At 41.5% G+C, this 57,671-nt stretch carries 47 protein-coding genes and 2 pseudogenes (1 of these 49 only partly in view); 17 read left to right on the top strand and 32 right to left on the bottom strand.

The genetic code is table 11. The annotated features are described in order from the left end of the window. Nucleotides 1-188 precede the first annotated feature (188 nt). Together BRLA_RS06900 and BRLA_RS06895 are read left to right on the top strand one after the other, a co-directional pair. Nucleotides 189-1,565, top strand: a complete 1,377-nt coding sequence (locus BRLA_RS06900) for a UDP-N-acetylmuramoyl-tripeptide--D-alanyl-D-alanine ligase (protein ID WP_003338203.1) — start codon at nucleotides 189-191, stop codon at nucleotides 1,563-1,565. Nucleotides 1,566-2,265: 700 nt separating this feature from the next. Next, complete coding sequence (locus tag BRLA_RS06895; protein WP_003338205.1) at nucleotides 2,266-2,922, top strand: hypothetical protein; 657 nt, start codon at nucleotides 2,266-2,268, stop codon at nucleotides 2,920-2,922. A gap of 93 nt (nucleotides 2,923-3,015) precedes the next feature. Here BRLA_RS06895 and BRLA_RS06890 read toward each other — a convergent pair whose 3' ends face one another. After that, on the bottom strand, nucleotides 3,016-4,164 hold the full coding sequence (locus tag BRLA_RS06890; protein ID WP_003338206.1) for a D-alanine--D-alanine ligase: 1,149 nt from the start codon (nucleotides 4,162-4,164) through the stop codon (nucleotides 3,016-3,018). Between the two features lie 647 nt (nucleotides 4,165-4,811). Here BRLA_RS06890 and BRLA_RS06885 point away from each other — a divergent pair. After that, nucleotides 4,812-5,414, top strand: a complete 603-nt coding sequence (locus BRLA_RS06885) for a dienelactone hydrolase family protein (RefSeq protein WP_236867748.1) — start codon at nucleotides 4,812-4,814, stop codon at nucleotides 5,412-5,414. A 209-nt stretch (nucleotides 5,415-5,623) separates the two neighbouring features. On the opposite strand, the gene BRLA_RS06880 is transcribed toward BRLA_RS06885, so the two are convergent. Then, complete coding sequence (locus tag BRLA_RS06880; RefSeq protein WP_003338208.1) at nucleotides 5,624-6,982, bottom strand: class I SAM-dependent rRNA methyltransferase; 1,359 nt, start codon at nucleotides 6,980-6,982, stop codon at nucleotides 5,624-5,626. Nucleotides 6,983-7,066: 84 nt separating this feature from the next. On the opposite strand from BRLA_RS06880, the gene BRLA_RS06875 reads away from it, so the two are divergent. Next, the gene (locus BRLA_RS06875) at nucleotides 7,067-7,999 is read left to right on the top strand and encodes a Na/Pi cotransporter family protein (protein ID WP_022585440.1); all 933 of its coding nucleotides are present in this window, start codon (nucleotides 7,067-7,069) and stop codon (nucleotides 7,997-7,999) included. Between the two features lie 89 nt (nucleotides 8,000-8,088). On the opposite strand, the pseudogene BRLA_RS25220 reads toward BRLA_RS06875, so the two are convergent. From BRLA_RS25220 to hemW, 12 genes and pseudogenes are all read right to left on the bottom strand, one after another. After that, nucleotides 8,089-8,611: pseudogene (locus tag BRLA_RS25220) on the bottom strand (GNAT family N-acetyltransferase). Between the two features lie 83 nt (nucleotides 8,612-8,694). After that, the gene (locus tag BRLA_RS06870; protein ID WP_003338211.1) at nucleotides 8,695-9,366 is read right to left on the bottom strand and encodes an LrgB family protein; all 672 of its coding nucleotides are present in this window, start codon (nucleotides 9,364-9,366) and stop codon (nucleotides 8,695-8,697) included. Nucleotides 9,367-9,371: 5 nt separating this feature from the next. After that, the gene (locus BRLA_RS06865) at nucleotides 9,372-9,752 is read right to left on the bottom strand and encodes a CidA/LrgA family protein (protein ID WP_003338212.1); all 381 of its coding nucleotides are present in this window, start codon (nucleotides 9,750-9,752) and stop codon (nucleotides 9,372-9,374) included. Nucleotides 9,753-10,025: 273 nt separating this feature from the next. Then, nucleotides 10,026-10,457: an NUDIX hydrolase gene (locus tag BRLA_RS06860; protein WP_003338213.1), complete on the bottom strand. Its 432-nt coding sequence runs from the start codon at nucleotides 10,455-10,457 to the stop codon at nucleotides 10,026-10,028. Beyond that, on the bottom strand, nucleotides 10,454-11,815 hold the full coding sequence (mtaB, locus tag BRLA_RS06855; RefSeq protein ID WP_003338214.1) for a tRNA (N(6)-L-threonylcarbamoyladenosine(37)-C(2))-methylthiotransferase MtaB: 1,362 nt from the start codon (nucleotides 11,813-11,815) through the stop codon (nucleotides 10,454-10,456). Before mtaB ends, BRLA_RS06860 begins: the two co-directional genes overlap by 4 nt. 30 nt (nucleotides 11,816-11,845) lie before the next feature. Next, nucleotides 11,846-12,577, bottom strand: a complete 732-nt coding sequence (locus tag BRLA_RS06850; protein ID WP_003338215.1) for a 16S rRNA (uracil(1498)-N(3))-methyltransferase — start codon at nucleotides 12,575-12,577, stop codon at nucleotides 11,846-11,848. Between the two features lie 21 nt (nucleotides 12,578-12,598). Next, nucleotides 12,599-13,537, bottom strand: coding sequence for a 50S ribosomal protein L11 methyltransferase (gene prmA, locus BRLA_RS06845; protein WP_003338216.1), 939 nt, complete (start codon nucleotides 13,535-13,537; stop codon nucleotides 12,599-12,601). A 44-nt stretch (nucleotides 13,538-13,581) separates the two neighbouring features. Next, nucleotides 13,582-14,703, bottom strand: a complete 1,122-nt coding sequence (gene dnaJ / locus BRLA_RS06840) for a molecular chaperone DnaJ (RefSeq protein ID WP_003338217.1) — start codon at nucleotides 14,701-14,703, stop codon at nucleotides 13,582-13,584. Between the two features lie 150 nt (nucleotides 14,704-14,853). After that, nucleotides 14,854-16,695: a molecular chaperone DnaK gene (dnaK, locus tag BRLA_RS06835; protein WP_003338218.1), complete on the bottom strand. Its 1,842-nt coding sequence runs from the start codon at nucleotides 16,693-16,695 to the stop codon at nucleotides 14,854-14,856. 62 nt (nucleotides 16,696-16,757) lie between these two features. After that, a complete protein-coding gene (grpE, locus tag BRLA_RS06830) occupies nucleotides 16,758-17,324 on the bottom strand; it encodes a nucleotide exchange factor GrpE (protein ID WP_003338219.1) in 567 nt (188 codons plus the stop codon). A gap of 70 nt (nucleotides 17,325-17,394) precedes the next feature. Continuing rightward, nucleotides 17,395-18,453, bottom strand: a complete 1,059-nt coding sequence (hrcA, locus tag BRLA_RS06825) for a heat-inducible transcriptional repressor HrcA (RefSeq protein ID WP_003338220.1) — start codon at nucleotides 18,451-18,453, stop codon at nucleotides 17,395-17,397. Between the two features lie 275 nt (nucleotides 18,454-18,728). Further along, nucleotides 18,729-19,874, bottom strand: a complete 1,146-nt coding sequence (hemW, locus tag BRLA_RS06820) for a radical SAM family heme chaperone HemW (protein ID WP_003338222.1) — start codon at nucleotides 19,872-19,874, stop codon at nucleotides 18,729-18,731. An 816-nt stretch (nucleotides 19,875-20,690) separates the two neighbouring features. On the opposite strand from hemW, the gene BRLA_RS06810 reads away from it, so the two are divergent. After that, nucleotides 20,691-21,119 (top strand): hypothetical protein, encoded by a 429-nt coding sequence (locus BRLA_RS06810; protein WP_041751994.1) that lies wholly within the window; start codon nucleotides 20,691-20,693, stop codon nucleotides 21,117-21,119. Nucleotides 21,120-21,645: 526 nt separating this feature from the next. Here BRLA_RS06810 and BRLA_RS23045 read toward each other — a convergent pair. Together BRLA_RS23045 and lepA are read right to left on the bottom strand one after the other, a co-directional pair. Further along, nucleotides 21,646-21,999: pseudogene (locus tag BRLA_RS23045) on the bottom strand (class I SAM-dependent methyltransferase); the annotation flags it as partial. A 147-nt stretch (nucleotides 22,000-22,146) separates the two neighbouring features. Beyond that, the gene (gene lepA / locus BRLA_RS06800) at nucleotides 22,147-23,961 is read right to left on the bottom strand and encodes a translation elongation factor 4 (RefSeq protein ID WP_003338227.1); all 1,815 of its coding nucleotides are present in this window, start codon (nucleotides 23,959-23,961) and stop codon (nucleotides 22,147-22,149) included. A 243-nt stretch (nucleotides 23,962-24,204) separates the two neighbouring features. Here lepA and BRLA_RS06795 point away from each other — a divergent pair, with 243 nt between their 5' ends. From BRLA_RS06795 to BRLA_RS06775, 5 genes are all read left to right on the top strand, one after another. Continuing rightward, nucleotides 24,205-24,873: a VOC family protein gene (locus BRLA_RS06795; RefSeq protein ID WP_003338228.1), complete on the top strand. Its 669-nt coding sequence runs from the start codon at nucleotides 24,205-24,207 to the stop codon at nucleotides 24,871-24,873. 444 nt (nucleotides 24,874-25,317) lie between these two features. After that, nucleotides 25,318-26,280: a metal ABC transporter solute-binding protein, Zn/Mn family gene (locus tag BRLA_RS06790; RefSeq protein WP_003338230.1), complete on the top strand. Its 963-nt coding sequence runs from the start codon at nucleotides 25,318-25,320 to the stop codon at nucleotides 26,278-26,280. A 16-nt stretch (nucleotides 26,281-26,296) separates the two neighbouring features. Next, the gene (locus tag BRLA_RS06785) at nucleotides 26,297-27,085 is read left to right on the top strand and encodes a metal ABC transporter ATP-binding protein (RefSeq protein ID WP_003338231.1); all 789 of its coding nucleotides are present in this window, start codon (nucleotides 26,297-26,299) and stop codon (nucleotides 27,083-27,085) included. Continuing rightward, on the top strand, nucleotides 27,082-28,428 hold the full coding sequence (locus BRLA_RS06780; RefSeq protein WP_003338233.1) for a metal ABC transporter permease: 1,347 nt from the start codon (nucleotides 27,082-27,084) through the stop codon (nucleotides 28,426-28,428). Before BRLA_RS06785 ends, BRLA_RS06780 begins: the two co-directional genes overlap by 4 nt. Then, on the top strand, nucleotides 28,425-29,309 hold the full coding sequence (locus BRLA_RS06775) for a metal ABC transporter permease (RefSeq protein ID WP_003338234.1): 885 nt from the start codon (nucleotides 28,425-28,427) through the stop codon (nucleotides 29,307-29,309). Before BRLA_RS06780 ends, BRLA_RS06775 begins: the two co-directional genes overlap by 4 nt. Before the next feature lie 88 nt (nucleotides 29,310-29,397). Here BRLA_RS06775 and BRLA_RS06770 read toward each other — a convergent pair whose 3' ends face one another. Further along, nucleotides 29,398-30,156, bottom strand: a complete 759-nt coding sequence (locus tag BRLA_RS06770; protein WP_003338235.1) for a TrmB family transcriptional regulator — start codon at nucleotides 30,154-30,156, stop codon at nucleotides 29,398-29,400. 155 nt (nucleotides 30,157-30,311) lie between these two features. Between BRLA_RS06770 and BRLA_RS06765 the strand changes: the two genes are divergently transcribed. After that, the gene (locus tag BRLA_RS06765; RefSeq protein WP_003338236.1) at nucleotides 30,312-31,478 is read left to right on the top strand and encodes an MFS transporter; all 1,167 of its coding nucleotides are present in this window, start codon (nucleotides 30,312-30,314) and stop codon (nucleotides 31,476-31,478) included. A 14-nt stretch (nucleotides 31,479-31,492) separates the two neighbouring features. Then, nucleotides 31,493-32,128 carry an NUDIX hydrolase gene (locus BRLA_RS06760; protein ID WP_003338237.1) on the top strand — a complete coding sequence of 212 codons (636 nt, stop codon included), beginning with the start codon at nucleotides 31,493-31,495 and terminating at the stop codon, nucleotides 32,126-32,128. A gap of 92 nt (nucleotides 32,129-32,220) precedes the next feature. On the opposite strand, the gene BRLA_RS06755 is transcribed toward BRLA_RS06760, so the two are convergent. The 10 genes from BRLA_RS06755 to gpr all read right to left on the bottom strand — a co-directional run bounded on the left by BRLA_RS06755 (nucleotide 32,221) and on the right by gpr (nucleotide 43,385). Beyond that, on the bottom strand, nucleotides 32,221-33,315 hold the full coding sequence (locus BRLA_RS06755; RefSeq protein WP_003338239.1) for a M24 family metallopeptidase: 1,095 nt from the start codon (nucleotides 33,313-33,315) through the stop codon (nucleotides 32,221-32,223). A 439-nt stretch (nucleotides 33,316-33,754) separates the two neighbouring features. Further along, nucleotides 33,755-34,288 carry a hypothetical protein gene (locus BRLA_RS06750; RefSeq protein ID WP_031309539.1) on the bottom strand — a complete coding sequence of 178 codons (534 nt, stop codon included), beginning with the start codon at nucleotides 34,286-34,288 and terminating at the stop codon, nucleotides 33,755-33,757. Nucleotides 34,289-34,571: 283 nt separating this feature from the next. Beyond that, nucleotides 34,572-35,450 carry an ABC transporter permease gene (locus BRLA_RS06745; protein ID WP_041752507.1) on the bottom strand — a complete coding sequence of 293 codons (879 nt, stop codon included), beginning with the start codon at nucleotides 35,448-35,450 and terminating at the stop codon, nucleotides 34,572-34,574. 34 nt (nucleotides 35,451-35,484) lie between these two features. Continuing rightward, complete coding sequence (locus tag BRLA_RS06740) at nucleotides 35,485-36,489, bottom strand: ABC transporter permease (protein WP_003338243.1); 1,005 nt, start codon at nucleotides 36,487-36,489, stop codon at nucleotides 35,485-35,487. A 111-nt stretch (nucleotides 36,490-36,600) separates the two neighbouring features. Continuing rightward, nucleotides 36,601-38,235 carry an ABC transporter substrate-binding protein gene (locus BRLA_RS06735; protein WP_003338244.1) on the bottom strand — a complete coding sequence of 545 codons (1,635 nt, stop codon included), beginning with the start codon at nucleotides 38,233-38,235 and terminating at the stop codon, nucleotides 36,601-36,603. A gap of 183 nt (nucleotides 38,236-38,418) precedes the next feature. Continuing rightward, nucleotides 38,419-39,387: an ABC transporter ATP-binding protein gene (locus BRLA_RS06730; protein ID WP_041751992.1), complete on the bottom strand. Its 969-nt coding sequence runs from the start codon at nucleotides 39,385-39,387 to the stop codon at nucleotides 38,419-38,421. An 18-nt stretch (nucleotides 39,388-39,405) separates the two neighbouring features. Then, nucleotides 39,406-40,377 (bottom strand): ABC transporter ATP-binding protein, encoded by a 972-nt coding sequence (locus BRLA_RS06725; RefSeq protein WP_003338246.1) that lies wholly within the window; start codon nucleotides 40,375-40,377, stop codon nucleotides 39,406-39,408. Nucleotides 40,378-40,629: 252 nt separating this feature from the next. After that, a complete protein-coding gene (locus BRLA_RS06720) occupies nucleotides 40,630-40,935 on the bottom strand; it encodes a DUF3679 domain-containing protein (RefSeq protein ID WP_003338247.1) in 306 nt (101 codons plus the stop codon). 8 nt (nucleotides 40,936-40,943) lie between these two features. Then, nucleotides 40,944-42,140: a stage II sporulation protein P gene (spoIIP, locus tag BRLA_RS06715; protein WP_003338248.1), complete on the bottom strand. Its 1,197-nt coding sequence runs from the start codon at nucleotides 42,138-42,140 to the stop codon at nucleotides 40,944-40,946. Between the two features lie 141 nt (nucleotides 42,141-42,281). After that, entirely contained in the window at nucleotides 42,282-43,385 is a 1,104-nt protein-coding gene (gpr, locus tag BRLA_RS06710) for a GPR endopeptidase (RefSeq protein WP_003338250.1), read from the bottom strand. 244 nt (nucleotides 43,386-43,629) lie between these two features. Between gpr and rpsT the strand changes: the two genes are divergently transcribed. Next, a complete protein-coding gene (gene rpsT, locus BRLA_RS06705) occupies nucleotides 43,630-43,905 on the top strand; it encodes a 30S ribosomal protein S20 (RefSeq protein ID WP_003338252.1) in 276 nt (91 codons plus the stop codon). Nucleotides 43,906-44,453: 548 nt separating this feature from the next. Here rpsT and holA read toward each other — a convergent pair. The 4 genes from holA to BRLA_RS06680 all read right to left on the bottom strand — a co-directional run bounded on the left by holA (nucleotide 44,454) and on the right by BRLA_RS06680 (nucleotide 50,331). Beyond that, nucleotides 44,454-45,497: a DNA polymerase III subunit delta gene (holA, locus tag BRLA_RS06695; RefSeq protein ID WP_003338253.1), complete on the bottom strand. Its 1,044-nt coding sequence runs from the start codon at nucleotides 45,495-45,497 to the stop codon at nucleotides 44,454-44,456. A 503-nt stretch (nucleotides 45,498-46,000) separates the two neighbouring features. After that, nucleotides 46,001-47,296 (bottom strand): hypothetical protein, encoded by a 1,296-nt coding sequence (locus tag BRLA_RS06690; RefSeq protein ID WP_003338254.1) that lies wholly within the window; start codon nucleotides 47,294-47,296, stop codon nucleotides 46,001-46,003. After that, nucleotides 47,293-47,841 (bottom strand): RNA polymerase sigma factor, encoded by a 549-nt coding sequence (locus tag BRLA_RS06685; protein ID WP_003338255.1) that lies wholly within the window; start codon nucleotides 47,839-47,841, stop codon nucleotides 47,293-47,295. Before BRLA_RS06685 ends, BRLA_RS06690 begins: the two co-directional genes overlap by 4 nt. A gap of 69 nt (nucleotides 47,842-47,910) precedes the next feature. Then, on the bottom strand, nucleotides 47,911-50,331 hold the full coding sequence (locus BRLA_RS06680) for a DNA internalization-related competence protein ComEC/Rec2 (RefSeq protein WP_041751988.1): 2,421 nt from the start codon (nucleotides 50,329-50,331) through the stop codon (nucleotides 47,911-47,913). 154 nt (nucleotides 50,332-50,485) lie between these two features. On the opposite strand from BRLA_RS06680, the gene BRLA_RS06675 reads away from it, so the two are divergent. From BRLA_RS06675 to comER, 4 genes are all read left to right on the top strand, one after another. Next, nucleotides 50,486-50,917 (top strand): deoxycytidylate deaminase, encoded by a 432-nt coding sequence (locus BRLA_RS06675; RefSeq protein WP_003338257.1) that lies wholly within the window; start codon nucleotides 50,486-50,488, stop codon nucleotides 50,915-50,917. 269 nt (nucleotides 50,918-51,186) lie between these two features. Next, on the top strand, nucleotides 51,187-53,112 hold the full coding sequence (gene asnB / locus BRLA_RS06670) for an asparagine synthase (glutamine-hydrolyzing) (RefSeq protein WP_003338258.1): 1,926 nt from the start codon (nucleotides 51,187-51,189) through the stop codon (nucleotides 53,110-53,112). A 101-nt stretch (nucleotides 53,113-53,213) separates the two neighbouring features. Further along, nucleotides 53,214-54,026 (top strand): ComEA family DNA-binding protein, encoded by an 813-nt coding sequence (locus tag BRLA_RS06665; RefSeq protein ID WP_003338260.1) that lies wholly within the window; start codon nucleotides 53,214-53,216, stop codon nucleotides 54,024-54,026. 322 nt (nucleotides 54,027-54,348) lie between these two features. Next, nucleotides 54,349-55,173, top strand: coding sequence for a late competence protein ComER (comER, locus tag BRLA_RS06660; RefSeq protein ID WP_003338261.1), 825 nt, complete (start codon nucleotides 54,349-54,351; stop codon nucleotides 55,171-55,173). 299 nt (nucleotides 55,174-55,472) lie between these two features. Here comER and leuS read toward each other — a convergent pair whose 3' ends face one another. Beyond that, nucleotides 55,473-57,671: the 3' portion of a leucine--tRNA ligase gene (gene leuS / locus BRLA_RS06655; protein ID WP_187349317.1), read on the bottom strand. Its footprint extends 267 nt past the window's final position; 2,199 of the gene's 2,466 nt are visible here — the last part of the coding sequence; its start codon lies off the right edge, out of view; the stop codon is at nucleotides 55,473-55,475.

The following is a 57,671-nucleotide window of genomic DNA, read 5'->3' as shown; positions in this document are numbered from 1 at the left end:
TACCGCAATAGACGCATACTCCTATTTCCATTTTATCCACTTTTCATGTTCTTGCTATTGCGGCAATTCGTCCACCGTGTTAGCATGACGTGGGATGCCTTCTATATAGGCTATTTTTTATCCATATCGGTTATACCCATCGTTATCTGTGGACATAGCAGAAATGATGACAAGGAGAGAATAAAACTATGCTACCCACTACTTTAAATACCATTACTAAAATGGCGCGAGGGATACTCGTTCAAGGGAATCCCGAAGCCAATGTTACCAGCGCTCACTTTGACAGCCGTCAATTACAACCCGACAGTTTATTTGTACCACTGGTAGAAACACGCGATGGACATGATTTTATCAAGCAGGCTCAGGAAGCTGGAGCAATCGCCACACTGGTATCCGACTTGTCAAAAGTTCCAGCTACTCTTCCTAATGATTTCGGTTTGATTCTTGTAAATGACACTTTGACAGCATTCCAAAAAATAGCAAGTGCTTATCGAAATCAGTTTTCTATTCCATTCATTGCAGTTACAGGCAGTACAGGAAAAACAACTACGAAAGATATGATTTCTCACCTTCTAGCTAGTTCACGTCCTATTTGCAGTACGTATAAAAACTTTAACAATCATATCGGTCTTCCCTTTTCCATCCTACATGTAGATAATAGTCACGAAGCCGCAGTTCTAGAGCTCGGCATGAGTCATGCTGGAGAGATTGATTTATTAGCTTCTATTACAAGACCAACCTATAGCGTGATTACAAGTATTGGTGAGGCGCATATGGAATACTTTGGTTCACTAGAAAAAATTGCTCTAGCAAAAGCAGAACTATTGCCGCATACTGCACCAGAAGGACGTGTTTATTTGAATGGAGATAACGAATACCTCCAGAAAGTTAAACACTTATCTGATAGCCCGATTTGCTATTATTCCGTGAAAGGCCCTGCTGATCTATGGGCATCGGATTTACTTACAGATGATAAAGGTACGCACTTCACTGTCCACTTTGAAGATCAGCAAACCCTGCGTGTATTTATGCCGCTATTTGGGACCTATAATGTATCTAATGCCTTACCAGCTATCGGAATTGCCCGTGAGCAAGGGATGAGCCTTGAGGAGATTCAACAAGCAATGGCTACCCTAAGCATTTCAGGTATGCGGTTTGAAATTCATACATCTCAAAATGGGATGATTATCGTCAACGATGCCTACAATGCCAATCCCTTATCCATGAAGGCGTCTATTGAAAACTTTGCAGACCTTTTTCAAGACCGCACCAAAGTACTAATCGTAGGTGATCTATTGGAATTAGGCTCAGATAGCCAAGCATTACACGCTGAAGTAGGAGAATACGTATCAAAGTGGGATGACCGCTTTACTTGTATGGTAACTATTGGAGAGGATTCACGGTTTATCGGAGAACACTATCAGGGAGAAAGCCATCATTTTAGTTCTAAGGAAGAAGCGATCGTCTACCTCCGTTCTTTAGTAAAACCACATTCTGCCGTTTTACTAAAAGCTTCCCGAGGCATGAAGTTAGAAACACTGCTACCTTCCTTGCTGGAGATTTAAGCTTTTTAACCCTAATTATCCAACATGTTGTTCGAATTATTGAGTAAAGCATTTCTTTTAGCATCTAATTTATTGCTGGAAGAGATGCTTTTTATTTTTAAATCCTTGTTAGCTAATCATTTTCTGAAACTTCCCTTCAAAACAAACGTTATACTTAATGAGGAAGAAAAATATCTCAACCCTCAGTAAAGATGATCGGAGGTACATAATTTGTTTGATATTATAATACTTATCATGCTACTCTTAATCATTGTCCCCCTCTTGCTAAAACTCCGCCACTCCCATTCACAATCGCGTTCACAATCTACAGATCATCATTCGTTTTCAACTAGCTCTTCTACATTTTTGTCTCACAATGATACTCAACCAGGTTGTGGGGAGGTATCAACTAGTTGGGACAGCTGTAGTGACTCCGGAAGTAGTGACTCTGGAGGTTGCGGATCAGATTAAATTAAGGGAGGATTGTAATAAGTTCGTGAATCACACCTGCTGGGATAAAGTACCTCAAACATAAGAGTGATCCATACAGCCTTCTTGGGTTAAAGAGGGCTTTTTTTATATCCTTTAATAAAGATAGTAAATAGAAAGCTTTATCAACCGAAACATCTAAAAAATAGGAAAATCGCGCTTTTTGCTCGTTTTTTTTTGCAGTCACCCCTTAACATATCGTATGTTAGAATCAAACTTAGGGGGGATGGACATGGAATTTCACATATCAGTAATGGAGGCTTTACAGGGAATTAATGCCAAACTCGACAGCATGAACCATGATATTAAGGCTACTCAGCTAGAAACTAAAGAGATAAAAAAAGAGGTAAGTGGGATTAATTCAAAAGTAAGTAGTATCGAAGCAGAGTTAAACATTGTAAAACAAGATTCAAGTCTTATAAAAAAAGATATAGACTGGTTAAAATCTGAGTCATATAGTATCAAAAAAGACATAGATGCGATCAAATCCGAATCTAGTGGCATCAAAAAAGAATTAGATGTGATTAAGGCTGAATCATATGGTATCAAAAAAGAATTAAACGCGATTAAATCTGAATCTAGTGGTATCAAAAAAGAATTAGATGCACTCAAATCTGAATCTAATGGTATCAAACAAGAATTAAACGCAATCAAATCTGAATCTAGTGATATCAAAAAAGATTTAGATACGATCAAATCTGAATCTAGTGGCATTAAGAATGATTTGAGTATTATTAAAAAAGAGCTTCATGATGTAAAAGCTGTCCAAACTGATCATACACACCTACTGCAACGAATTGAAGAAAACCAAACACAAGATATCCTAGCTATCCTAAAAACGATGAACAAAAAGATAGATAGCAAAAGATTTGGACATTACGCTACTTAATGTAAAATGTAATCAGACCAAATTAGAAAAACATCGTTATTACTAAGAATTGGACGTAAAGAAAAAGCCTTCCCAAACGAGAAGGCTCCCACTCTATTCTAGCTCTTCAGCTGCTACAATATTCCTTTGTTTTTCTTCATAACGCTCTAGCCCTAGTTGAACAAGTTGATCGATTAGTTCAGCATACGGAATGCCTGCTTCTGCAAATAACATTGGATACATGCTAAATGGGGTAAAGCCTGGCATCGTATTAACCTCATTAATTACTACACGGTCATTCTCCTCATCATAGAAGAAATCAACACGTGATAAACCGGAGCCATCCAATGCCTGAAATGCCGTTTTTGCCATCTCAGCAATACGATCGGCTACTTGCTGTGGTAGATCAGCTGGGATTTTGAGATCAGTACCTCCACCTTTATATTTCGCTTCATAATCATAAAATTCTTTGGCTGCAATAACTTCCCCAATGACGGAGGTGCGTAATTCTTCATTCCCTAATACACCAATTTCTACTTCACGGGCTTTAATGAACTCTTCAACAATAATACGACGATCGAATTTACAAGCAAGTTCCAAAGCTCCACGCAAATCGTCTCGGTCTTTAGCTTTAGTAATTCCAACACTAGAACCCATATTGGCTGGCTTTACAAAACAAGGATAGCCTAGCTTTTGTTCAATCTGGTTCATAACGCTGTCTACTTCACGCTCGATTTGAGAACGTAAGAAGCCCATGTATTGAACTTGATCAAGACCTGCTTGAGCAAAAACATTTTTCATCATCAATTTGTCCATTCCCACTGCAGATGCCATAACTCCTGTACCCACATAAGGAATATCTGCTAATTCTAATAAACCCTGTACAGTACCATCCTCACCATTTGGTCCATGAATCACTGGAAAAATAACATCTACTTCCTGATGAATGGACATCACATTAGCTGGCTTACCCATCAGTGATTGGTTACCCGCAAGAGTTATTTGCCCTTGCTTTTCTTGATCATGATCATTACTACCAGAAGATACTCCCCCATCTAAGCGTAGCACATTCACACTTTCAAGGACTTGATCTGCGATAGGTCCACCTTTTAACCAAGTCCCATCCATTTGTACATAGATCGGTTGTACTTCATATTTATTTTTATCTACTGCCTTCATAATAGAAAGGGCCGTTAAGAGCGATACCTCATGCTCAGATGTCTTTCCTCCGTAAATAATGCCCAATCGGATTTTGTTTCCCATGTATATGCCCCTTTCCCTTCTGTTCGACACGGCTGATTCGCTTAATTCTTATTCATATGCCCACAGCCTAAAAAGTGCTTTTGCCACATATTTTCCTTTCTCAGCATACAAAATGTTACTGTGGCTGACAAGAGTGAATGGGGTTAATTCTAAGAAGACTCACAAATCTTTACTAACTAAGATAGCTACTAACCTTGCTACTACTCATCTCTAAATCAAGCCCTCACCAGTAAAAAGAGAGTTGAACTGAGTACATTATCATCATGTTATCTGCATGAATTAAGGTGAAGTATATTAACTTGGTTCGAGGGTGTTACTGCGCGTTAACAGAAAAGTGAAAATACAGCTCTGAGTACTTATAGCTAAGTCTACTACAATTCTTCAGAAGGAAAGAGGAATAGTAATGAGAATAGTCAACAAAATGTATGTAAATAAGATACCTGTACAGTTCATCATTGAATTTCGTGCCATTTTACATCGTTTTCAATAAAAATACAACGTTCCAGCCAAACAACTGTAGCAAAGATCCAGTAAATACCGTGACAAATGATACATAAAAAATCTATGAGTAAATCCTGTTGTCAGAATAATATTACGTTTGATATGATAAACAAAATTATTTGGATGAGAAAGTAGGCTATGTCCTTATGTATTTCTTGCGTAGCGGCGAAAAAAGATTATTGGTAATTCTACCTGAGATATATGGGCTTAATCAGCACATGCTAGAGGTTTGCCGACAGTATGCCAATCAATCGTGGGATGTGTTCGGCTTCTCCTGGTACAAAGAAATACCTTTTTTCCTCCAAAAAGAAGAAGAGCAGGCTTACCAACGTTTTATGTCTATTGGCTTTGAACAAGCCACTAGTCAAGTAGCTGAAGTGCTACAAAATCAACGTCCAATATACCAACACATTGTTGTGATGGGCTTTAGCGTTGGCGCAACAGTCGCTTGGTTACTAGCAGGGTACACAGGCCTATGCGATGGTAGCGTTGGTTACTACGGTTCCCGTATCCGTCACTATACGAACATCATTCCCAAAGTCCCTGCTCTTCTTCTTTACGGACAGTCTGAGCCTGCATTTGATCTCTCTGCTTTATTGCAAACACTAGCCAGAACCCCGGAGGTTATCTTAGAACAGTATCCAGCCCTTCATGGTTTTAGCAATCCATATTCCAGTCACTATCAGCCGGTTGCTGCATCGTTAGCAGATGAGGACGTGCAACAATTCTTAGATAATCTAACAAGGTAAACTAGCAAGAGTTTCAAGTACTTGCTACGAAGCTCAATGAAATATCCTGAAGAGATAAGTGAAAAGCAAAAATGACAATTGATCACTGTACACTCCCTATATTTCCAACTTCCAGAGGTGAGTATAAGTAAAAAAGCACCCTTTTCACTTTCATTTAATAGTGAGAGGATGCTTCTTGTTTTCTTTACAAAAGCCTTGAGTTACTTCTCTTATTTACGGTCTCTTACTTCAAAAATCGCAAATTTTAAATAGTGTCCTTCATCCGCTCCACTAATTTGCGGATGGTCTTTGCCAGCGCCACGCCATTCTATTAAACGTAAAATCTTTTTCGCATCATATGCTGCTTGCTGAATGGTTTCCAGAAATAAATCTGGTGACATATGATACGAACATGATGCTGTTACTAGGTACCCCCCTGGACGTACTAGTTTCATGCCGTGTAGATTAATATCCTTGTAACCACGGCAAGCACCTTTTACTGCACCACGAGATTTTGCGAAGGCCGGAGGATCTAGGATGACAACATCCCAGTTCTTACCCGCTTCCACATTTTCGCGCAGATAATCAAAGGCATTTGCTACCACAAAATCAACTCGATGTAAATATCCATTAAGTCCAACATTGCGCTTTGCTGTTTCGATAGCATGCTCCGAGATATCGAGTGCTGTTACCTTCTTTGCACCGTGCTTACAAGCATTTAGAGTAAAGGAACCCGTATGTGTAAAGCATTCCAATACTTCTGCTCCATCCCAGAATGGATTTTTCATTACTTTACCGCGTCTATCTACTGGGCGCTGGATTGGTTGACCCGCTTCATCCATCTTTGGTAACACATCGCGTTTTTTACCTTTTTTGTCGTAGATAGGCTCATCATCTTCGCCTATTGGTAAAAGCTTGATGCCATGTTTTTCTCCCCAACCGGTCATTAACGGAGCAATCGCTGCTCGGTTTTCACGCTGATCGTAGAAAAAACCTGTTTTCTGCCCTTCCACAATATCCACGACATATTTCAAACCGTTTTCCTCGATCTCAATCTCAGCCGGGCATTCTCCATACAAAACGCCCTTTCCTTGTTCCAATCCTTCTAGCTCTCGCACAGGCACATCATTGCGCAAATAAATGCCGGCGGGCTCAAATACTTCTATCAAAGCCATTTTAATCATATCGAGACGGATATCCATCCCCATAGATAGAACTTGCATAACCAGAACATCGTTATAACGGTCCACAATAAGACCCGGTAAAAAATCTGCCTCTCCATATATGACGCGACAAGCTCTAGGATTGTTTACAAAGCGTTCACGTGTTTCTTTTGCCTCGCGGAACCGACGAACAAAAAAGTCATAATCAATCTCTTCTTTTGGATTATAGCTCATTACACGCACGATCATCTGGGAATCAGGGTTAATATAGCCTTTTGCTAAAAAATGTCCTTGATGATTACAAATTTCTACGATATCCCCAGCTAGAAAATCTCCCTGAATCTCCAATACTTCGGATTGAAACACCCAAGGATGACCTGCTTCCAAACGCTTTTTACGATTTCGTTGCAATAATACTTTCGTCACTTCTCTATATCCTCCTAGTCATGCTTGTCTCTGTACAAGCATAGCGTATTATAAGGTACCTTCATGGGGGGAATTGAATTGTCCATGTTATATCACATCTTGTTGCCGTTTTTCATGGGACTCAGTTTCTTTTTGCTTGGACTGTACGCTATGAGAATTGGCTTTAATCAATTAGCAGGACGGCGAATGGAACTGATTATAACACGTTTTACCCGTTCAACAACACATAGTTTTTTTTCTGGTCTTTTTTCTACCTTTGTTTTGCAAAGCTCCACGGCTGTTACGGTCTTAACAATCGGGCTGACGCAAGCAGGGATTATTGGCTTCTCACAGACTATTGGAATCATTTTAGGTACCAATGTAGGTTCTACGATTACTACAGAATTAATTGCGCTACATCTCGAGGATTTTGCCGTTCCTCTGTTATTAATCGGAGTGGCTATGTGGTTACAGCCCAAGCGTAGATCAAAAGCAATAGGACTAATTATTGGGGGATTTGGCCTCATATTTCTAGGCATTGATACGATGCAAGTCATTGCCAAGCCTTTAGAAAACTCACAAACGTTCCGAACCTTATTTCTTGAAAGCAAGCACTCCCTTTGGATTGGTCTTTTGACTGGGACAGTCTTTTCAGCCTTAGTTCACAGTAGTGCTGCTACAACAGCCATTACCATGACATTAATATCCTACGGAGTCTTTTCCATGGACACAGCCATCTCCATCGTTTTAGGTGGTAACATCGGTACCTGTATCACCGCCATCATTGCTAGCATTGGAACAAATACCGCTTCCAAGCAAGTGGCTTGGTGCCACACGCTATTTAATGTAGTAGGGGGACTTGTATTCCTCCCATTTGTATCAATGCTAGCTTATTTAGCAGGATTATTGACAACCAATCCTTCTATGCAAATTGCCCATGCGCAAACGATTTTTAACTTATTATGCTCCGTAATTGCTCTCCCCTTCGCTTCTAGCATAGCCAAAGGAATTCAGTGGTTAATCCCAGAACACAAATAACCTTTATCTTCAAATCCCCTTTTCGCAAGTAAAATCACAATAAAAAGGTAAGTACGTATGGAGTTTCCCGCATAGTTACTTACCTTTTTTCACATATTTGATTCGGTTAATTGCTTCACAAATAAAACACGATGCTCATTTTTCCACCATAGTCAGTAAAAACAAAAAATGCCATCTACTTCCGTATCCTTTTTTCGATTTCAAATCCCATTTCCTGATGATAGGCTATGAAGCCTTGTTGACAGACGACGTTACGCAGCGCACAACATTGCGATTACTTTCTAACACCTTTTGAAAAAGTTGGCTCATACAAGCGTTTTCCCAGTTGATTTTTCCGTTACTCAATATGTATACCTACAAAGTGAATATAAGCTTCATCTCTATGAGTTTGAGACAAAAAACCAATTAAGAAGCCTAGCAATTCGCCATTCTTTTCAGCAATGAAGCTGAAGCTGTATGAGTAAAATGCTCAAAAAATAATTTAGGGAGCATGTCCGCCATCTGTCTACCACCCCATCACTCATTAATAAGCAGTGATACGATTGCATAATCTGAAGGATTAACGTGACGAATAACCGTTAAACACCTCGCGAGAAGAAGATTTAGTGGCATGCAAAAATACGCATAGGTAGTTCTAGTTCCATTATAGGCAAAGCTTTTGTTGCTCGATAAGTGTTAAATAAACTGCACCATGGTTAAGAAAGCAGCATCTGAATCGGGATAAAATAAATAGATGTAATAATTCCCGCTAAGATCATTGCCAAGCTAGACGCCGCAGCTTTTCGTTGACTCTGATTCATCATACCTGCTGTGCCGACTGCATGAGCGCTGGTTCCCACTGCTAATCCAATGGCCCAATCATCTGAGATGCGTCCCACACGTATGACAAGCCGATATAACAAGCTTCCCACAATACCTGTTACGGCTGTAAATAAGGCCGCTAATGCAGGTATTCCTCCAATTGTATTGGTTAATTCAACCGAGATAGGAGTCGTGACTGATTTAGAAATCATGCTACGAATCAGGGTTTGATCTCCTCCCATTATCCAAATCATGAACCATGATGAAGAAATCGCCACAATACATCCGCTAGCGACACCAGCTAAAATAGCTTTCCATAGCTCTAATACCTGTTTAAATTGTTTTGCCAATGGGATGGCTAACGCTACTGTTGCCGGCCCTAAAAAGAAAGAAATATACGAGCCCCCTTTATCATAGAGTTGCCAATCACTATTGATGAGCCACCACACTAACCACACTAAAATCGACGCTGCTATCATTGGCTGCACAAACGGATATTTTTTTGATACCATTTTAGCTACCATATAACCAGCTAGTGTTAGGAGAATCGCGATAACCTCCCACATAATCCTCAGTCCCCCCGTTCACTTTGCTGTAGAAGTACATCCTCTTTTCGTTTTTCCCAGTCACGCCATTTTTGGACCACAATTCCGGTTACCATCATGACAGCTACTGGACCTGCCACTAATGCCACAAGGATGGCAAGCGGTTTTTGCTCCAAATAATGAAAATAAGGTGTAACTCCAACGATAATAGGGACAAAAAACAAGAGCATGTTTTTGAGTAAAAAATCTGCCGCCCCTTCCACTAATCGCAATGGTACCAACTTTGTTACCAAACTCGTTGTCAAAAGTATAAGCCCAATGAGACTGCCTGGAAGAGGAATATACAGGTAATTATGAAAGATAACACCTATACCGTAAAAGGCAAACAGGATAATCCATCCGTACATTCCTACCACTCCCTTTTCTATTTGTCGTTCTTTATCATAACGCTGTTGAGCTATGGAACAAACCCTTTTTTAACACTATACGTAATTGTTCATTTTTGTAAGGGGTTTCTTAGTGCTCTGCTCTGGTGTTTGACTTTCTTTTACTGTTCCCCCTAATGACAAGGTCCACAATCGCCTATATCTTCCTGTCCTCATAAACATACAAGGTTCATTTGCCATGAAATGCGACTGGACAACAAAAGCCCAACCATTTCTGGTCGAGCTCTCATTGTTCTATATAACCTGTATTCCCAAGGTTTCCAAAGCTTTTCGTAACACACTGCGGTTGTTCTCGTAACCGGCTTGTTCGTGTAGTTCCCAAGCAGCCTCTGGCTTGAGCCATTGCACTGCATCGATTTCTTCTACCTGAACCGTTACTTGATCCGTCAACGCTTTGACTAAATAATAATGTACTTCTTTTTCGATCAAAATTTGCTGAATCGGATGCTGGTAGGTGTAGTGAACAACCTCTAGCAATGGGCCTAGTTCCCCTTGTATGCCCGTTTCCTCTTCAATTTCTCGAATAGCAGTCTGCATCAAGGTCTCGCCTAGTTCTTGCTTGCCTTTCGCAACCGTTACCTTGCCAAAACGATCCTTGATCATCAATAAGCTAATCTCTCCATCTCGTTTTCGGTAGACGACACCGCCTGCGGAGATTTCCTTCATACTGCTTTTCCTTTGCTATCCATTTCGATAGGTAGGGATTCTATCACTCGAACGAACGTTCCTTTGCAATATTCAGCATCAACCTCATCGAGACGAACCTTACAAATTTTCCCGATCATATCCTCTGTACCCTCAAACACCACGTTCAAGTAATTATCGGAATAGCCCATTAGCATACCGCTCGTTGGGTCTTCCTTATACGGACGCTCTGGAATGATCTCTAGAACATCACCGATAAACGGCTGTGCATATTCCACAGATAGCTGTTGATTTAATTCAATAAGCTTCGCTACACGTTCCTTCTTCACTTCTTCATCCACCTGATCTTCCATACGTGCAGCAGGGGTTCCTGTGCGCATAGAATACGGGAAGACGTGCAGCTCTGCAAAGCCTAGTTCTTTAATAAAATTATAACCCGCTACAAATTGCTCTTCGGTCTCACCCGGGAAACCAACAATCACATCCGTTGTGATAGCAACCCCAGGTAATGCCTTACGAACTTTATGAATACGCTCCATAAATTCTGCCGTAGTATACTTGCGACGCATGCGTTTTAATACAGCATCATCACCTGCTTGCAGTGGTACGTGCAGGTGGCGGCAAATTTTCTCGGAGCGATCAATTACTGCCACGACCTCATCCGTAATTTGACTCGCTTCAATAGAACTAATGCGAATACGTTTTAGGCCTTCTACCTTTTCCAATTCAACTAGTAATTTAGCCAGATTGTAATCCTCTAAATCCTCTCCATATCCACCTGTGTGAATACCAGTCAGAACGATCTCAAGATATCCTTCTGCTACTAGTTTTTCAGCTTGTTCAATCACGCTTTCAGGCTTACGGGAACGCATGAGACCACGTGCCCACGGAATAATACAGAAGGTACAGAAATTGTTACAGCCTTCTTGAATTTTAAGGGAAGCACGCGTACGATCGGAAAAATTCGGTACGTCAAGCTCTTCAAATTCACGGGTTTTCATGATATTTCCTACCGCGTTAATCGGTGTTCGTTCTCCGCGAATCTGTGCAACATACTCCAATAAACGATCGCGGCCTTGTGTACCTACCACGATGTCAACACCTGGAATTTCAGCAATCTCTTTTGGTGAGGTTTGTGCATAGCACCCTGTAACAGCAACAATCGCCTCAGGGTTACGACGGATAGCACGTCGAATTACTTGACGGCTTTTTTTGTCACCAGTATTTGTAACTGTACAGGTATTAATAATGTATACATCGGCTACATCCTGCTCAAAGTCTACCCGTTCATAGCCATTCTGCTTGAACAGATTCCAAATCGCTTCTGTTTCATAACTGTTTACTTTACAGCCCAATGTATGGAAAGCAACCTTATTCATTGCTCTCCTCCTTTCACTGTTACGTATGACTTATTCAAAATGATAGGAAACGGCAGCTAGCAAATACTGACTAGCTGTTTCCGTGCGTAAAATGCGGGGACCTAGCGAAACAGAATGGATACCATTTTCTTCTGCGTACTGAATTTCACTTTCAGAAAATCCACCTTCTGGTCCAATCATGACGAAAAGCGAGTCGCCAACAGACAAGTTTGACAGCACCTCGCCCAATCGTTTGGTATCTTCTTTTTCATAAGCAATAACAGCAGTTGTATAGCTTTTCGCATGTTCAACCACTTGTTTAAAGGAAAGCGGAGTTAACACCTCAGGTAAATAGGCCCGATGTGATTGCTCAGCAGCTTCTTTTACAATTTTTGACCAACGTTCCAGCTTTTTAGCTTCTTTCTTTGCATCTAGCTTAACAATGGTACGCTCTGATTGAAACGGTACAAAGGAAGTCGCTCCAAGCTCCGTTCCCTTTTGTAAAATCCACTCTAGTTTGTCCCCTTTTGGCAACCCCTGACCAATCGTTACCGATACGGGTAATTCTGTTTGTTTCGTGATATGCTCCACGATCTCAGCGCGTACTTCTTTGGGCTCCAAGGCAGAAAGACGGGCTTTAACCACCCGTCCTCTCCCATCGCTAACCAAAATATGATCGCCAATCTCTGTGCGCATAACCTTCACAATGTGGTGAACATCGTCCCCGGTAATAACCACTTGATTGTCAAAAAATTGTTGGCTATCTATAAAATAACGTTGCATCTGATTATTAACCCCATTATTCTAACGTTTTTTAGCGATAATTGCTACCCAGTCTTCCATGTAAACTGTTTCTATAACTTCCAAATTCGAGGCAGCTAATGCCTCTTTTACATCATTTTCACGCGCTCCAATAATCCCTGAAGCAATAAACGTACCGCCAGGCAATAATACACGATGAACATCATCCGTGAAACGAATAATTACTTCGGCTAAGATATTGGCAACCACAACTTCAACTTTTTCAGTAATCCCATCGAGCAGATTGTTCTGTTTCACCAAAACCTTGTCAGCCACTTTGTTAATGCTACAGTTCTCTTGAGCAGAACGAACCGCAATCTCATCTAAATCCATGGCCGTCAAGGAAGATGCGCCTAACTTAGCAGCAGCAATACTTAAAATTCCTGTACCTGTTCCCACATCATAAACGCGATCCCCTTTTTTCAGGTAGCGTTCAATCGCACGAATACACAGCACAGTAGTAGGATGTGTACCTGTACCAAAAGCCATGCCGGGGTCCATTTCGATAATAAGCTCCCCTTCTCGCTTTGGTTTGTACTCCTCCCAGATCGGTGTGATCGTGATATGTTCTGAAATGGCAACTGGCTTATAATATTTTTTCCAAGCAGATGCCCAATCATCTTCATGAACCTCGGTCATTGTAACGGTTCCTTTACCGACATCCAATCCGAAGGTCAGAAGTTCATCTACCTGTGTTTTAATTTCTTCAACGGTTTCGCCCAAATAGCTATTCACAGGGAAATAAGCTTTTACAATCACACCATCAGTTGGAAAGTCATCTGGTGAGAGGTGGTAGATTTCACCAAAAGGCGTGCTCCACTCACGGGATAAAATTTCGGGATCTTCAATGACAACGCCACCTGCTCCCGCTTCATACAAAATACTAGAGACAGCCTCAACCGCCTCTGCCGTGGTGTGAATACTAACTTCTGACCAATTCATGCTCTACCATCCCCCATCTAGCTTTCCACAACATATTATTCGCCTTATTCGCCACGTAATTTACGCTTGATTTTATCAAAGAAATTCTCTTCTGGTTGTTCATGCAGGGGTGCACCATCCTCTAGTCCCCCAAGTTCACGTAACAGCTCTTTTTGACGATCCGTTAATTTCGTAGGTGTCACTACTTTAACTTTCACGTGCTGATCGCCTCGTCCATTTCCACGTAAGTGTGGCACACCTTTTCCACGTAAGCGGAAGAAAGTGTTGGTTTGTGTTCCTGCTGGGATTTTCAGCTTCACACGTCCATCTACTGTAGGCACCTCAATTTCATCACCTAGAGCGGCTTGAGCAAAATTAATTGGCATCTCACAATAGATGTCGTTGCCGTCACGTTCGAAGAAATCATGTTTACGTACACGGAACATAACATAAACATCACCCGCTGGTCCACCATTCACACCAGCTTCACCTTCGCCTGTAATGCGCATTTGCTGTCCATCATCTACCCCAGCAGGGATGTTAATGTGGATCGTGCGTTTGACTTTATTGCGACCAGTTCCTCTGCACGTTGTACATTTTTCCTTGATCTGCTTTCCTTTACCATGACAAACAGAGCAAACACGGCGATTAACAACGCGCCCAAATGGAGTGTTTGCCTGAACTTCCTCCTGTCCAGATCCATTACATCTTGAGCAGGTTTCTACCTTTGTACCAGGTTTGGCTCCACTGCCGTGACACGTATCGCATTCTACTTCACGTTGAATCTCAATGTCTCTTTCTTTGCCAAATACAGCATCCAAGAAGTCAATGTTGATCGCATACTCCAAGTCAGCCCCACGGCGCGGTGCATTTGGATTAGCACGACGTCCGCCGCCACCAAAGAACATGTCAAAGATATCACCAAAGCCGCCCATACCAGAAGCATCAAAGCCCCCGCCAAAGCCTTGGTTCGGGTCCTGATGCCCAAAACGATCGTATTGGGCACGTTTTTGGTCATCGGAGAGTACATCATATGCATCTTTGACTTCTTTAAATTTCTGTTCAGCATCTGCCTCTTTATTAACGTCCGGATGATACTGTCTTGCCAACTTGCGATATGCCTTTTTTATATCATCTGCACTGGCGTCTTTTCCAAGTCCCAGCACCTCATAATAATCTCGTTTCATACTTGTCTATCACTCCCGTATCCAAGACAATCAAAGATAATCTTAGCATGTATACTTTCAAGCTTCAATAGAATCCCCATTCCATAAAGGAAAAGAGTCAAAGTCAACATTGTGTGACTTTGACTCCTCTTACAATCATTGTATTTATTCTTATTGTTTCTTTTCTTCGTCAACTACTTCATAGTCAGCATCTACTACGTTGTCTTTTCCTGCTTGATCTGCACCTTCACCGTTCGCATTTTGAGCTGCTTGTTGTGCTTGTGCTGCTTGCTCATACAATTTAACAGACAATTGTTGAACGATTCCAGAAAGCTCTTCCTTCGCAGCTTTAATCTCGTCGATGTTACCGCCTTCTAGAGCTTTTTTCGTTTTATCCTTCGCTTCGTTAGCTTTATCGATCTCAGCTTGCTCTACTTTACCTTCAAGGTCTTTTAGTGTTTTCTCAGTAGTAAATACTAACTGATCTGCTTCGTTGCGAATTTCTACTTCTTCTTTGCGTTTCTTATCTGCTTCGGAGTTTAGTTCCGCTTCTTTTACCATGCGGTCGATTTCCTCGTCAGACAGACCGGAGTTAGAAGTGATTGTGATTGCTTGTTCTTTACCTGTTCCCAAATCTTTAGCTCGAACGTTTACGATACCGTTAGCATCAATGTCGAAGCTAACCTCTACTTGTGGAACACCACGTGGTGCTGGTGGGATATCACTCAATTGGAAACGGCCCAACGTTTTGTTGTCTGCTGCCATTTGACGCTCCCCTTGCAGAACATGGATATCAACCGCTGTTTGGTTGTCCGCTGCTGTAGAGAACACTTGAGATTTACTTGTTGGGATCGTTGTGTTGCGATCGATCAACTTCGTGAATACTCCACCCAATGTTTCAATACCAAGAGAAAGTGGTGTTACGTCAAGAAGTACTACGTCTTTAACATCACCAGTTAACACGCCCGCTTGAACAGCAGCACCAAGGGCTACTACTTCGTCTGGGTTTACACCTTTATGAGGTTCTTGGCCAATGAATTTCTTGATTGCTTCTTGTACCGCTGGGATACGAGTAGAACCACCAACAAGAAGAACGCGGTCAATTTGGTTTGGAGAAAGACCAGCATCGGATAGAGCTTGACGAGTAGGACCCATAGTACGCTCTACCAAACCAGCAGAAATCTCTTCAAATTTCGCACGGGACAAACTAATCTCCATATGCTTAGGACCAGAAGCATCTGCTGTGATAAACGGTAAAGAGATCGTTGTAGTAACAACGCCGGACAAATCTTTTTTCGCTTTCTCAGCCGCATCTTTCAAACGTTGCATAGCCATGCGATCTTGAGCTAGGTCAATGCCATTTTCTTTCTTAAATTCAGCTACCAAATAATCCATGATCACTTGGTCAAAGTCGTCTCCACCTAGTTTGTTATCTCCAGAAGTAGCTTTTACTTCAAAGAAACCTTCAGACAACTCAAGGATAGATACGTCGAATGTACCGCCGCCCAAGTCATAAACTAGGATTGTTTGGTCTTCATTTTTCTCTAAACCATAAGCAAGTGCCGCTGCTGTAGGCTCGTTGACAATGCGCAAAACTTCCAAACCAGCGATGCGTCCTGCATCTTTAGTAGCTTGGCGTTGGCTGTCATTGAAATAAGCAGGAACTGTGATAACTGCTTGAGTCACCGGTTGTCCTAGATATGATTCTGCATCTGCTTTAAGCTTTTGCAGAATCATTGCGGAAACCTCTTGAGGTGTATAATCTTTACCTTCTAATGTTTCTTTATGGTTTGTACCCATCCAACGTTTGATGGAGATAACCGTATTATCAGCGTTTGTAATTGCTTGGCGTTTTGCTGTTTCACCAACAATGCGCTCTCCGTTTTTGAAAGCAACTACAGAAGGTGTTGTACGGTTTCCTTCAGCATTGGCAATAACGATAGGCTCGTTACCTTCCATAACCGCTACACAAGAGTTAGTTGTACCAAGGTCAATACCAATTACACGACTCATAAATCTTTTCCTCCTCGATTATCTACAATATGTGAATGATTCTTGGGCTAAAACATCTTCATTTACGCGTTTACTTTAACCATTGCAGGACGGATAACACGGTCCTTGAATTGATAACCCTTTTGTAATTCTTCTACGACAACATTTGCTTTGTATTTAGAATCTTCCACTTGCATCACAGCCTGATGTACATGTGGATCAAACGCATGACCAACTGATTCAATAGCTTGTAGGCCTTCTTGCTCGAATACCTGCATTACCTGGCGGTACACCATTTGCACCCCTTGTAAAATACTTTCAGTAGTAGCAGTATTAGGATCAACAGCAAGAGCGCGTTCAAAGTTATCAAGCGCTGGCAGTAAGGATTCCACTACCTTTTGAGAGGCATATTTTTGTAAATCCTCTTGCTCTTTACGTGAGCGACGACGCATATTATCCATATCTGCCAAGTTGCGTAGCAAACGGTTTTCTTGCTCTTGCAATTGAGCCTGAAGACGCTCCACTTCCATTGCTAGGTCAGTTGTTTCACCTGTTTCTGTTGCCTCAGTTTCAGCTTGCTCATTTTGCTCAGCTTGGTCTTGAGCCATTTCTTCTTGCTCAAGTTCAACCTTTGCTTTCTCTTCGCTCAATCTGATTACCTCCTCTTGTGTGACTAATAATCTATGTAAGCGAGCAACTGTAACCCGCCCGCCTTGTTCGTCATGAATCCTCTTGCTCCTCTGAAGATCGTCCTTCTATCTGTGCAGTTAACATCCGCGACAATCCCAAAGCAATGAAATCCAGGACAGCAATCACTTTACCATACTCCATACGCGTAGGTCCAAGTATACCAATAGTACCTACAGGCTTACCGTTAAAGGAATAATTGGTCGTAACGATGCTACAATTCTTCATGGCATCAAGATGATTTTCATGACCAATGCGTATCTGCAATCCCTTCTCATTGGTTTCGAACAGATGCGTCATTTGGTCACTGCGTTCAAACAGCTCTAAAATCTCTTTGACTTTTTCTACATCCTGAAACTCTGGCTGCTCCATGAACTTAGTAGTTCCTCGCAGCAACAAACGATCAGATGAATCACTTTCAATAGCATTACTAATCATAGTTAGCATCTCTTCATAATGATTCACATGACGCTTCAACTCATCAGATACTTCTTGATACAAGCGTTGGCGCAATTGCCATAATGGTGTATCTTGCAATCTTGTGTTTAAAACATTAACCAATTTCTCCATATCGCTCGGTGATAGTCCCGTCGGCAAATCAATACGCTTATTTTCTACACGCCCTGTTTGAGTTACAATAATCGCTACAGCTTGTGTGTCACTCAAAGGGATAATTTGCAGATGTTTCAAGCGATGTTCAAAGATTTCTGGTCCAAGAACAACTGCCGTATAGTTAGTCAATTGGGATAAGACCGATGCTGTCTGTTCCACGGCATTTTCAAAATGCAAGATCCGATCAGCAAACATTTGCTTCCAAGTGCTTACATCTACATTATTCTTCAACAAATTAGGCTCCACTATGTGGTCCACGTAGAAGCGATAGCCTTTCGTGGAAGGAACACGTCCCGCAGAGGTATGCGGCTGCTCCAAATAACCCAAATCCTCCAAATCAGACATTTCATTGCGGATCGTAGCCGAACTGAAGGTGATTTCAGGCCGTTTTGAAATGGTTCTGGAGCCAACGGGTTCTGCCGAATGAATATAATTTTCAATAATAGCTTGCAAAATAAGCTTTTGTCGCTCCGTTAGCATATCTAAACGCCCTCCTTCTAACATGTTTGGCTATGTCGATTGGCAACTTCTGGTTTGGTTTTGTTAGCACTCAGATCAAGCGAGTGCTAACGGATACTATTAACTTATCAAGTGACAGATGATTTGTCAACTTCTCTCCTATGAAAAATGCAAAAAAATAGGAGAAAAAAAGCACTTTTTTCGGGTTTCTCCGCATAAAAGTGCTTCCTGATGTCATTTTCTAAAATTTGATACCTTGTCTCTTCTCTTCCTACTTCATTCATATGATATTCCATCTATACGTGTAAAAAAGCAGCAAACACTTCGTTGCCAAGTGGTAAGCCCTTTGGTGTTAGACGTACATGCTGGTCTACGATTTCTATCATTCCCTTTTGAAGTTCCTGCTGTAATGTTTCTCCAAATTCTTCTTGGACGGTTCGACCAAAGCGATTAGCAAAGCTCTCCATATCTACTCCTTCACGCAAACGTAAGCCCAGAATCATTTGCTCCTCCATTGCTTCCTTCTGCGTTACCTCAAATTCCTCTACACGCGGAGAGCCTTCCATCGCCATTCGTGTGTACACAGCTAGCGGACCGGCATTAACATGTCTTTTTCCATTTATATATCCATGCGCTCCAGCCCCAATACCATAATAATCCTGGTTTAACCAATAGGTCTTATTATGCTTGCTCTGTTTACCCGGCTTGGCAAAATTACTAATCTCGTACATGGACATCCCGTTTTTCTCAAGTGTTTCTATTAAAAGAAGATACATCTCTAGCTCAGTGTCCTCTGTCGGTAGTGGTAATTGATCTTTTTGATACAGAGTATGAAATAAGGTATTCTCCTCTACTTTTAAACCGTAGGAGGATAAGTGCGTGATTGGTAGTTCCATGGCTTTTTGCAAGCTTTGAGCAAACATCTCCATGGTCTGATCCGGCAGACCAAACATTAAATCAATTGAGATGTTGTCAAACCCAGCTTGAATCGCATTATTCACACTTTGATAAACCTCATCTACATCATGAATACGGCCAATCCGTTTTAATAAATCACTTTGGAATGATTGGACACCAAAACTAATTCGATTTACTCCAGATGACCTCATCAGCCTCAGTTTCTTCAGATCAGTAGTACCTGGATTTGCTTCCATGGTCCATTCCAGATCAGCACTAAAATAAGGAGCCAGATTTTCATTTATCATATGCAAAAATAGCGCCATTTGCTCCTGATCTAAATACGTTGGAGTGCCTCCCCCAACAAAGATTGTCTCTATCTTTTCAGGAGGATTTTGCTGGAACGTTAACGTCATTTCCCGGCGTAAAGCTTCTAAGTAATCCCAGACCAACTGAGGATTATTGGTAACAAAAGAATTAAAATCACAATAGTAACATTTATTAGTACAAAAAGGGATGTGGATATATACAGCATTTGGGGACATCTCTACCCCTCCTTGTTTACGAAATTGGGCCTAACAAAGCGAAGACCTGACAGCCATAATGGTGTCAGGCCACGACTCTAAGATATCAACTATGCATAGAACAGCCTTCATGCTTTTCGTTGCCATAGAGCATTTACCTGTATCAAAACTGTATTCTGTTTAACCTACAAACATTGATAAAGCAATGTTTTAGGGTTGCTAGAACATCATAATGTATTCTTATCTATCACGTCAACTCGCCTTCATCCTCTAAGTATGACGGGGGTCACGATAGGTAGATGTAAGAAAATCTATTCAACAAAGGGGCTTATTATAATAGAAACAATATAATAACTAAAGTCTACGATAATAAAGGGCCGTGTATATTTGGATACTTGCTAATTTTTGCATACATACGTAGAGATGTTCTTGTTTCCCCTTCTTGCTTTGCAACTTTTGCCGTAACCATATGATTGATATAGAACAGGCTGTTCTAAGCGGTGAAGTTCTCTTTCACGATACCATTTCATCCTTACTTGTAATTGAGCATAGTTCCGTATATGTAACTCCTCCATAACTTCTTTTACTGGAACACCTGCTAGTCTAAGCTCAATTGCCTTCGTCTCACACATTATGGGGTCAACCCAATTTTAGAGGGCTTTTTACTTTTTAGGAACTTTTGAGAGATAGATCGATGAATGATTCCAAGGAATTCATTACGGATTAACGATGTTATCTTTGTTCCGGGACTTGCCGTTTGCGGAACTTTTACCGATGTCCAAGCAAATCCCTCCTGTCCAACATATTTTAACTAGCAGATGTGAGGAGGTGATTTTTATGGTACGTATTCTCGATTATAATGCAACTCAGCCACTTGATCGTTTCGACGTAGCACAGTCATTTACTATCAATAGCACGCCAAATAGAACTGACTTAGCAAACATTAAAATTAGAATACCCCATTCCTGTGCTGTGCCTAATCGCGTGGAATTAGTAGCAACTGTTGGTGTTCGGGGCATTACTAATATCTCTCAGATCCTTTTTAGAATCTTCCGTGACGGAATAGAGATTTTTAATACACTAGTAGGTATTGAGTCAACTGATTCTGAACAAGACTATGTCGTTACATTTCAGGCGATTGATAGTAATGTAAGATCGGGTTGTCATGTTTACAGTTTGACTGCAGAAAACCTGGCTCCAGATACTAGAGCGGATGTAGTTGGCCCCATTTCTTTTAGTGGGCTAGCTATACAGACGAGGCATTAATTTGGATTTTTCGCACCCGTGTAGGGTGCTTTTTTATTTACATGCCAAAAGTATCAAGGGTTCATTGCATTTAATTACATTTAATCGCATGAAATCTAATCGTTTGAAGCTAAATAAACTGACGCCTAGTGAATTTAGACGTCAGTTAACTACCTAACTGCCAGAGCTTTCCTTACAGTCTACAAAACAGGGGCTTGACCAAATTGAGAGAAGGTTTAACTTTTTGCAGGTTTTTCAAGTTGCGCTACAAAAATTCAGCAACGAGGACTTTGTACTCTTCCCGAATTAACTTGATGTCCCTCAAGTTTTGATCTTCATTCTATGGAAATCATTTCTTCAAAACATGGGTTATCATCTTCGCAAATTAATAACATAAAAACAAACAGAGATGATCCTGGGCATTGATTAAAACGCTGTAAGTGGCGTTTTTTTGAAATCTTTAATTTATTGTGGTTTTTTTGAGCGTTTTGATTACCCGATCAATCATAGGGAAGATTGAGAGGTCAGTCTGTTATTAACTGAAATATTATTTTTTTACAGCATGGATGTAATGAATCGTTTCGAATGCAGACAAATAGTCTGTACGATTACGAAAAAATTGATTATTAATAGTAACTGGTGATAAATGTTCATAAATGAGAAAACCTGAGTTTTCTAACATTTTCTCCATTTCATCATAAGAAAAACATGATTTCATTGGCTCACCACTAGCTGAAGCCATTTGAACCATATTTTGAACTCTATTAGACATTCCTTTTTCTTCAAAAAGTTTGTCGTCTGCATAATCAACTTCAAATATTTCTGAGCTGTCGTTTAATTCTGGGTATAGGAAACAAAAGGTATCTAATCCAGTTCCTAGAATGACATACTGTTTGTATCCGTACCACGATAGACTTTCGTATATTCGAACGAATCATGAATGAGGCTAAAATAATCCCCCACCATTTTACCACTTCGGTGGCTATAGGGTGGGGGAAGTGAATTTTTGGTATTAACACAAATCGTAAAACCCTTTATTTATCAGCTATTACTTATCATCCATACGTAAAACAGCCATAAATGCTTCTTGTGGCACTTCTACGGAACCTACCGCTTTCATGCGCTTTTTACCTTCTTTTTGCTTCTCTAATAGCTTCCGTTTACGGGAAATATCCCCCCCGTAACATTTTGCCAATACATTTTTACGCATTGCGCTTATCGTTTCACGCGCTACGATTTTTTGACCGATAGCTGCTTGAATTGGCACCTCAAATTGCTGACGAGGAATTAATTTTCTTAGCTTCTCACAAATCACTTTGCCACGAGGATAAGCTGTATCCGTGTGTACGATAAAGGACAGGGCATCGACAATCTCGCCATTTAGGAGAATATCCATTTTCACTAGCTTAGATGGTTTATAGCCTGCCATTTCGTAATCAAAGGAAGCATATCCTTTTGTGCCTGATTTCAACATATCGAAGAAATCATATACGATCTCAGACAATGGCATATCATATTTCAATTGAACACGATTTTCGCCTAGATATTGCATATCAAGGAAATCACCGCGCTTGCCTTGGCAGAGCTGCATAACATCTCCAACATAATCCTTTGGCACCATGACGGTAGAGGTTACATATGGCTCTTCAATTAGCTCGATTTTTTGTATCTCAGGCATTTTGGATGGGTTATCAATTTCAATAACCTCACCATTGGTTTGTGTAATGCGATAAATTACACTCGGCGCTGTAGTAATCAGATCAATATTGAATTCACGTTCAATACGCTCCTGAATGATTTCCATGTGTAAAAGTCCTAGGAAACCACAACGGAAACCGAATCCAAGCGCTTGCGATGTTTCTGGTTCAAATTGCAAAGAAGCATCATTAAGCTGCAATTTATCAAGAGCATCACGTAGATCGTTGTAATCACTGGTATCAATTGGATATAATCCACAAAATACCATGGAATTAATTTTACGATAACCAGGCAGTGCTTCCGTAGCCGGACGACTGGCGTCTGTAATCGTATCACCGACTCTAGTATCCCCAACGGTCTTAATAGAAGCGGCTACGTATCCTACATCCCCCACCGTCAATTCATCCACTGGAGTCTGACGAGGCGTAGAGGTACCTACTTCCGTAACCTCAAACGTCTTGTTGGTTGCCATCATCTTAATTTTCATACCTTTTTTCAAGGTACCATTGACGATACGCACAGAAGCAATAACACCTCGATACGCATCAAAATAAGAGTCAAAAATTAGGGCTTGCAATGGAGCCTCAGGGTCTCCTGTTGGAGCCGGTACTTTTTGTACCACAGCTTCCAGCACATCTTTAATACCAATTCCCGATTTTGCAGAAGTAAGAACAGCGTCGCTCGTATCTAGACCGATAACGTCCTCTACCTCTTGTTTCACACGATCCGGTTCCGCACTTGGCAAATCAATCTTATTAATGATTGGAATGATTTCCAGATTGTTATCAAGAGCCAGGTACACGTTTGCTAGAGTCTGTGCTTCAATACCTTGCGCTGCATCCACGACTAGCAGCGCTCCTTCACAAGCCGCCAAACTACGTGATACTTCATAGGTGAAGTCGACGTGTCCTGGTGTGTCGATCAAGTGAAGAATATACTCCTCGCCATCGTCTGCTTTATAGTTCAGGCGAACAGCGTTTAATTTAATCGTAATGCCACGCTCTCTTTCCAAATCCATCGTATCAAGGAACTGCGCTTCCATCTCACGAGCAGTCAAAGCTCCTGTCAGTTCAAGAATACGGTCTGCCAGGGTAGATTTCCCATGGTCAATATGAGCGATGATAGAGAAATTGCGAATTTTTTTCTGCCTTTCCAGACGATCCATTTCTTCGTTCCCTCCCACGGATAGAATGATCTGCTCATTCGTATCCGCTAAAAAATACACTAAGATTAATAATAGCAAAAAGGTAGTATTTGAGCAAGAAATGGCTATTGATAAACGCGCCTATTTCGATTCTCGCTCCCTCTTCTATTGAACTTGTGATACATTGAATGCAACAGCATCCCACTTTTAATACGTGCAAAGCTATTGGCCGACTGTGAATTGTTCATGAAGGAGAGATATTTTATGTTCTTGTTAGACCGATTGATTTACGTAACGAACCGGCCCGATGAAATTAACCAAATCATAACACAGGAGCGGGGCTATACTTGTATTGCTACTGGCCAATCCTTCCCTGGGATTGCTACTCGTCTTTATCCGTTAGCAGGCGGTGGTTTTCTTGAGGTTGCTTACATAGAAGATGAATCCCGTGTGCCAGAGTCAGAATCTGGTCTAGCGCTGCAAGCCTTCATCCAAAAACACCAAGAAGGTTATTATAGCTTAGTCTTAGAGACCGATGATATGAATCACGTGGAAACCATTTTACAACAAGAAGGATACCCCATTCATTTTTCTGGTACACAGCAAATTGCTCTTCCCTCAGGGGAACCGATGATGATGCGTATGCTTGGCACTCACGAACATCTGCCTTGGTTTGTTCAATACGAAAAAACCACTGTACCACGCCCCGGCTATCCCCAAGCAGCCATCATCCGCACAGCATCATTGGTAGCGGACGTGCAATTGCTGGAAAAATTGATTGGCTTTTCAGCAACCTTGGGACAATATCTGGATATGCATACAGCTTTTCTTCCGCTAGCAAATGCATCCTTACGCTTGGAGTCAGCAGATGCTAACAGCTTTAGTTATTTTGAGCCAAAAGGACTACTCCTAGATGATACCAAATATGTGTAAGACTCTGACTCTAGTTTTAAAAAAGCTTTAGTTGGATGCACTCTTCTTAGCTCTTTATGCAGATCATAAGGAATTGGCTTCTTCATTTCTATTAGATACAGACTCGGTGCTAGCCGAGTTTTTTATTTACCAAAGAGATACTTCAGCACCCGCTTCTCTCCCCTGCACTCTACTGCCCTATCGAACAAATTACCCAGTTATTATTGTTTACAAACAAGTCCTGTATGCTTTTGCGTCTCAAATCTCGATTGGCTCCCTTTCATTCGAATATTACGGAGTTTAACAGAGTTAAGGTATCCTTATTCCTGCATGGTTACATGATCAAGCACCAATTTCATTAAGGTAGCATATGGTAAAATTGTTGCACTCGGGCAAATGTTTGTGATAAAGTTGACCTCAGGAAACTTTTTGGCATAAATATAAAAAACTTGTAGGAGGACAACTATGCAACTATTGAAAAAACAGCGTTGGTTTTCATTCCTTAGCGCTTCCGTCTTAGCCTTATCACTTATGCTGACAGGCTGCGGACAACAAGCGACTAGCGGTGATACACAAAAACCACAACACGAAGGAACATGGAAAATCACCACCACTACTGGTATGGTCGCAGATATTGTAGCAAAGGTCGGTGGAGATCAAGTAGAGGTTACTCAATTAATGGGTGCTGGTGTAGACCCCCATTTATACAAAGCATCTCAAGGGGATATCAAACGAATTGAGAATGCCGACATTGTCTTTTATTCCGGTCTTCATCTTGAAGGAAAAATGGTTGATATATTCGAACAAATGAGCAAAAAAAAGCCAGTTATTGCAGTGACAAAACAAATTCCGAAAGAATTATTACACGCAGATCCTGAGTCACCAGATCAGCCAGATCCACATGTTTGGTTCGACGTATCCCTGTGGATGAAAGCTGTAGAGCAAGTTCGCGACTCCTTATCTGAAATTGATACCCTACATAGAGATCTATATCACACAAATGCGACAAACTATTTAAAACAATTGCAAGAATTGCACGATTATGCCAAACAACAAGTTGCAACTGTTCCTAAAGAGCAACGTGTCCTAGTTACCGCTCATGATGCTTTTGCTTATTTTGGTAAGGCATATGATATTGAAGTTGTAGGCCTGCAAGGGATTAGTACAGCTTCTGAATATGGCTTAAAGGATGTCCAGAACCTGGTAACTACCCTTGTTGATCGAAAAATCAAAGCTGTCTTCGTAGAATCCTCAGTACCAAAGCGCTCGATTGAAGCCGTAGTTGAAGGGGCTTCTGCCAAAAACCACAACGTTGTCATCGGCGGGGAGTTATTCTCTGATGCAATGGGCACGCCAGGCACGCCTGAGGGGAACTATATCGGTATGGTAAAGCATAATGTAGATACAATTGTCTCTGCTCTCAAATAAAAAAGGAGGGTCCTAAATGAATCCCGTTACATCATACGAACCACTCTCCGTCAGCGATTTGACGGTTGCCTATCAGAAAAAACCAGTCCTTCGAAATGTCACACTTACCATTCCTGAAGGCAAATTAATCGGAATTATTGGACCCAATGGTGCAGGGAAATCAACGTTTATCAAAGCCATTCAAGGGCTCATCCCTGCTGCCTCTGGTCAAGTCCACATCTATGGAAAACCCTATCGCGAGCAACGCAAGCTAGTAGGCTATGTCCCACAGCGTGAAACCGTTGACTGGGACTTCCCCACAGATGCTCTTGATGTTGTCCTAATGGGGCGTTACGGACGTCTTGGCTGGTTCCGTAGGCCTGGCAAAACCGATAAGGAATGGGCCATGGAATGCCTGCGTAAAGTAGGGATGGCTGATTTTGCTGATCGTCAAATCAGCCAGCTTTCGGGTGGACAACAACAGCGTGTCTTCCTAGCGCGTGCTTTGGCTCAGGAGGCTCAAATCTATTTCATGGATGAACCCTTTGCCGGTGTTGATGCTGCTACGGAGAAAGCAATCATTCTCCTTTTGAACGAATTAAAGGAACAAAATAAAACGGTGTTGGTCGTTCACCACGATCTTCAAACCGTTACGGAATATTTTGATTGGGTTGTCATGATTAATAAGCGAATGATCGTAAACGGTCCAACAGAAGAAACCTTTACCACAGAGAATTTACAAAAAACCTATGGAGGCCGCTTACAAATCTTAGGTGATCGGCTGGCCCTATCCACAGACAGGTCCAAGCAGGAGGGGTCAAAATGAGTTGGTGGCAGGCTTTGCTAGATCCTAACACACAATGGGTTCTAGCTGGTTGCATTCTACTTGGAATCAGTAGCGGGGTACTCGGTTGCTTTGCCTTTCTCCGCGGTCGTTCATTGATGGGTGATGCCCTCGCTCATGCAGCATTACCTGGCGTTTGTCTAGTCTTTTTACTTACTGGCTCAAAATCAGTTGGCTTATTTTTACTTGGGGCAGTCCTATCCGGGCTGGTTGCTACTTACTTTATCAGTATGATTTCGCGCCACTCACGAATTAAAGAAGATACTGCCCTTGCGCTTATTTTATCCGTGTTCTTTGGAATCGGAATCGTCTTGCTTACTTATATCCAGCATAGCTCCAGTGGAAATCAAAGCGGTCTGGATAAATTCTTGTTTGGTCAAGCTGCTTCTTTAGTTGGTAACGACGTCAATACAATGGTTGTTGTAGGAGCTATTTTAATTTTGTTAACAAGCTTATTGTTTAAAGAATTTAAACTGCTCTCGTTTGACGCTGGATTTGGTCGCGGTTTGGGATTGCCTATGGGAATGCTGGATGGGTTATTAATGGTCATGCTACTGATGTCTGTGGTAATTGGTCTGCAAGCGGTAGGAGTTGTGCTAATGGCAGCCATGCTGATTACCCCAGCAGTTACAGCCCGTTATTGGACGAATAAACTAGGGTCAATGGTTATACTCTCCGGTGTATTTGGAGCCTTGAGCGGAGCATTTGGAACATTGCTTAGCACACAGGTTCAAAATTTACCAACTGGTCCCATTATTGTACTGGGTGCCACAGCTTTATTTTTGTTTTCACTCATTTTTTCACCAAGTCGTGGTGTCTTGTTTAAACTCATTCGTTTTTTACGTTTGCGAAATCAGGTTTTGCAACAAGATGTCTTGCGCTCCCTATATGAATGTATGGAACACGAGATTAAACAACAGCGTATATCCCATAATCTGTATATACCTGTGAATCGGCTTAGTCAAAAAAGTGGAAAAGCACATGCTACTGTAGTCAAAGCCTTATCTAGCTTGCAAAAGAAGGGCTGGGTTGCCTTTGACAAAAGCCGTCTGGAGCATTGGACATTCACGAAAACAGGTGTAGAAAAAGCACACGATCTCATTTTGAATCAACGCCTGTGGGATTTGTTCCTCATGAATGAACAAAAGTATCAGGGCTATGGTGTTGATCAAAATGAAGAGCTAATTGTACATCAGCTAACCAAACCACAACTGAAACAAATGTTGGCTGAGCTAGAACACTATGATATGACGCCTTTACTTCTCGGACATATGTCCCCCCCTACTTCCAGAAAGAAATCGGAACAGGGAGGTGTTCCCGTATGAACAGCTTTTGGATTATTTTAACCGGATCATTGGTAGCCGCTACATGCGGCTTCCTCGGTTGTTTTCTCATTTTAAGACGAATGGCTATGCTAGGTGATGCGATAAGTCATGCGATTCTACCTGGTATTGCCCTAGCTTTTCTCATTACGAATAGTCGGGAAACGTTGCCTATGCTAATCGGTGCCGGAGCATTTGGTCTGCTTACTGTCTTTTTGATTCAGCTTTTTCGAAACAGTGGTGTTAAATCAGATGCAGCCATCGGGGTAACCTTTACCGCTCTATTTTCTATTGGGGTTGTGATCATCTCTTTGTTCAGCTCACAAGTAGATTTAGATTTGGATTGTGTACTATATGGAGAAATCGCTTATGTACCGTGGGATACACTTACTATCGGTGATCTGGATTTGGGGCCAAGAGCAGTCTGGGGAATTGGCATCGTCTTCTTGGTCAGTCTGTTGGTTATCTCGCTCTTTTATAAGCAATTTAAGCTCTGCACATTCGATCCTGCAATGGCGGCTGCTATTGGCATTCCAGTCGCTTTATTCCACTATCTTCTAATGGGGCTGGTCTCTATGGCAACTGTCGCCTCTTTTGAAAGTGTTGGCGCTATTCTGGTTGTTGCTATGTTGGTTGTACCTGGAGCGACTGCCTACCTGCTGACAGACCGTCTACCTGTCATGCTAGGGTTAAGCATGCTGATCGGTGTCCTATGCTCTGCACTCGGTTATGCTTTGGCAACCTGGTTAGATAGCTCCATCGCTGGCGCCATGACAGTTATCGCGGGGCTATTATTCGCCCTAGCTTTTATATTCTCACCGCGTTATGGTCTTATTTCTAAGCTGCTTGCTCGTCGCAGCTTACGTGTATCTGAGCAGGAATAGTTACGTTGGCTTGCAACTCTAACAGCAAAGCCTCTCTCTTGGGTTAGATAAGAGAGAGGCTTTTATTTTGCAAAGGGTAATCCTTCAGCTAATACCTTAAATTTAACAATACATCGCGAATGGCCTGATCTTTCATAACGGTATCTCGATATCTTTGGGTAATTTCGGTTAAGGCAACATCATGATAGAAAAACTCAGTAAAGAATTTCAATAAAGGACGCGAGCCTGTGCGAATAGCTTGCCACTTACTCTCTTCTATCCCGGCAAAAAGCAATTCCTGTTCATCAACAATAAGGATGCGACTTCTCTCTAAGCTCGCGTGCTGTACATCAGGAATTAAGGTAGACACTGTAGGAATCGCGGTTGGAAATTCACCAATCACATGAATATTAACGGTAATTCCCTCAGCGTATTTTTGCTCTAAAATGGGGAGAAAAGCAGCTAAATCATCAGCCCATCCCGAAATAAAAATCGATTGACTGGATTGCAGAAGCAAATCCTTTAGCAAGGCTTGGATCGAATGGTTATCTCTTAAGGTCCATACTCGATCATCCTTGGGAGCTTCTTTTTTTTGCGTGCTTCTTAATTTTTGAACATTCGTTTCAAAATCAGCTTTTAGTTTTTCAATGATCGATTCAATAGGAAGAGCGGTATACAGTCGCTTTTTTTCAACGGTCGTTTCAAGAATCATCCCTTTTTCGGACAAGCGATGAAGGACTTCATATACCTTTGAACGCGGAACACCTGACCCCTTGACGATACCTGTGGCATCTAATGGCTGATCAACGGTTATCAGCGCTTGATAAACTTGACTTTCATATTGTGTAAAGCCGAATTGTTGAAGCATTGTCTTTGACCCCTTGCTTAACCATTTAGTAGGTAGTAGTACCATCATAGCATATTCTCTGGTTTATGATGTATGATGAAATTTACACTTGTTTTCTCCTGCATAAAAAGTTACTATTGCAGTGGTAACTTTTTAGAGAGAAAGGTTGTTAGGACATGAATAGAAGAGTTTATTTGCTAACCATTGTCTCTTTTGTAGTAGGGATGGTTGAATTGATTATAGGTGGGATTCTAGATTTAGTAGCCACTGATCTGGGAGTGAGTCTTGGTAAAGCAGGATTTCTGATTACAATGTTTTCCCTTGTATTTGCTATCTCAGCTCCCATTCTATTAACATTAACCGCAGGCATAGAACGAAAGCGGTTAACGATGCTTTCTTTATTCGTATTTTTGATCGGTAACGTAATAGCAGTCATCAGTCCATCGTATACGATGCTGTTACTTGCACGTATCATCTCGGCTGCAAGTGGCTCTTTACTGGTTGTTTTATGTGTTACAATCGCATCAAGCCTCGTGGCTATCCCATACCGTGCCCGAGCAATCGGAGTTGTTTTTATGGGAATCAGCGCCTCTCTTGTGCTTGGAGTACCCATTGGATTACTAATAGGTAATTCCTTTGGTTGGCGAGCTCCGTTTATCCTAATCTCAATTTTGACCGTACTTTCGATGACAGGTGTTCATTTCTTTATGGATCGAATTGAGCCGAAGCCTGCCATTCCGGTTTGGAAGCAGTTAGGTACATTGAAAAATCGTAGCGTATTATTTATTCAATTGACATCATTTTTATTTTTAGCCGGTCATTTAACGTTATATGCTTATCTAACACCATTTTTAAAAATGAAGCTAGGACTAGATGGAACCTGGGTAAGCATTATCTATGTTATTTTTGGTATTGCTGCCGTATTTGGCGGAGGCTTTGGAGGCTTTCTATCAGATCGCTTTGGGACAAAACGTACCATTCTATCTGTTATTTCGATCTTTGCTTTGACAATCTTTATGATTCCCTACACTACCTTTGCTTTACCGCTATTCCTTGTAGTGATGATTATCTGGAGTATGTTAAGCTGGGCGATCACCCCTGCATTACAAAGCTATTTAATTGAATCTGCTCCAGAATCCTCTGACATTCAACAAAGCTTAAACAATTCTGCTCTTCACTTTGGGATTGCTTTTGGCTCCTTAATTGGCGGAATCGTTATTGAGAGAGCCTCCATTGATTGGAATGCTACTGTGGGTGGGCTTATCATTATGCTAGCTTTAGGATCTGCTGTCTTCTCGATGGCTAAGCCTAGCCGTGTTACGTTATCGTTATCTAGAAAATAAAAGAAGAGGTACAGATGATGGAAACAGAATTGCTTGCCATTTTTGACGAGTCTCACAATCATCTAGGTTCAGCTTCACGTGCAGAGGTTCATCGCAAGGGCCTTTGGCACGAGACGTTTCATTGTTGGTTTATTAGTAATGAAAATGGGACTGATTATATTCATTTTCAAATCAGGAGTGAGCAGAAAAAGGACTTCCCTTCTCTGTTGGATATTACAGCCGCCGGTCATTTGCTTGCTCATGAAACGATTTATGATGGAATCAGAGAAATAGAAGAAGAATTAGGCATACGTGTTTCTTTCCATGATTTAGTATCATCAGGAGTCATCAAAAACTGCATTATCCAAAAAGGATTTATTGATAGAGAATTAAGTCACGTATTTCTTTACCAAAGTAAACATGCGATAAGTGATTATACACTCCAGCCAGAAGAGGTTTCTGGTATAGTAAAAGCTGAATTTGCTGGATTTTGCGAGCTTTGGTTACATGACAAACAGGAGCTGCTTGTTGAGGGCTTCGAAAGGAATACCAAAGGGGAAAGGATTTCGCTTATCAGGGTGGTGGGCAAACACGATTTCGTTCCTCATGAGCAGGCTTATTTTGAAGGTATCATTCACTCTATAACAGAGTATCTTTCTAAAAGAAATTAGGAATCCCTACTAGTAGCAGATGGAATACTCCCCCACCTATAAAAAAAGACGAGCCTCTCGCTCGTCTTTTTCTTCAGATAAAATAGGATTTTTTACACACCAATGATTTGAAGCTCTTTTGGATAGCTTGTTAAAATTTCGACTCCAGTATCTGTTACAAGCACGTCATCCTCGATACGTACGCCGCCAACCTCTGGCAAATAGATTCCCGGCTCGATAGTAAACACCATTCCGCTTACTACCTTATCCTGATTAGCCCCATGGACAGAAGGGTATTCGTGTACATCCATACCCATGCCATGACCTAAGCGATGGGTAAAATACTCCCCATATCCCTTGTTAGCAATAACCTGACGCGCTACCTGGTCTAAATCTGCCAGCACAACACCTGGTCGCGTAGCTTCAATCGCAGCTAGATTCGCCGCTAATACCGTTTCATAGACATCCTTTTGCTTGTCATTAATCTCTCCAACAGCAAATGTCCGCGTAATATCAGAGATGTAGCCATCTTGTAATACACCCATGTCAAACAATAGGAACTCTCCGTTCGCAATCTTACGGCTACCTGGCTTCCCATGCGGTAATGCTGAGTTAGGGCCACTTAACACCATTGTAGAAAACGATGGACCTTGCGAGCCTAGCTTTTTCATTAGGAATTCCAGCTCTGCTACGATCTCAGCTTCTGTTACGCCAACCTTTACTTTTGGCAGACATTGTCTAAGAACTTCCTCGATTGTCTCACATGCTCGCTTAATCCGAACCACTTCATCAGCAGACTTTATTAAACGCATTTGGCGTAACGGCTCTTCCACATCTATGTATGTAGGAACATCTAATTCTTTGACCATTGCTTCATAGATAGAAACAGTCAAATGACTCTTCTCCACAGCCAAGCTCTTCATATTCTGCGGGAGAGCCTGCTTTAAAATTTGATACGGATTGTCGGTATCTGTATGTGTCATAATGTTTTGCACGCTAGAAGCCGCTTCTGCTGCATTACGGTCTAACGCAGGTACGATTAAGACCGGTTCTCCATTAGCAGGGATTACAAGCCCCATAAACCGTTCATGTGGATTTGTAAAAAAACCAGTCAAATAATATACATGCATAGGAAGAGTTACAAGAATAGCATCCGCTTGCTGTTCTTCCATAAACGAACGTAGTTGAGTAAGACGTCTTTGATCCACTTTCGCCCACCATACCTTTCTTTAGCGATCTTTCCTATCTTGAGGATACCATAGGAGTTCATATTGATACATCCTCCTTGTATAAAATAAATCTTCTTGCTAACACGTGATTAATAGGTAAGGTTACTTTCTATTGAAAGACTCTGATTCGAATAATTCCCACGATTTTATAGAATGTACCATATTAGATGAAAAAGGGAAGCCAATTAACAATGTACGAAGGTTTTTTCTATAAAGATTTTCCCCATGAGCATCGCCGCCAAACTGATTCATATTTGGACATTTAGCTTAATTCAAGGTGACCGTGTGGAAACGATACTTTCAGATAATATCTGAAAGATAACTCCTTTTTCGAAAATAAAAAACCTCACCACTTACAGATGAGGTCATGTGATAGCAAGACATGTGTATTACAAGTAAATCGGAAGCAGATACTGATCTATCCTATGAATTGATTTGGAAACTGTTGTATAATTCCGCTGGTCATAACATCAGCCATCTCCAGTGCCTGGGGCTCAACCAGATCATTTGTTGCAACGTTTTCCTCATAGTTACCCGCAATACGTGCTGCTACTTCGGCAGTTAGAAGTCTAAGATGCTGGTACATCATCTGTCTCCATTCCTCTTGGGACCAATAAGGATTAATTCTGCCCAGGAAGATAGCAATGTCATCGGCATTTGCGTACCAACGTCGCTGTGCATCTGCTGCGGCGGCGGAATTGCCTGTGTGCAGCGCTTGAACGAGTTCCCCTGCAATCGTAAGATGTCCCTTCATCAACTCGCCAAATCTTGCCGCAATTGTAGGTCCATAGAAAGGTTGAAAAGCAGCTGCAAAATCGGTGGCATTCCGAAGAAGCCTTTTAATCGTTGGATCCTTATCAGGTAGGTCGCCTACGATACTATTCACCGCTAATCTTGTCCAGTAAATATGTTGTTCCCATAAAGCCCTCAACTGACGGTTCAACTCTACCATTGCAGGTGTCCAACACACAGATGAAACTGGCCTGAAGACGTAATTGTTATAGTTTGGTGAATAACCATACATCGGGGATCATCTCCTTTTTCCGGTTTTTCCACAGTATATAGGCGAAAAGACGAATGTGTGACTAACTTACTAATGGTAATGGCCGTTATCCGAAGATTATCTCAATTTAGAGGAATGCTAGTTTTTCTCCACTCCGATATTCGTATACGTAAACAAGCTCCTGCCCTAGATCATAACTGAAGTCATCAAGGAGCAGGAGCAATCTTTCGTTCTAATTCTTCATCCGGGGATCTAAGGCATCTCTTAGTCCATCACCTATCAGGTTAAATCCAAGGACGGTCAGCACAATGGACAGACCAGGAAAAATAACCGTCCAAGGTGCCTGCTGGATGTATTCACGAGAGTCGGCTAGCATTTTACCCCATTCGGGTTGCGGCGGTTGTGCGCCAAGTCCGAGGAATCCAAGCGCAGCCGCTTCCAAAATAGCGGTAGCGATCCCTAAGGTCCCCGTCACAATAATAGGAGCTATGCTATTTGGCAATATATGCTGTGAAATAATCCGAGCATCCCTCATTCCAATAGCCCTAGCAGCCATAATGAATTCCTCTTCTTTTAAACTAAGCACCTTCGAACGCACTAATCGCCCATAAGTAGGAACATTGATAATCGCAATAGCCATTAGTGCATTCTGTAGAGAAGGTCCTAGAATGGCAACGATCGCAATAGCTAGCAAAATGCTAGGGAAGGCTAAAATGATATCAAATGTACGAGAGATAAGCATGTCAATCCATCTTCCATAATAGCCAGCAATCAATCCAAGCAGGGTCCCTATAATAATCGAGCCTATAACCGAAAATGTCCCTACCCATAAAGAGATTTGTGCCCCATATACTACACGTGTATAGACGTCCCGACCATTATAATCAGTTCCAAACCAATGTTTTACAGAAGGCGGCATGTTTCTCTCTTTTAAAGCCCCCTCATCAAAAGGATGCGTAGTAATAACAGGAGCAAGAATCGCAACCAGAATAAAAAAGATGATGATCCCAAACCCTAACAAAGCCATTTTATTCTTCCGTAACGTTCGCCAGGCATCTCGCCAAGGAGACGTTGTTTTTTCAACCTGCTCTTTAGAAGAGACAGCTTGCATCTCTGGAGTTACTTGCACCACTGTTGCCCCCCCCTTAGCGATATTTAATACGTGGATCAACATAGGCATAGAGTAAATCCACAATTAAGTTGATCAATACGAAAATAAAAGCAATCACAAGAATGCCGGATTGGATAACGGGGTAGTCACGGTTGCCAATCGCTGTATAAATGTAACGCCCGATCCCCGGCCAGCCAAAAATAGTCTCCGTAAGAATAGCTCCGCCTAAAAGCATTCCTAACTGTAAGCCAATTACTGTCAAAATCGGAATCAAGGCATTTTTTAGCGCGTGCTTGTACACCACGAAAAACTGAGCTAATCCTTTGGCACGGGCAGTACGAATGTAATCAGAACGCATCACTTCCAGCATGCTGGAACGCGTAATTCGAGCAAAGATAGCCATTGGAATGGTTCCTAGTGCAATGCCAGGTAAGATAAGGTGCAAGATCACATCCTTGAATTGATCCCATCGCCCACTAATGATCGTATCGAGTAGATAAAAATGGGTAATCGCCTCTACAGCATCACGCGGATTATCCCGCCCTACTGAAGGTAACCATTTTAATTCCTGTGCAAAATACCACTGCTCCATTAACCCTAGCCAAAAAACGGGCATAGAAACACCAATCAAAGCAATGAGCATGCATACATAATCAAACCAAGAATTTTGTTTCCAAGCAGAAATAATTCCAGCATTAATCCCTACAACAAGCGCAAACAACAAGCTGACAATAGCTAATTCGGTAGTAGCAGATAAATAAGGAACGATCTCCTTGGCAATAGCTGCTTTCGTATGAAGTGATACGCCTAAATGACCTGTCATTACATCTTTAAGATAAGAAAAATATTGAATGTACCACGGATAATTTAATCCTAATTGTTCACGGAGTTCTTCAACGGCACTCGGACTAGCCTTCTCTCCTAAAATCGTTAAGGCTGGGTCCCCGGGGATGGCGTGAATAATGGAAAACACGATAATAGACATGCCCAAAAATACAGGGATCAGCATGAGCAAGCGTCGTATAGTGTAAGCTAGCAAATACCATCTCCTCGCTTTCCTTGCTTGTGTATTAAAACGATAGCGGATAAATGAATGGGAAAAGAAAAGGGTAAGAGGAAAGCTCAGCTCCTACCCTTTTACATATGAAACCTATTCAATATCCACCTCTTCTAAGCTTTCATTACCTTTAGGATGTGGCACATAGCCCTTAACAGTTGCTTTCGCTGCAATTGGAGGTGTCGAATGCACCAATGGGATGAGAATTGCTTGATCAAAGATGATTTGTTGAACCTCGTTGTAAATTGCAGTACGTTTTGCAACGTCTACCTCAGATTGCGCCTTCACCAGCAGGTCAGTAACCTTCTCATCTTTGTAGAAGGAACGGTTACTACCGCCTATATTATTTTTATTAAAGTGATTGTTTAGGAAGTTATCAGGGTCGCCATTATCTCCAGTCCAGCCAAGCAGATAAAGCTCCTGTTCCCCTTTTCTGGTTTTATCTAAATAAGTCGCCCAATCCATAGAAACGATTTCGGCATCAATACCAATTTTCTTAAAGTCCTGCTGTATCGCTTCAGCCATTTTTGGACCATTAATAATATATGGACGCGGTACTGGCATTGCCCAGAATTTCACTTTGAACCCATTTGGATACCCTGCTTCAGCCAGTAACTGCTTTGCTTTTTCTAGGTTATATTCGCGATCCTTAATTTGATCATTATGACTCCAAATAGAGGGAGGTAGCGGATTAGTAGCAGACTGGGCAAAACCGCTGTAGAAGGCTTCGATCATACCTTGCTTATCTATGGCATGCCCCATTGCTTGTCGTACCTTTACATTGTCTAAAGGTTTTTTCTCAATGTTAAAGCCTAGCCAGCCAGCATTCATAGAAGGACGGATAAATAACTGTAGATCTTTATTTTCCTTCACAGGCTTCGCATCATCAGGATTTAAACCATCCATAATGTCTATCTCCCCAGATGTAAGCGCTGTTAAACGAGCGGAGTTGTCTGGAATCACCTTAAAAATAACTTTGTCTAGCTTAGGAAGACCCTTTTGCCAATAATCTGGATTTTTCGCAATCGCAATACTATCATTTCGGTTCCATTTCTCGAATTTGAATGGACCAGTTCCAACAGGCTTCTCATTAAATTCCTTTGTCCCCTTCTTCACTGCATCTGGTGAGGCGATAGCAAACGGGAACATGCCTAGATTCTGCATAAGAGGTGCTAGAGGACGATTCAATGTAAGGACGATCGTGTACTCATCCTTCACATCTACAGAAGCGATGACATGGTCCTTGTCGCCTTTATAGCCGCCAAACATGTCATTATAATATTCATAGCCTTCTTTATCGTGGTATGGATTGCTTTTATCCATCCAACGTTCAAAGTTAAATTTAACAGCCTCTGCATTAAAAGGTGTCCCATCATGGAAGGTAACTCCTTTTCGCAAATAGAAGGTGTATTTCTTACCATCCGTAGTAATATCCCACTTTTCAGCAAGTCCTGGTATCACTTCTGTATTTTCTTTTTTGTATTTTACCAGTGTTTCCATAATGTTTTCTGTAACTCGCGCCGACTCTCCATCGGTAATCGTGATTGGGTCAAGACCTACAGAATCTCCACCGCGCCCCACAATTAGGGTTTTTCCATCTTTTTTGGTGTCTGCTGTCTTTGTTTCCCCTTGTTTGGCGGCTTCGTTTGTATTACTTCCACAGGCAGTCAATGCTACAGAAAAAGTCATTATTCCGCAAAGAGCCGCTGCCAGCTTCCTTTTTTTCATATTTTACTCCCCCTTGTTTTCTATTTTCATGAACAGAAAGCAACATATCGCCATTGCTTTCTTGCTTCATGCATTCTTGACGTTTCCTGCCTGTAACAAATCCATGTAAAAAAGAGGTTTTGTCAAAACAGTACGTTCTTTTTATAAAAATATGCTCATTTATTTTTCATAAAATTTTGAATATTAACTATATAAGTGACAGGCTACCAGATGATTTTCTCTCGATGCAAGCATTTCAGGACGTTTTTCCCTACATACATCCATCACATGAGGACATCGCGTATGAAATGTACAACCTGTCGGTGGATTAGCTGGGCTTGGTAAATCACCTTGCAAAATAATCCTTTCCTGTTTTTTATCAGGATCCGCTACAGGTACGGCTGACAGCAATGCTTTTGTATATGGGTGCAAAGGGTTCGTATACAGCTCATCTTTATCCGCGAGCTCTGCAATGCGGCCCAAATACATAACACCTACACGATCACTAATGTGCCGAACCACACTTAGATCATGAGCAATGAATAAATACGTCAGGTTAAATTCTTTTTGTAAATCCTGCATAAGATTAAGCACCTGTGATTGAACAGATACATCCAAGGCGGATACTGGCTCGTCAGCCACAATTAATTTAGGATTTAAAATCAGTGCACGAGCAATTCCGATTCGCTGACGCTGTCCTCCGCTAAATTGGTGAGGATAACGTCCCGCATGATAGCTAGATAGTCCGACTACCTCTAGTAATTCATGAACACGCTTACTCCGTTCTTTGGAGGAATTGATCCCATGGACAATCAGAGGTTCTTCTAAAATTTTTCCGACTGTATGACGTGGATTTAAAGACGCAAATGGGTCCTGAAAAATAATCTGCATATCCTTACGAATCTCCCGTACTTCCTCTCTTTTCATCCGGGCCACATTTTTTCCTTCAAATAGCACTTCACCACTTGTTGGTTCTATTAATCGGAGTATAGATCTACCTGTTGTAGACTTGCCACACCCGCTTTCTCCTACCAATCCTAAGGTCTCCCCTCTCTTCACACGAAAAGAGACATCATCAACCGCTTTTACTGCGCCGATTTCTCTGGCAAAAACTCCACCCGTGATCGGGTAGTATTTTTTCAAACGATTCACTACTAATAAATCCTCCACCAATCTGCCCCCCTTCCGATGTTATTGTTCATGTAGAAAACAGCGCGCTCGATGTCCTGTGCCCACTTCCAATAGCTGCGGCATCGTCATCCGGCATTTGTCTGTCACATATTCACAACGCGGTGCAAATCGACAGCCCTCTTTAATCGTGCCTGGCAGTGGAACATTACCTGGGATGGAATAAAGACGCTCCTTCTTTTCTTCTAAGTGTGGAATAGATTGGAGTAAGCCTTGCGTATATGGATGTTTCGGATTCTTCAGAATATTTCTGACATCTCCTTCTTCCACCACATTTCCGCTATACATCACAACCACTCTGTGGCACATTTCTGCCACTACCCCTAGATCGTGGGTGATCAACATGATTGCGGTTCCCATATCCTCATTTAGACTGCGCATCAAGTCAAGTATTTGAGCCTGAATGGTAACATCAAGAGCAGTAGTGGGCTCGTCTGCAATCAATAATTGCGGACTACAGGCCATTGCCATCGCAATCATGACACGCTGACGCATTCCGCCAGATAATTGATGTGGATACTCATGAATAATTTCCTCAGCACGCGGAATCCCCACACAATGCAGCATCTCGATGGCACGCTTTGTTGCTTCTTTTTTAGAAGCTTTTTTGTGTAGAATAACAGCTTCTCTAATCTGATCACCAATTTTGTAAACGGGATTCAGTGAAGTCATTGGCTCCTGAAAAATCATTGCGATTTCGTTTCCTCGAATCTCTCGCATTCGTTTTTCGCTGGCAGTTAACAGGTTTTCCCCTTTAAACAAAATGTTACCGCCCACAATTTTTCCCGGAGGATTAGGTACTAATCGCATGACAGATAGTGACGTAACGCTCTTGCCACAGCCTGACTCACCTACAATACCTAACACTTCACCTTTGTTGATGGATAAATTAACTTGATCAACGGCCGGAACTCGTCCACGATCCGTAAAAAAATGGGTCTCTAGATTCTCAATGTGCAAAATCTTTTGCGTCAAAGGGACCGCACCTCTCTATACCATTGTTCTTATGGGTTATTTTTTGATAACTTAGATAATTATTGCATTTATTTATAAAACTAGCAACATCAAAATAATATAGTATGAACAAAAATTAATTTTGTATAATTAAACCAATTATTTTTCCCAAAAAACTTGTACTCCAGCTAAAAAGGCAACTTGCGAACGCCTCAGCACAAATTGCCTTTCCCAATCTACCGTATTTGCTCTCATCTTGTTTCTTTACTCGCTTTATGGTTCAAAAAATCCAGAAATCCAATTTACTGTAGCTTCAGTCCCTTTTTTAATCCATCTTCCTACCGATTCCCCGGCTTCACCCACATAATTGACGACACGTTTTGGCTCTGTTCTTACTTGTTTCCCCATAACCGCTATCTCTACCTGATTATTATCAACCTTGGTAATAGCAAAGGTCTGGGATTGCTCGCGTAAGCTTCCGTCCACTTTATTGATACCCTGTTCAGCGGTTTGCATACCCAGTACAATGCCAATTAACAACAGAATCACCATACCGATAAATCGTATCGTATGCACCATCCAAGCTCTCACTCCTTACTCTTACTACTCTTTGGTGTCTGCTCTTTGTTCACTTTCTCTGCTTTTTGGTAATACTCCGCAAAAACATCTGCAAATGCTTCCGCTGTATTATAAGATTCCTCAAGCGTGTTGTTGATTCCACCAAATTCTAGTAATAGACTACCCGGAGAGATGGACTGGTTATACTCGGCATTTCCCTCATGAGCACCTTTGGCGATTACACCACGAGATAATCCCGGGTATTTTTTCTCTACCAAAGCGTTCAATTCTTTGGCCATCCGTTCATTTTGCATGAAATTACGATTGCGTGTTCCAATGACAAATAGGATGCGGGCATATGTTTTTCCGTTTATAGTGATTGCCGTTTTAGTACGCGACACGTCCCCATCGCGATGGATATCAAAATAATACTGTAAAGCAGGATTTTTTTGAGCGGCAGCTTTCACAGCTTTATATGACTCAGCATATGCCATCGGATATGTCTTTTTCTGGTCGATCAATTGCTGAATAAAATCATTTTCACTTACAATGTTATTTACCCCTTTTTCTTGTAAAAGCTTTCCGAATCGTTTGCCAACGAGCTGAATATTTTTTGTTGGATGATCAACTGACGTTCCTACAGTAGGTGCTACATGCGTCCATGATTCCCGATTATGTGTATTGTAAATAAAAACACGCTTCTCTCCAGCTATGCTAGGAGGACTGGGCGTCTTCGTTTCATCCTTTTCGATTTGTCCCGGCTGTACGATGTCCCTTGCTTTTGTATGTTCTTCTCGTTTCACATCCTGAACAACTGCATTCGGTGCGGCAGATTCCACGTACAAATCCACTAGCTCTAATCCTTGACCTGGCACAATAATGCGAGCATCATCGTAGGTAAGCAAGCCTGGCAGCTCTCTGCCTAACAGACTGCGTAAATCACCAGGATAAATACCGGTAATGAGTTGAAAGAAGAAGCTTTGCATCGTGGAGCTCTCAGGCTCTCCCTGGGCTTGAACGGTACGATGCAAGCTAGGGATTTCCATACCCATCGCATCGAGAAACGTAATACTTGATACGTTGGAAGCCGCTCGTTGAATGCTACTAGAGTAGAGAAAATCCTGATGATTGGGGCTTACAAGCAAAAGACTCACAAGCACAAATAACAGTGCTGTGCCGGCAGAGAGTGCAAAAAAATAGCGTTGTAATAGGGTGATCATTTTCATTTCTCCTCCTCTGACGTTTCTTTTGCATATGCTTTATAGTATGCATGTCATAGAGTAGATAGAACGATCACCCTAGTAAAATAACGTTTCGTTTTTTGCAGTTTTTTATTGGTTATTTATGGCAAGGCAGTCTACTCTTCTTTAATGTGTATAGGCACTCACATTCTCCTCAGAGACGGCTCTATGCAACGCCTGATTAAGTCCTGTAGCTACTATATTAGAAATGCCCTCCATAAAATCGTCTATTTCCTTAGGTGTCACTACTAGCTCTTGCCCTAACGGACGCAGCACTTCATGAATTAACTGTCGCTTTTCATCCTCAGAGAGCTGCCCTACTAATCCCATGAAGGTTCCCCTTTTTTCCATATCAGGTAAGTCTTCCTCTGTGTAAGGTTCTTTTCGCTCAGGCATTTCCGAAGCAGTAAGTCGATTAAATGCTCGATTTTGCTCCTGCATCGATTGATTAAAATGACCTAATAAATAAGTAATCGCATCATTTACAATGGTAGAAGCAAATACCACCGTTGGAACCCCTATAGAGATGACAGGAACTCCTAATGTGGCGTGGTCAATGGATTTACGCTTATTTCCTACTCCCGAACCGGGATGGATACCCGAATCGGCAATCTGAATCGTTGTATTGACACGGTGTAGGGCTCGGGATGCAAGGGCATCAATCGCGATTACAAAGTCTGGCTTGCTCTTCTCTACCACACCAAACACAATTTCACTAGTCTCAATACCCGTAATCCCTAATACACCGGGAGACAGTGCGCTAACCTCACGATATCCATCTTGAACGGATTCAGGTGCTAGCTCAAATAGATGACGAGTCACCAATAAATTTTCAACAACTTGAGGGCCTAGTGCATCAGGCGTTACATTCCAATTTCCAAGACCAATGACTAATGCCTTTTTGTCCTCTGTTAATCCGAGTTCCTGCAGAAATCTAGCAAACTCTCGGGCGAATCGCTTCGTTACTATACCCTCCAGCTCTGAATCGTTATCTCTGAGTTTTGGCACTTCAATTGTCACATAATTTCCTGGGAGCTTTCCGATTTGCTTACCTGCCTCCTCATTCTCAACCTGCACTCTGGTCACGGTAATACCCGGCTCAGAGTTATCTGTTGCTAGGAAAACCCCTGGAATATCGCTTTGATTTTGCTCACAAGCTATCTCATGCGCTTCTACTGCCAGATCAGTGCGGATTGTGTACTTAGCTAGATCAATGTTATGTACATCCATTCTATTCGCCTCCAAGTAGAGAAAAATAACCGTACGACAAGCTAATTTGGCTCATTCCTCTGTCCCTTTGATTAAGAACCAGATTATCATGTGTTCTGTTCTTATTTCTTACTACTAGGTTGCTTGCTTCTGTCATTTTTATTCGCAAAATCATTCCTTGCAAATGCACCAAACGCATGCTAGAATACTATTTGTTGCATTTCTTTTGCTATGGTCTTTTCTATTGTTTTAAGGAGGTGAAAGTATGCCAAACATTAAATCCGCTATCAAACGTACAAAGACGATTGAAAAACGCCGTGCTCAACGCGCTTCTCAAAAATCTGATCTTCGTACAACAATCAAGAACTTCGAAAAAGCAGTTCTTGCTTCTGACGTGGAATTAGCTAAAACAACCCTTCTTGCAGCTGTTAAGAAAATTGACAAGGCTGCTACGAAAGGTCTTATTCATAAAAACGCAGCTAATCGTCAAAAATCTCGCCTGATGAAAAAACTTAACGTTCTTACTGCTCCTGTAGCATAATTTCGTTTGACAGGCCAAAAAACCCCGCAACCTTAGGTTTGCAGGGTTTTTTATTTTAGAGGTAAGCACGCATCCTATATCATTTTTATGTAATGAACGAACCACTTCTCCGTATCACACACAACACAAGCTTCATTAGCTTAGGAAATTTTGTTCTGCTTGCCCTATTGACACTTCCCTATTCCCCCCCTACTTCAGTTGGCGGATTCCATCAATATGGATCGTCAAATTAAAAGCATACTTCCCAGTTATCAAGGATTCTATTCTCCAATGCGACATAGCTAACAGCACGGACTTTTTACCAAGATTCCCTTTCTCATCTCCTGACAACTTAACTTGATCTTGTTGTAAGTTTAGCCATAAAAAATTACACCCCCTAAAGTTCATCAGATAACCTCAGGGCTTTTTCCAATGTCTACTTTAAGGGGTGCACTTCAAGTGTCTGCACCCTGTAGAGCTATCTTATTCTGCTAACATAAAACACAATGCCTGTCATTACGATTTTGCTAATAGACGAGTCCCTCATGTCTGGAAAAGCTATCTAGGCTTTATCGTTTTAGCTCTTGTCCTACCTTCGCAATAAATACCTCCAGAGCTAATCTCTTGTCGGTCTGTCCTGATTTCATCCGGTAATCCTCTTCTGCAAGGATTCCTAGCAACTGGCGTAAACTAGCCTCCGAAAAATGTCTGGCTTGCTCCAGCGCCTTTTTAACGGCATAAGGATGCATTTTTAACATACCAGCTAGCTGCTGCTGCGTATAGCCTAGTGGAGCACGCGTCTTCACATGGTATATCAATCTAAATTGTCTCGCTAATAACGCCATCAACTTAATCGGCTCTTCTCCCATTTTCAAGCAATCATATAGGGTACGAAACGCATCTGTTACTCTACCAGTAACAACGGCTTCAACCAGAAAAAAAACATCCTGCTCTAACGTTCGTGAGGCCAAAAGCTCAATTGTCTCACGAGTAATTTCCCCCGTTTGATTATCGCCTTTCTTTACATAGAGCGTCATTTTTTCGATCTCTTTGACTAATAACCGTAATTCTGAACCAACACGCTCTGCCAGCAACATAGCATTTTCTCGTTCAATCTGTGCACCAAAGCGTTGTGCCGTCCGTTCAATCCATCCATATAAATCTGTATCCTGCAATGTTTGAAACCCTAGAACAACAGCGCGTTGTTGCAGTTGCTTTGTTAATTTTTTACGTTCATCCAGCTTATCGGCCTGTACATCCAACACGAGAGAACTGCTTGGAGTCGGGTCCTTTAAGTAATCCAGGAGGACATCTGTGTTATGCTCGATTTTACTTGGTGGTTTTGCTCCGGTTAAAAAATAAGCATTACTGGCAATTACCAAACGATAGTCAGACAAAAATGGTAAGGTATTGGCTTCTACTAACATGTCTTCTAAAGGTGTCTGAGCACAATCGTACATTCCTATATTTAAATCAGCGTATGTCGGGTCAATTATCTCGTTACGAAGCAAGGTCATAAATTCCTCTTTTAGATACGTCTCCGGCCCATAAAGTACATATACCGGAGCAAATCGCTTCTGTTTAATCTCCCGCATCGCCGTGCGTAACGGCATTCCGATCTCTCCTTTGTTACTCGCTATTTCCTCTATTTTTTTCTTACCTTAATTATAACACGCTTAGGCTTGCACGCAAAAAAACCACGACCTCGTCAGCCATGGTTTAACCAAGCAACATTCGCTTTTATGTAAACGCTAGAGAGAAAACCCCGGATGTTTTCTCTCTATACGGGAAGCAGGGGGTGCTTGATACTTTATCTTACGCGAAACGCACTTTTTGGTGTCAGTCTTCTGCAAAATTTGGCGTTCGTCCTATCTTCACATGATGAGTCAGCCTAAAATGCAGGAAGGAAGCCTATGCTATCCCCAAGCTTCGAAATACTTATCGTTCATTGATGAAAAACAGCCTATTGTCATTATAACTGAGGGTTGTTTTTTTAGCCCGTTCTCTTTCACCCAATGGCCCCTGAATGCAAGAATACACTCTGCTCTTTTTGTATAAGCATTCTTGAAACGGTGCCTCCTGATTTCCAGTAGCTGCTGGCTATTTATACCCAATCTTATTTCTGCCAATTCCAGCCATTTTGTTGATTGGTCCACTCTTCTAGGTGCTTTTCTGTGTCTTTTCGTTGCTTTTCCTGCTGCTTCTCCCATTCTTTCATCTGTTTTTCCCATTCTTTTTGTAGTTCTTTTTGCTTCTTCTCTAATTCTTTTTGCTGTTTTTCTAATTCTTTTTGCTTATCTTTAGCTTGCTGCTCCGCTCTTTGCTTTTTTTCTTCTTCTCGTTTTTTCTGTTCCTTCAGCGCCCGCTCAATGGCATTTTGAATAACCTTCTCTAAATCCTTCTGATTTTTAACATTTTGTAGATCAGGATGCTCCTGTAAAAATTCCTGCACTTCTTTAGACGCTTCCTCCCATGCTTGAATTTTGCCCTCTTGATCCAGCTTATTGTAGTTATCCACCTGATCAGGAATCAAGGAGAAAAGTGCCCCTTCTGATATCGACTGCTCATGGGCGGATGCTTGTTTATCAGAAGCCGAAGTGTGATTATCCTTTATTTTAGGAGAAATAGCAATCTCGTGCTGTGTTTGATTCTCATCTGTTTGGTTACCACCCTTCAGACGACCGTCCGTCTGTCCCATTGCTACACTAGTTTCAGCATCAGATTTACTGTCGCTAGATCCGCCCTGGTGGTGATCCGGTTTATTCTCTTTTTGCTTTTGTTCTCCTTTTAATTCTGTCGAGGTGTCATTTGGTGTAACATCTGGCACCTCTTTTGAAGCATCTTGTGGATTTTGGTCCTTCTCATCGTCAGTTGTTTTTTTATCAGTAGGTGTAGATTTAGGTTTTTCTGTTTTTGGGGTTTCCTTAACGATCGGGTCACCTGATGAATTTTTGGATACATCCTCTTGTACATGACCAGAAGCTCCATTCGTAAGAGCAATTGGCTCATTTTTGTCCTTATTGGCCATAACAAAAATTCCCAACAGCAAACAAGCTGCCGCAACACCGCTTCCTACCTTTGCCATCCACAATGGCAAACGGCGTTTTTTACCTACTGATTTGTCTTCTGTCTGTTTTAACTCTAGACGAGGTAGTTCCGTCTGTGTAACAGCCGCTGGTTCAGGGGTTTCTTGGGACTGCTCCAGTTGAGGTAAGAGCGCATCAACAATACTAAACGGTGGTGTAACTCTTGGTAGATTTGTCAATCCATCAGAAACCTTTTTTAAACGTTCGTACTGGAGCATATACTCTGGATTTTCAGCTAACTTCGCTTGTAAAATTCGTTTTTCTTCCTCAGACAAATCATCGTCCAAATCTCTTTGCATCCATTCATGGATGTCATCCTGCGTCATCCTCTTATCCCCCCCTTCTCATACTCCTGCAGCAGTGTCTGCAATTGATGTCTAGCCCTAAACAGATAAGATTTTACCGTATTGAGCGGTACGTCCAAGGTATCAGCAATTTCTTGATAGGAAAAATCCTGCAAATAGCGAAGTACAACAACTACTCGATAATGCTCCGGTAATTTGGCAATTGCTCGATGAACATCCTCTGACATGCTATGCAACAAAATCGTATCTTCAACATTTTGTTTGTCTTGTAGCGTCAGTTCGTATTCATCGATGGATAATGTCTCCTTTTTTGCCCGAAAGCGATCCATGCAAATGTTGCTGACAATACGTTGAACCCATGTGGTAAATTTGGCTTTTTCCTGAAAGGTGCCAATTTTTCTAAAGACGCGTAATAAAGCTTCCTGGGCTACATCCATTGCATCGTGTTCGTTACCCGTAATATAGAAAGCGCTCCGATACACGGTGTTTTCAATGGAGCGAAGCAGTTCCACCAAAGCTTCTTGATCTCCTGCCTGCGCCTTTTTGATCAGGTCAGCTTCAATCATTAGCGCTCTCTCCTTCCTTTCAGACGTAGGCAACTTCATGAAAGTTGCAAACATAATCCATCATTGTAATTATTCTGGTTGTAATGTAGGAGTAACTTTATATCCATTTTCATTAATTGTAACAGTAATCGCTCCATGGTGATCAGTGCGATAAATCTGTGTATTCCGTTGTTTAAAACGCTCTATTACTTGCTCAGATGGATGATGGTATCGATTGTTAGTTCCTACTGAGATCAATGAAACACTAGGAGTAATCGCATGTAAGAATTCCTCACTGCTAGAAGTCTTGCTCCCGTGATGCCCTACCTTTAGAAGATCAATAGGAGGTAATGTATAGCGCCGTAACAATTCTTGTTCTCCCGATTCTTCCAAATCGCCTGTTAACAATATGTTTACACCATATGCAGACAAGAGCAGCACAACAGATGCATTATTCTCAGAGCTCCCTTGTGTCCTTTTAGAATCAGGCGATAGCCAGGTCCATGTAACCTGCGGATTATCCTGCCAGGTATAGCCTAAATATCCAGTATGCATTTTGATTTGTTCACTATGTAAAGCTTGAAACCATTCTGCCTCAGCCTTAGGTTGTCTACCATTGGTAAGGACACGATCCACCTTCAGAGCAGGCAACAATGCTTTTACCCCTCCTACATGATCATGGTCCCCATGTGTCAGCACAAGACAGTTGATGCGTTCCACTCCTTTAGAGCGCAAATAAGGCACTACAACATCCTTTCCGACTTCAAATGGATTTCTACGTTTTTGCCAAGGCTCTCTTCCAAAGGAGATCGTTCCTCCTGCATCTATTACATATACAAAAGAATTGTCTATCTCAACTATTATAGAGTCTCCTTGCCCCACGTCAATAATGGTAATTTCTACCTCGTCCTTTTTTCCCCATGGGTCACGAGCAATCATCACCACTAAAATGAAGAGAAAGGTCGCCATAAAAAGATCCTTTTTACGGTGATAGCCTAAATGCCACATTGCCCAAAAACCAACGCAAAAGCCCATATATAGTACGTGCCACCACCAAACAGGATGTGACCAATGCCGCAAGGGAATTTTTGTTTGGTGGAGAAATGTAAGAAAGGAATGAACAAAGGATAAAAGATAATCAGCTACAACAGAAGGTATGTAAGTTAATGCAATATGAATATGAGAAAAAAATAGCAGGATGTAGCCAAGCGGCAAAATAATATACGAATAGACAGGTACTAATAATACATTAACCAGCCATGAAATCGGTGAAAACAAATGAAAATAATGAATGAGAAAGGGAAATGAAATTAGTTGCGAAACCAGTGTGACGGCTAAAGTAGAAACCAACCATTTTGGCATAGGCCATTCCAATTGGACTAGCAACGGCACAAAGACTAATAATCCCATCGTAATAAAAAAAGATAATTGAAATCCTAGATGAAATAATTGATATGGGTCGTAGATTAACATAATAAGCCCAGTGACACCAAGTATTTCTAGGCCCTGCGCAGATTTTTCTTGAGATCGTGCTAATAACCCAAGAATCCCCATACAGCCTGATCGTACGGCTGATACCCCCATACCCACTAGCCCTACATAGATCAAAATAAATAGTATTCCTATCACATAAGAAATCTTTGTGGGAACACCAATCTTTTGTACAATCCATAAAAATCCGCTAGACACGATTGTGATATGTAAGCCGGAAATGGCAAGCACATGAATAAATCCTAAATCAGCATAAACTGTTTGAAGATCAGCTTCTACCTCTGATTGCTGACCTAATAGAAGTGATTTGAAAAACCCGATGTTTTCAGGCTCCATGCTTAGCTTTTCTAATTGTCTGGCTTCTTCTTTTTGCCATCTAGTAAAAAAAGCCCGCCAATCCCCTTCTCCCTCCTCAACCTCCATATCCGTAACATCCATATCAACTATTACTGCTACTTTTTGATACCGAAGATAGGATCTGTAATCGAACGCATGCGGATTACGAGCTGTACCTGGGAGCTTTATTGTAGCCTGTGCCTGAAAGGAATTACCCGAATGCCAGCCTTCTATAGTATTAATTTGTTCCTCATGCTGTAGCTTGAGACGAATAAGAACTCGTTCATTTAAATCTGTTGTCTGGAATGCGGTTTTCATTCTCTGTTTACTGTTCACATTGTTAATTCGTGCATAGAACCTCACCAAATCGCCGTCTCGCTCGACGGGAGAATCAATTTTTCCCTGTAGGAAAACAAGCTCCTCTCCCTCTGCATACTGCACTAATTCAGAAGCATAACGACTATCGTACCAGCTAAAATAACAAGCACCAGCAAGGAGAGAGCCCATTAAGAGCAAGCTCCACTTCCTCATCTCGCCCTTCAACCCAATCGCGGCCAATATTAATAGAACAAATCCGATCCATAAATAAAAAGGAGATGAAAAGAGCTTGAGCCTATCCAAATTACTAAGCCCAATCCCTATAATCCAACATAGTGATGTCAGAAAAAACTGATAGGCTGCCACCCGTTCTCCACCTTTCTCTCTATTCTCAATCCATTATAGGATCAAGAATATGGACAAAAATAATAGAGAAAGCGGAGAGGGTTATAGTATAATAGAGCAAAATTATGATACATAGTAGTAAGAACAGTGTTCGGTGTCAAAGGAGAGAAGCAACATGGCGAGAAAAAGTTGGGATGAATATTTCCTAGATATTGCCGATCAGGTATCCACCCGTTCTACCTGCCCCCGCCTTCATGTGGGTAGCGTAATTGTAAAGGATAAACATATTATTGCAACGGGATACAATGGCTCCATCCATGGTCACGATCATTGTGATGATGGTGGCTGTCTAATTAATGAAGCTGGACGTTGTGTGCGAACAGTGCATGCCGAGGTTAATAGTGTTTTACACGCAGATCGAGATAGTCTAAAGGGAGCTACGGCCTACGTTACACACGAGCCTTGTGAAAATTGCGCTAAAACACTCGCTCAATCAGGGATCGCACGGATCGTGTACCGTAATGCCTATCCAAATAAATGGAATGAACATTTCCTTAAAGGTATAGAGGTCATTCACTTACCTGTTTCGGATGCAAGAAACAACTAACTAAACTACGATGTCGACATAGGTTCTCTTTCGCACAAGAGGACCTCTTATTTGTTTATCAATAAGATACAAAAGGCTAACCGAATCGAGCAAGAGAACTGACTTGTAGACGAAACGAAAAAACATTTTACGCTCACCGTTTATATTTTGTTGTCCACTCACCCTGCTATAATCGAGTCAACTGTCGCATTGCGCTTGCTTGGAATCCATGTTAGATTAAGATAGTGTATTTTCAGGGGACCACCCTGTGAGAGGAAGAGTCTAAGAGAATGTGTGGAATTGTTTCGTTCTTCAATAAGCATCAAGCACCTGCACAACTAGAAACGATAAAAGCAATGACCGACGTGATTTTGCACCGCGGTCCTGACGACGATGGTTTCCATGTAGAAGATAATATTGCATTAGGCTTCCGCCGTCTTAGCATCATTGACGTTGCTGGCGGTCATCAGCCTTTGTTTAATGAAACAAAAGATATCTGGATTATCGGTAACGGGGAAGTTTATAACTACAAAGAACTACAGACATGGCTAAAGGAACAAGGTCACGTGTTCCAGACCGATTCAGATATTGAGACCATTCTTCACTTGTATGAAGAGGTTGGCTTTGATGCACCGAAAAAACTTCGCGGTATGTTTGGTTTCACTATTTATGATAGCCGTAAACGTCTACTGTTTGGAGCGCGTGATCATTTTGGAATTAAACCGCTCTACTATACGGAAACGGCCGATTCAATTGCTGTAGCTAGTGAAATTAAGAGCTTGCTTGAACTGCCAGGCGTGCATCGAGCAGTCAATCAACAAGGATTTTATCATTATCTAACCTTTCAATATGTCCCTGATCCTGAGACAATGTATGAAGGAATATATCGCATCCCTCCAGGTCATTTCTTTGTCATTCAAGATGATAAGCTGACACTTGAACAATATTGGGATGTTCACTTTGAACCGGATGAAAGTAAGCCATTCTCATATTTTGTAGAAGGTACCCGCTCTATTTTGCTAGATTCTGTAGATAAACACAGAGTTAGCGAGGTTTCTCGCGGTGCATTTTTATCCAGTGGTGTAGACTCCAGTAGCATCGTAGGCATGTTACGTAAGTTTGAACCAGTTAAAACCTTTTCAATTGGCTCTGATATCCCAGGATACAGCGAGCTCGATTACGCGCGCCGTACAGCAGAATATCTAGGTACAGAGCATCACGAAGTCACCATGAATGCAGAGCGATATTTACAGGAATTGCCTCGTCTCATCTGGCATCAGGACGAACCAGTTGCTGATCCATCAGCTATTCTCCTATATTTCGTAGCAGAAATGGCTAGCGAGCACGTTACAGTTGTTCTCTCTGGTGAAGGGGCAGATGAATTCTTTGGCGGATACAACATCTATCGTGAGCCTCACTCTCTTCGGATGTTTAAGCATATGCCAGCTTGGATGAAATCCTCCATGCGCGGTGTTGCTGAACATTTGCCAGATAGCATGAAAGGGAAAAACTTCTTGATTCGCGGCTCTAAAACAGTTGAGGAGCGTTTTTTTGGAAATGCCATGATCTTCAGTGAAGAGATCAAGGAAAAAGTAGTGATGGAGAATATTAAACATGCTGGTCATTACAAATCTCCACTAGATATCACGCAAAAAATTTATCAGCGAGTCCAAGGCTATGACGATGTAACCAAAATGCAGTATTTGGATATCCATACTTGGCTTCGCGGCAACATTTTGATGAAAGCTGACAAAATGACAATGGCAAACTCTCTGGAGTTGCGTGTACCGTTTATTGATCCAAAGGTATTTGAATTCGCAGCAACTATTCCGACCAAATACAAGATTGCAGAAGGTACAACCAAGCATGTTTTAAGGGAAGCAATGAAGGATTTTTTGCCTCCTGAAATCAAGACTCGTCCTAAGCTTGGGTTCCCAGTTCCAACCCGTCATTGGTTGAAGAATGAATTCTACAAATGGGCGAAAGAATTGATTTTTGAAGCGAAAGTAGATCATTTAATTAATAAAGCTTATGTGTTGTACATGCTTGATGAGCATAAGGAAGGTCACGGTGATTATAGCCGTAAGATCTGGACCATTTTAATCTTTATGCTATGGCATCAGATTTTTATCGAGCAGAAGTATTCCTTCCAGCCTTATGTAAGTCCTGCTGTTCAAATTCGCAAGCAAAACAACGCTTCAAGCATAGCAAGATAGTAATCTGTAAAACCTTTCAATCTAAGTGATTGAAAGGTTTTTTTGCACTTGCCTCTATCTTTTTATACGATGTCTTTAAAGATGTGATGGAGGGATAAATCATGGTTATGGAATTGTGGGATCGTTATCGAAAATGGATTTTTGTGAGTGCTGCCCTTTTATTTATTGGACTTAGCTTCTGGATATACCCCGCCGCTGAATCCACTACTATGTCCGGACTTACTCCTGTTGCCTTCGCGGAAAAGGAAAGCACTGCTACGACCGAATTGCAAACAACTAAGCTTGCAGATTTCGAACAAAAAAATGCTACTGTGAACACTTATACAGGCTCAGATAAAAATAATGATTCTAAAGAAATGCCCCTTTCTGATACTAGAGCTTCTGTATCCGTAGATTCCCCCCTTTCTAAAGATGAGCCAATAAGCAATTTGAATCATTCCTCTTATATTGATGTAAAGGGAGCTGTCACACATCCTGGCTTATATTCTTTTGACTCAAATGAACGAGTCATGCATGTTATTCAAAAAGCTGGTGGTTTCTTAGCACAGGCTGATCAGAAGCGAGTTAATCTGGCACAAAAGCTAACGGATGGAATGGTTTTATATGTTCCTACCTTGCAAGAGTCAGCTACTTCTTTGCCTAACCAGTTTACTAATTCATCCCTTCACCCTAGCTTGCCAATTCAAAGCAGTTTGCTATCTTCTTCACCCCAAGCTTCTGCTACTAAAATCAATATTAAAACCGCTACATTGGAGCAACTTATGAAATTACCAGGAATCGGGAAAACCCGAGCAGAGGATATCATTGCCTATCGCGATAAGAAGGGTTTTACTAAATTAGAAGATTTGATGAAAATTTCGGGTATAGGTAAGAAAACCTTTGAAAAAATAAAAAAGATTGCAATCTGTGAATAAATGAACCCAAATATTTAGATATATGTATTAGATGGGACGAGGCTCATGAAGAAATAAGCCACGAGTGATTATCCCAAAAAAAAAATTTTTCTAAGCGAGTAGATTAAGAACGACAATTTATCAGCTTCGTAAGCTCACTTTCCCCGGGGAATAAAGATATTTTTGTTATTTTATTAGATAGGTTTGTTATGGAAATAAAACGTTACTCTCTCCAAAAAACATGAACCCCTCCTTCAGCACATAAGATGTAAAGACCTCTTTTTAGAACGAAAAATAGCATGACTTGTACCGTTCTTTACAAAAAAAATATGGAGGGATTATCATGCAACTTGGGTTTATTGGAACTGGAAGTATGGGGGGCATGCTCATACAATCTTTTATTCGATCTCAGGCTGTGTTACCCGACCAAATTAGAGCCTATAATCGAACCCCAGGAAAATTGGCACTTCTACAAGAACAATTTCCAGAATTGCAAATCGCTATGAGCAATGTTGACGTCGTTACAAATAGCGATCTGATTTTTTTATGTGTCAAGCCAAAAGAATATCGATCAGCATTAGCTGAATTCGCATCTGCTCTTTCCAGCGAACAGGTCTTGGTTACAATTACAAGTCCCATAGTAGTAGAAGACCTGGAAAAATTCGTCCCTTGTCAGGTTATACGTGCAGTTCCAAGTATCACTAATCAAGCTTTGAGTGGACTCATCTTACTCGAATACGGTCGTTCTACCACAGATGAGTCAAAGGATCGTTTACTCCACCTTCTATCACATATCGGCCTCCCCTTGGAAATTCAAGCTCCATTTTTACGAATCTCGGCAGATATCGCTAGTTGTGGACCTGCCTTTCTCAGCTATACACTGCAACAAATAATTCGGTCTGCGGAAGAAGAAACTGGTCTACCCCACGAAACAGCCGTTCATTTGACAACCCAAATGCTAATTGGAGTAGCCGAATTATTAAAACAAGGACATTTTACCTTACCAGAGCTACAGGCGCGTGTCTGCGTACCAGGAGGAATTACCGGAGAAGGACTGCGAATTTTACAAGGTTCCCTACCTGGGGTATTTCATCATGTATTCCGCATCACACAAAAGAAATTTGAAGAGGATCAACGAGAACTGAAGGAACAGTTGGAAAATTGGTAGTCAGTATTGGAAAGAATCATGAAAGAAAGATTTTATAGACATGGCTGTTTTAACCTATTACGTTCATCCTTACGCCAATAGCATGGGGCTTTATTATGTGGCAGATGATTTATTGACCTCGATTATTCACCTAAAATTCAATATGACTTATATGAACTACTTATTCCATGTACATAGGTAACATATAGGAGAATAAAAGAGTGTCAACAATTCGCAAAAGAAAAAAGCCCCCCTCCTATAGCTAATTTCTGGCATCAGGAGAAGAGGCTGTCTTTTTTACACGAATACGAAACAGATGATTAACCTACTACAATATTAACCAGTTTACCTGGGACAGCAATTACCTTACGAACGGTTTTACCGTCAATAAGTGCAATTCCTTTTTCATGAGCAAGTACATGCTTCTCTAGCTCATCTTTGCTAAGTCCGTTAGCGACTACCAGCTTGTCACGTACTTTACCATTGATTTGGATTACGATTTCTACTTCATCCAGCACCAATGCTTTAGGATCAAATGTTGGCCATTCCTGCATGTGTACGCTACTTGTCTTACCGAGCAATTGTTGCCACATTTCCTCAGAGATATGTGGTGCGATTGGTGCAAGCAGAATGATAAGAGTCTCCATGGCAAAAGCAAAGGTACCGCGGTCTGATTCTGCTGGATAGCTGTACATCTTATTAACTAGCTCCATAATCGTACTGATCGCTGTATTAAAGGTATAACGCTCACCAATATCTTCTGTTACCTTCTTAATCGTATGATGCGTAGTACGGTACAAATCTTTGGCTGCATCATCATTCGCAGCTACTTGATAAGGAGCTTGGAATAATTCTTGATTGCTTTCTACCAAACGCCATACACGATTCAAGAAACGGAAGCTTCCTTCTACTCCAGTATCTGTCCAGTCTAGATCGCGTTCAGGTGGAGCCGCAAACAGAATAAACAAACGAACCGTATCCGCTCCATACTTCTCAATCATTTCGTCTGGGCTTACCACATTGCCTTTTGATTTAGACATTTTAGCCCCGTCTTTTAATACCATTCCTTGTGTTAACAAGCTACGGAACGGTTCATCGAAGGCCAGCATGCCTGCATCATGTAGCACTTTGGTAAAGAATCGAGAATACAACAAGTGCAGGATTGCGTGCTCAATACCGCCAATGTATTCATCGACTTGCATCCACTTGTCTGCGTTCTCTTTAGAGAAAGGCAGTTCCTTGTTGCTTGCATCAGTATATCGTAAATAATACCAAGAAGAATCGATGAAGGTATCCATTGTATCCGTCTCGCGTTTTGCTGCTCCACCACATGTTGGGCACGTGGTTTTCATGAATTCCTCAGAGCTAGTCAATGGATTCCGTTTTCCATCGATAACTACATCTTCTGGTAATAACACAGGCAGTTGTTCTTTTGGTACTGGTACTACGCCACAGCTATCGCAATAAATGATTGGAATTGGCGCGCCCCAATAGCGTTGTCGCGAAACCAGCCAGTCGCGAAGACGATAAGTGGTAGACAATCCGCCTTTACCTTGCTGTTCAAGGACATCAGCAATCGCTTTAATCGCTTCACGGTTTGGCATTCCATCAAATTGAGCAGAGTTTATTAAGGTGCCGTCTTCTGTATAAGGCGCATCGATACCAATTTCCTCAGCTAGAATTTCTGGATTTTCCGGATTAATAACTACTTTAATCGCTAAATCATACTTTTTCGCGAATGCAAAATCACGTTCATCATGGGCTGGCACACCCATTACAGCGCCTGTACCGTAATCAAGCAGTACATAGTTGGCTACCCAGATCGGTACTTGCTCTCCTGTTAGAGGATGCTTCGCGTATGCTCCTGTGAACAAGCCCACTTTTTCAGCATCAGTCGCTGTACGAGTAATGTCGCTTTCTTTCTTCATTTCTTCGACAAAAGCAAGAACAGAAGCTTCTTGTTCTTTACCAGCGATCAATTTTGGTACTAATGGATGTTCCGGTGCCAATACCATATAACTTACGCCATAAAGCGTGTCAGGACGAGTTGTAAATACTTTTACCTGCTCATCATTAAGCTCTGGAATTGTGAAAGTAACATTAGCTCCTTCGCTTTTCCCAATCCAGTTCTTTTGCATCGTACGTACTTTTTCCGGCCAACCAGACAATTTGTCTAAATCCGTCAACAGACGTTCTGCATAATCAGTAATACTAAAGAACCACTGTTCCAAATCCTTCTTCGTTACTTCTGAATCGCAGCGCCAGCATAAGCCATCAATTACCTGCTCATTCGCAAGTACGGTTGAGCATTCTGGGCACCAATTTACAAAAGCACGTTTGCGATATGCAAGACCTTGTTCTAGGAAAGTTAAAAATAACCATTGCGTCCATTTATAATAATCTGGGGAGCAAGTCGCCACTTCACGACTCCAGTCAATACTTACACCCAGACGGTTTAATTGCATTTTCATAAAATCAATATTTTCATATGTCCATTTAGCTGGCTGTGCTCCGAATTT

Source organism: Brevibacillus laterosporus LMG 15441 (genome assembly GCF_000219535.2).
Taxonomy (GTDB): domain Bacteria; phylum Bacillota; class Bacilli; order Brevibacillales; family Brevibacillaceae; genus Brevibacillus_B; species Brevibacillus_B halotolerans.
Note: the sequence above shows the minus strand (reverse complement) of the source record. Positions and strands in the feature narration are given on the sequence as shown.

Bases quoted from the DNA above. Each gene is read 5' to 3' on its own strand.
- BRLA_RS06900 (WP_003338203.1), top strand. From the start codon at position 189: ATGCTACCCACTACTTTAAATACCATTACTAAAATGGCGCGAGGGATA.
- BRLA_RS06895 (WP_003338205.1), top strand. From the start codon at position 2,266: ATGGAATTTCACATATCAGTAATGGAGGCTTTACAGGGAATTAATGCC.
- BRLA_RS06890 (WP_003338206.1), bottom strand. From the start codon at position 4,164: ATGGGAAACAAAATCCGATTGGGCATTATTTACGGAGGAAAGACATCT.
- BRLA_RS06885 (WP_236867748.1), top strand. From the start codon at position 4,812: ATGTATTTCTTGCGTAGCGGCGAAAAAAGATTATTGGTAATTCTACCT.
- BRLA_RS06875 (WP_022585440.1), top strand. From the start codon at position 7,067: ATGTTATATCACATCTTGTTGCCGTTTTTCATGGGACTCAGTTTCTTT.
- BRLA_RS06870 (WP_003338211.1), bottom strand. From the start codon at position 9,366: ATGTGGGAGGTTATCGCGATTCTCCTAACACTAGCTGGTTATATGGTA.
- BRLA_RS06865 (WP_003338212.1), bottom strand. From the start codon at position 9,752: ATGTACGGATGGATTATCCTGTTTGCCTTTTACGGTATAGGTGTTATC.
- BRLA_RS06860 (WP_003338213.1), bottom strand. From the start codon at position 10,457: ATGAAGGAAATCTCCGCAGGCGGTGTCGTCTACCGAAAACGAGATGGA.
- mtaB (WP_003338214.1), bottom strand. From the start codon at position 11,815: ATGAATAAGGTTGCTTTCCATACATTGGGCTGTAAAGTAAACAGTTAT.
- BRLA_RS06850 (WP_003338215.1), bottom strand. From the start codon at position 12,577: ATGCAACGTTATTTTATAGATAGCCAACAATTTTTTGACAATCAAGTG.
- prmA (WP_003338216.1), bottom strand. From the start codon at position 13,537: ATGAATTGGTCAGAAGTTAGTATTCACACCACGGCAGAGGCGGTTGAG.
- dnaJ (WP_003338217.1), bottom strand. From the start codon at position 14,703: ATGAAACGAGATTATTATGAGGTGCTGGGACTTGGAAAAGACGCCAGT.
- dnaK (WP_003338218.1), bottom strand. From the start codon at position 16,695: ATGAGTCGTGTAATTGGTATTGACCTTGGTACAACTAACTCTTGTGTA.
- hrcA (WP_003338220.1), bottom strand. From the start codon at position 18,453: ATGCTAACGGAGCGACAAAAGCTTATTTTGCAAGCTATTATTGAAAAT.
- hemW (WP_003338222.1), bottom strand. From the start codon at position 19,874: ATGTCCCCAAATGCTGTATATATCCACATCCCTTTTTGTACTAATAAA.
- BRLA_RS06810 (WP_041751994.1), top strand. From the start codon at position 20,691: ATGGTACGTATTCTCGATTATAATGCAACTCAGCCACTTGATCGTTTC.
- lepA (WP_003338227.1), bottom strand. From the start codon at position 23,961: ATGGATCGTCTGGAAAGGCAGAAAAAAATTCGCAATTTCTCTATCATC.
- BRLA_RS06795 (WP_003338228.1), top strand. From the start codon at position 24,205: ATGTTCTTGTTAGACCGATTGATTTACGTAACGAACCGGCCCGATGAA.
- BRLA_RS06790 (WP_003338230.1), top strand. From the start codon at position 25,318: ATGCAACTATTGAAAAAACAGCGTTGGTTTTCATTCCTTAGCGCTTCC.
- BRLA_RS06785 (WP_003338231.1), top strand. From the start codon at position 26,297: ATGAATCCCGTTACATCATACGAACCACTCTCCGTCAGCGATTTGACG.
- BRLA_RS06780 (WP_003338233.1), top strand. From the start codon at position 27,082: ATGAGTTGGTGGCAGGCTTTGCTAGATCCTAACACACAATGGGTTCTA.
- BRLA_RS06775 (WP_003338234.1), top strand. From the start codon at position 28,425: ATGAACAGCTTTTGGATTATTTTAACCGGATCATTGGTAGCCGCTACA.
- BRLA_RS06770 (WP_003338235.1), bottom strand. From the start codon at position 30,156: ATGCTTCAACAATTCGGCTTTACACAATATGAAAGTCAAGTTTATCAA.
- BRLA_RS06765 (WP_003338236.1), top strand. From the start codon at position 30,312: ATGAATAGAAGAGTTTATTTGCTAACCATTGTCTCTTTTGTAGTAGGG.
- BRLA_RS06760 (WP_003338237.1), top strand. From the start codon at position 31,493: ATGATGGAAACAGAATTGCTTGCCATTTTTGACGAGTCTCACAATCAT.
- BRLA_RS06750 (WP_031309539.1), bottom strand. From the start codon at position 34,288: ATGGTAGAGTTGAACCGTCAGTTGAGGGCTTTATGGGAACAACATATT.
- BRLA_RS06745 (WP_041752507.1), bottom strand. From the start codon at position 35,450: ATGCAAGCTGTCTCTTCTAAAGAGCAGGTTGAAAAAACAACGTCTCCT.
- BRLA_RS06735 (WP_003338244.1), bottom strand. From the start codon at position 38,235: ATGAAAAAAAGGAAGCTGGCAGCGGCTCTTTGCGGAATAATGACTTTT.
- BRLA_RS06720 (WP_003338247.1), bottom strand. From the start codon at position 40,935: ATGGTGCATACGATACGATTTATCGGTATGGTGATTCTGTTGTTAATT.
- spoIIP (WP_003338248.1), bottom strand. From the start codon at position 42,140: ATGAAAATGATCACCCTATTACAACGCTATTTTTTTGCACTCTCTGCC.
- gpr (WP_003338250.1), bottom strand. From the start codon at position 43,385: ATGGATGTACATAACATTGATCTAGCTAAGTACACAATCCGCACTGAT.
- rpsT (WP_003338252.1), top strand. From the start codon at position 43,630: ATGCCAAACATTAAATCCGCTATCAAACGTACAAAGACGATTGAAAAA.
- holA (WP_003338253.1), bottom strand. From the start codon at position 45,497: ATGCCGTTACGCACGGCGATGCGGGAGATTAAACAGAAGCGATTTGCT.
- BRLA_RS06690 (WP_003338254.1), bottom strand. From the start codon at position 47,296: ATGACGCAGGATGACATCCATGAATGGATGCAAAGAGATTTGGACGAT.
- BRLA_RS06685 (WP_003338255.1), bottom strand. From the start codon at position 47,841: ATGATTGAAGCTGACCTGATCAAAAAGGCGCAGGCAGGAGATCAAGAA.
- BRLA_RS06675 (WP_003338257.1), top strand. From the start codon at position 50,486: ATGGCGAGAAAAAGTTGGGATGAATATTTCCTAGATATTGCCGATCAG.
- asnB (WP_003338258.1), top strand. From the start codon at position 51,187: ATGTGTGGAATTGTTTCGTTCTTCAATAAGCATCAAGCACCTGCACAA.
- BRLA_RS06665 (WP_003338260.1), top strand. From the start codon at position 53,214: ATGGTTATGGAATTGTGGGATCGTTATCGAAAATGGATTTTTGTGAGT.
- comER (WP_003338261.1), top strand. From the start codon at position 54,349: ATGCAACTTGGGTTTATTGGAACTGGAAGTATGGGGGGCATGCTCATA.